The organism is Mycobacterium sp. 1081908.1, assembly GCF_001673535.1.
Classification (GTDB): domain Bacteria; phylum Actinomycetota; class Actinomycetes; order Mycobacteriales; family Mycobacteriaceae; genus Mycobacterium.
In genome coordinates this window covers 1-56,076 of record NZ_LZLY01000005.1, presented here as the reverse complement: position 1 = coordinate 56,076, position 56,076 = coordinate 1, and the positions used below count along the sequence as shown (strand labels likewise).

Below are 56,076 nucleotides of genomic sequence, written 5' to 3'. Positions count from 1 at the left end.
ACGTGCGCGGCTTGGGCCGGCGCCGCCCCGACATCGCGGTGACGATTTTGCGGCTGGCCAACATGATCGGGCCGGCGATGGACACGACGCTGTCGCGGTATCTGGCCGGGCCGCTGGTCCCGACCATGTTCGGCCGGGACGCGCGGTTGCAGCTGCTGCACGAGCAGGACGCGCTGGGCGCGCTGGAGCGCGCCGCCATGGCGGGCAAGGCGGGCACGTTCAACATCGGCGCGGACGGCATCCTCATGCTGTCGCAGGCCATCCGCCGGGCCGGCCGAATTCCGGTGCCGGTACCCGGTTTTGGGGTGTGGGCGCTGGATTCGCTGAGACGGGCTAATCGCTATACCGAAATCACGCGTGATCAATTCAATTACTTGAGTTACGGGCGCGTCATGGACACCACGAGAATGCGCACGGAGCTCGGCTTCCATCCGAAATGGACGACGGCCGAGGCGTTCGACGACTACGTCCGCGGCCGCGGCCTGACTCCCATAATCGACCCTGATCGGGTACGCTCCCTGGAGGGTCGCGCCATAGCGTTAGCGCAGCGCTGGGGAAGCCGAAATGCAATTCCATGGGGTGGGGGCAGGTAGGTATCGTGGCGGGCGAAACCAGAGCGAACGTCATTCCACTGCATACGAATAGGGGTCGGGTAGCGGCTCGCCGCAGAGCCGATCAGCGGGCGGACTCGTCGCGTCAACACCCCTCGATGCTCACCGATCCGCGGGGTCGGGCGTCCGCCGAACAAATCGCCGCGGTCGTCCGCGAAATCGACGAACACCGGCGCGCGGCGGGTGCGGCGTCCACGGCCGAGGCGCCGCTCAACGATCTCGCGCAGAAGGTCGCCGCGGTCGCCGGCTTCCTGCGGCAGCGGTTCACGGGCGACTACACCGTCGACGAGTTCGGCTTCGATCCCCACTTCAACAGCGCGATCGTTCGGCCTTTGCTGAGGTTCTTCTTCCGGTCCTGGTTCCGGGTCGAAGTCAGCGGCATCGAGAACCTGCCCAGCGAGGGCGCCGCGCTGGTGGTGGCCAACCACGCCGGGGTGTTGCCGTTCGACGGGCTGATGCTGTCGGTGGCCGTGCACGACGAACATCCGGCCGAGCGCGACCTGCGACTGCTGGCCGCCGACATGGTGTTCGACCTGCCCGTGGTCGGCGAGGCCGCGCGCAAGGCTGGCCACACCATGGCCTGCACGACCGACGCGCACCGCCTGCTGGCCGCGGGAGAACTCACCGCCGTGTTCCCGGAGGGCTACAAGGGCCTGGGCAAGCGCTTCGAGGACCGCTACCGGTTGCAGCGGTTCGGCCGCGGCGGCTTCGTGACGGCGGCGCTGCGCACCAAGGCGCCGATCATCCCGTGCTCGATCGTGGGGTCCGAAGAGATCTACCCGATGCTCACCGACGTCAAGCTGCTGGCGCGGCTGTTCGGGCTGCCCTATTTCCCGATCACCCCGCTGTTTCCGCTGGCCGGGCCCGCCGGTCTGGTGCCGCTGCCGTCGAAATGGCGCATCGCGTTCGGCGAACCCATCTACACGAACGACTACGCCGCCTCCGACGCCGAAGACCCGATGGTCACCTTCGAGCTGACCGACCAGGTGCGCGAGACGATCCAGCAGACGCTGTACCGGCTGCTGGCCGGCCGCCGCAACATCTTTTTCGGCTAGCGCCCAACGCCGAGGCGTTGGGCGGTCCGCCGCTTACTTGACGAGCGTGAACTGGCAGACGTCCGTGTAGTGGTCACGGAACAGGTCCGCGCAGCCCCTGAGGTAGTGCATGTAGATGTCGTAGGTCTCCTGCCCCTTCAGGGCGATGGCCTCATCCTTGTGCGCCTCGAGCGCGTCGGCCCAGGTGGTCAGCGTCGGCACGTAGTTCTTACCGATCCGGTGGTAGCGCTCGACCTTCCAGCCCGCGTTGGACGAGTAGTGGTCGATCTGCGGGATCTGCGGCAGCCGGCCGCCCGGGAAGATCTCGGTCAGGATGAACTTGATGAAGCGCAGCAGGCTCATCGGCGCCTTGAGGCCGAGCTCCTTGGCCTCCTCGGCGCTCGGAACGATGATGGTGTGCAACAGCATCCGGCCGTCGTCGGGTGTCAGGCTGTAGAACTTCTTGAAAAAGGTGTCGTAGCGCTCGAACCCGGCGTCGCCGGCGCCGTCGGCGAAGTGCTCGAAAGCGCCGAGCGACACGATGCGGTCCACGGGCTCGTCGAATTCCTCCCAGCCCTGGATCCGCACCTCCTTGCGGCGCGGGCTGTCCATCTCCTCGAACTTGGCCTTGTCGTGGGCGTACTGGTTTTCGCTGAGCGTCAACCCGATGACGTTGACGTCGTACTCGGCGACCGCGTGGCGCATCGTCGAGCCCCAGCCGCAGCCGATGTCGAGCAGCGTCATGCCGGGCTCGAGGTTGAGCTTGTCCAGCGCGAGCTTGCGTTTGGCGTACTGCGCCTCTTCCAGCGTCATGTTGGGACGCTCTTCGAAGTAGGCGCAGCTGTAGGTCATCGACGGGTCAAGCCAGAGCTTGAAGAACTCGTTGGATTTGTCGTAGTGGGATCGGACTGCTTCGACCGGCGGCTTCAGCTGCGTGCCACCCGATTCGTCCTGTGACATGGGAATCGACCCTACTTTCCGGCTGATATGGATGCGACCGCGGCGACGGTTTCTTCAGCGCCAGCGTCCTGGTGTGCGGCTTCCCCCAGCATCGTAACGACGCTAGTCACGACCGGTTTCCCCTCTGCGTCTGTGACTTCGCTGCGGATTTCGGCGAGCACGGTGCCGTGGGACTCCAGGACCGAGTCTAGATACGTGTCGAAGTAGAGCTTGTCGCCGGCCAGGATCGGCCGGTGGAAGTGAAACTTCTGGTCGCGGTGGAAAACCCGGGCGATGTTGATCGGAATGTTGAACTTGGTGAAGATCTCCAGCTGCACGCGCCGTCCGGCGATCGCCAGGAAGGTCAGCGGGGCCACCAGGGACGGGTATCCGGCGGCCTCGGCCTCGGACTCGTCGAAGTGCGACGGGTGCTCGTCCTTGATCGACCGCGCGAACTCCCGGATCTTCTCCCGTCCGACCTGGAAATAGTCCGGTGCCCGGTAGTGGCTGCCGATGAGACCTTGGGCCGATTCTGGGACTGTCATGCCGCTTTGCTCTCCGCTCGATTACGTCTAGCGGCGCAGCCTATCAGCGCGATTGACGCCGGGATGCCACTGCCGCCAGCGCGCCGCCGGCCGCGCCCAGGGCCAGCGCCGACGGCACACCGATCCGGGCCGCCTTGCGAGCGGTCCGGAAGTCGCGGATCTCCCAGCCCCTTTCGCGCGCGAGGGCCCGCAGGCGGGCATCGGGGTTGATCGCCACCGCCGTGCCCACCAGCGACAACATCGGCACGTCGTTGTAGCTGTCCGAGTATGCGGTGCAGCGTTTGAGGTTGAGGCCCTCGCGGATCGCGAGCGAGCGCACGGCGTGGGCCTTGCCCGGGCCGTGCAGGATCTCGCCGACCAGCCGGCCGGTGAAGACGCCGTCGACCGATTCGGCGACGGTCCCCAGCGCGCCGGTCAGGCCGAGCCGCCGGGCGATGGTGGCCGCGAGCTCATACGGGGTCGCGGTGATCAGCCAGACCTGCTGGCCCGCGTCGAGGTGCATCTGGGTCAGTTCGCGGGTGCCGGGCCAGATCTTGTCGGCGATGATCTCGTCGTAGATCTCCTCGCCCAAGGCGACCAGCTGCTCGACGGAGCGGCCTTCGATGAAGGCGAGGGCCTTGCGCCGGCCGGCGGCGACGTCATTGCTGTTCTCCTTGCCCAGCCACTGAAACTTGGCCTGGGCGTAGATGAATCCGAGGACATCGCGATAGGTGAAGTAGTTGCGGGCGGCCAGCCCGCGGCCGAAATGCACGGCCGAGGAGCCCTGGACGAGCGTGTTGTCCACGTCGAAGAACGCGGCCGCGGTCAGGTCGATGGGCGGCTGGGGGCGACCCTCGTCGGCGGCGTTGGCGGCCTGCAGGTCCTCGAGTGCGCGTTCGGCGCTCGCGTTGTCGACCAGCGCATCCAGGTCGGCGCGGCCGGTGTGCTCGCCGCCCGACTCAGAGGAAGCCATCGCCCAACCTCCTAGATCGCTGTGCCGCTCGGTGATCCAGCGGGTGCCCGGTATCCAACCCTATCCGGCTGGTGCGATCGGGGGTGGTCATGCCTCGTGCGCCCCTGAGCGACGTCTATCGCCCCACAAGCTGCGGGGCGTGATGACCGCGTCGGCTTCGGCGCCAGATTTGTTGCACCGTCGGCCCATGGCGACCGTCAATCACATCGCGCTTCCAGACAGCGCGTGCGATGAACCCGGTGCTACGGGTGGATACGGGCTCGGCTTGTGTTTGATCCCGACCATCTCGGATTGTGCTGAAAGTTAGGAAAGCCCCTGCTGCTCTCGCCATTGAGTCCAGTACCTATCTGCGTTGGAGCGGCGTAGGGATCGAAGCGTCTCGCACACGGTTTCGCTCTTCGATCCGTCGGAGAACAGTTCCTCGACAGGTTGGCTATTTTCTCGAAACCACGCGATTTCGTCTGCAGCGGACAAATAGTCGATATTATTCTGCCCATTTAAGTATTGCTTGATGAGTGATACTGTGAACCAGTTATCCGCTGTCGCTAGCGCTCTCGGCGCCACGCTAAGCAGAAATTGGCCTCTGTCATTGGTGAGATCCCAAATAAGGATCGGTCCCGTGATCGTCAGTGATGCGTTGATCGACGCCGCGCCGCTCGTGCTGGAATTCGTAATATGATAGCGCGAATCGAGATAGAGCAGTTCAAAGTATCTTACGAAGTACTCTAGCAGCGTTTTCATTTTCCGATCTTTCCACCGGGTGGCATCCACGTCGTGTCATTTATCTGATGATATCCGCGCAACTCTAGGTACCTGATTTCAGCTGCCGTAAACGTGTTTGGTTTCACCATATCGAATGGCACGGACAGTGTGACCTTGTCGCCGTTCGCGATGGCTATGTCGAGCACATGCTGGTTGGCGGCGAGTCGCTCCGTCGGAGTGGCCGCATTCCACGCCTCCCCGATATCAAAGTAGCTAGCTCCGTGCTGCTGCGCGACGTCGATGTACGACGGGCCGCCGCCAGGAGGGCTAAATGGCCCGAGGACGGTTTCGCCGCTTCCGGTCAGATGTTGTTCGGAGAGCGCTCGGAGCTGCGCGCTCATGTGGTCAAGTGGGTTGTCCAGCGTAAATTCGGGCCGACCCGGATCCGCGTCGACCGGCCCGGGGCTGTCAGCTGCCGCTGGCATGTGCTCGTCGCCGGGTGCGCTGTCTCCGGGCCGATGTGGCGTGCTGTCGTGATCCGGGAAATGAGGCGTGCCGTTGCCCTCGCCCGGCGGATGGGGGCTCCCGCCATGGGGCGAGTGGGATTCGGGCGGATGAATGGGCGGTTCCCCACCATGGGGTGCGCCGCCGAACGGCGGAGGCGCTTCGGCGGGGAGTCCGCCGGTGGGGGCGGAGGACATCGCCGGGTGCGGTGCCGCGGCGGCCGGCGCCATGGGTGCCGGCTCCGACGGCAGGCCCGGACTGGGTACGGACCTGGCCGCTTGATCGGCGGGGCCGAGCGGAAGATGAACGGGCTCAGGCGGTTTCGTATGTGTGAGCGGCGCGTGCTCGACCGGGTCGGCCACCGGCGGCTTACCCGCCGACTCAGGTGGAACCGCGACGGGTTTGGGCGGCTCGCCGGCGGGCGGCTTCTCGACGATCGGTGGCTTGGATTCCGTCGGGCTGTGCGGCAGTGGGCCATTGGCGGGCCCGGGCGCCGGCTTGGGTGCGGGGCTTCCCGATTCCGGCGGCCTGGGCGCCGGCGGCGGCTCGACCGGCGGCTTCGGCGGTTCGATGGACGGGGGTTTGGGAAGCTCCGGCAGCGGCGGCTTCGCACCTCTGAAGATGCGTCCTAGCTTGCCCAGCTTTGAGAGCGGGCCGCCGGGCAGGGCCAGCGTGGCGATGTCGAGGACGGATCTGCCGGCGGCCTCGGCCGGGTTCTTGTCCCAGTCGTCCCAGTGGACGATGCTCTTGCCGAGCTGTTCCCACGCATCCCCGACGGCGGGGGCATGTGGGCCGCCCAGGCCGACCAGCGGCAGGGCGCCCTTGAACTGGCCGGCCATGTCCTTGCCGTAGCCAAGCGGGTCGAACATCATGCGGACGCTGCTGACGTCCCAGAGGCCCTTGAGCATTCCCCCGGCCTCCGACCACGCGCCCTTGGCGTACTGCCCGACTTGGTTGACGGCCCGCCCCACATCGGTGCCGTGCAGGAACTGATCCCACTCCCGGGCGGCCTGGCGGCCCATATCAGTGACGATCGTGGTGGCCGCGGCGAGGGTGGAGGCGATTTCGGCTTGCAGCGCTTCGGCCTCGGCGCCGAAGTTGTCAACGACCGTGCGAATGTCGTTGGCGATCTTACGGATTTCGTCTTCGTCGTCGTCGGTCAGGAATTCCCAGACCTCTTTGATTCCCGTCAGCGGGTCGCAGATGCGGGCCAACAGGTCCAGGATCGCGGCGTGCACCCGGTCGACCTTGGCGGCATAGCTGGTGAGCTGGGCCGCGATGGTCTGACACTGCTGCACGAGGCTGGTGGTGCTGCTGAAGGCGTCCGTAAAGGCACGGTCGATGGCCGCGCCTTCCGGGATCTGCTGGGCGCGAACGGCCGTCATCGGACCGCCCGTCCCGAGGATTTCGGCGAGCCCGAACTGGGTACCCGCGGCGCTCCAGGCGGCGGCCGCGGCGCGCAGCTTCGCCGAATCCCCGGTGGGCCAGATCATCCCGATGTAGGGGGCCACCCATCCCCACCCCGCCGGCGCGGCGGTACCGGCCCCGACCGCCGACGGCGCAGAGCCCGCCAACACCGGCGCCGTCACCGACGGTGTGGGAAGTGGCCCGCCACGGCCGCCGACGTTGGACATCGCCTCGGCCAGCGAGTAATTGTGCGCCGACATCCGCACCCCGTCGCCGAGACTGCACAACCCGTTTCGGGTGGCCGCCATCGCCTCGATGAGCTTGGCCGCCGAATTGTCGTAGCTGTGGCCGAGCGCTGCGCCAACGGGATCGTCGCCGGCCATCCCGGCGCATCCCGACAGCGCCGCGGTCAGGGTCGAGATCACCGAACCCAAACCCTCGCCGGCGGTCACCACCTCGGCGCCCGCGCTGTCGAGAGCCGCCGGGTCGCACGCCAGCGGGGCCATTAGCTCACGACCACATGCCCAGATTCGTCGACATGGCGCCGGTGTAGTTGTGGTGGGCGGTCGCCCCGGCCGCGCGCAGCTGACCCAGCGCCTCACGCATCATCGCCTCGCCACGGGCCCAATGCTGATGGGCCTCGGCGTGCGCCGCCGCGCCTTCCCCGGTCCAGGCCGCGTGCAAACGCTTTGCCCGCGAATCGATTTCGGCGAGGATCTCTTCGGCCTGGCGCTGAAACTCGGTCATCCGCCGGACCGCGTCGGCCAACGCTTCGGGATCCACGCGGAACGCCTCAGCCACGGTAAACCCCGCGCATCTCCTGGGCGCCCCTCGCCTCGTTCTGCTCGTAAGCGCCGCCGGCCTCACCCACCAGGTGCGCCAAAATCGCCAGGCCCGCGTGCACCTCGCCGGCGCCCTTATGCCATAGCTCCCATGCCGACCCGTACGCGTTCCCCGACGCGCCGCGCCAGCCGCCCAACATCTGACCGACCTGATCGTCGAGCTGCTCCAGCTGAGCCATCAGATGCTCGGCGGCGCCGCCAACCGAGGCGGCGAACTCCCGCATCACCATGGGATCGACGTGGAGCGTCCCCTCAGCGCCCATACCGGCAAGCTAGTGAATCCAGGGCGGTCCCACAATTCACCCGGAACGCTCGACCGCTGCCACACTGGAGCCCATGACCCGGCGACGCGTCGAGCTGCTGACCCGGGAGGGCTGCACCCTCTGCCGGCGGGTGCACGCACGGTTGGAGGAACTGGCCGGCGAGTTGGGCTTCGAACTGACCACGACCGACGTCGACGCCGCGGCGTCGGCCGGCGACCCGGGATTGCGCGCGGAGTTCGGCGACCGCCTGCCGGTGGTGCTGCTGGACGGGCTCGAGCACAGCTACTGGGAGGTGGACGAGCCGCGCCTGCGGGCCGATCTGGCCCGGTAGCCGCGGCATTCATTTGGTAGCCCCGCTGATTAACGTTTACCGTGGACACCAGTTCAGTTACTGGAGGAAGCAAGGGAGCTGGCCAGGTGATGCTGCCGTGAGCGTCCTGCTCTTCGGGGTTTCGCACCGCAGTGCGCCGGTCTCCGTCCTGGAACAACTCAGCATCGACGAAGCCGATCAGGTCAAGATCGTCGATCGGGTGTTGCAGTCGCCGCTGGTGACCGAGGCGATGGTGCTCTCGACGTGCAACCGGGTCGAGGTCTACGCCGTCGTCGACGCGTTCCACGGCGGGTTGGCGGTGGTCGGACAGGTGCTGTCGGAACACTCCGGCATGTCGATGGGCGACCTGACCAAGTACGCCTACGTGCGCTACAGCGAGGCCGCCGTCGAACACCTATTTGCCGTGGCCAGCGGCCTGGATTCGGCCGTGATCGGCGAGCAGCAGGTGCTGGGCCAGGTCCGCCGCGCCTATGCCGCCGCCGAGGCCAACCGCACCGTCGGCCGGGTCCTGCACGAGCTGGCCCAGCGGGCGCTGTCGGTGGGCAAGCGGGTGCATTCCGAAACCGCCATCGACGCCGCCGGCGCCTCGGTCGTGTCGGTCGCCCTGGCCATGGCCGAACGGCGGCTCGGCGGGCTGGCGGGCAAGGCCGCCGTGGTCATCGGCGCCGGGGCGATGGGCGCACTGTCGTCCGCGCACCTCACCCGGGCCGGCATCGACCGCGTTGTGGTGCTCAACCGGTCGGCGTCCCGGGGGCAGCGGCTGGCCCGCAAGATCCGTGAGTCGGGGGTGCACGCCGAGGCGCTGACCCTGGACCGGCTGCCCGACGCGCTGGCGGACGCCGACGTCGTGGTCAGCTGCACGGGCGCGGTCAGCCCCGTGGTGTCGCTGGCCGACGTGCACCACGCGCTGGCCACCGCCCGCCGGGACGAGGCCAACCACCCCCTGGTGATCTGCGATCTGGGCATGCCGCGCGACGTCGACCCGGCGGTGGCCGGGCTGCCCGGGGTCTGGGTCGTGGACGTGGAGCGCGTGCAGCACGAGCCGTCGGCGCATGCCGCGGCCTCCGACGTCGACGCCGCACGCCACATCGTGGCGGCCGAAGTCGCCACCTACCTGGCCGGACAGCGGATGGCCGAGGTCACCCCGACGGTGACGGCGCTGCGCCAGCGCGCCGCCGACGTCGTCGAGGCCGAGCTGTTGCGCCTCGACAACCGGCTGCCCGGCCTGGAGAGCGCGCACCGCGAGGAGGTGGCGCGCACCGTGCGACGGGTGGTGGACAAGCTGCTGCACGCGCCGACGGTGCGGATCAAGCAGCTCGCCAGCGCCCCGGGAGGCGACAGCTACGCCGAGGCCCTGCGCGAACTGTTCGAACTCGACCAGACCGCTGTGGACGCCGTCGCCGCCGGCGAATTGCCCGTGATGCCAAGCGGTTTCGACGCCGGCATGCCGAAACAGTCCGCCGAGTAGCCGATTGGCGCACGTGATCCGGATAGGCACCCGGGGCAGCCTGTTGGCCACCACCCAGGCCGGCGTCGTCAGGGACGCCCTGATCGCCAACGGCCACCCCGCGGAGCTGGTGACCATCTCGACCGCGGGGGACCGGTCGTCGGCGCCCATCGAGAGCCTGGGTGTGGGAGCCTTCACCACCGCGTTGCGGGAGGCCATCGACGACGGCCGCGTCGACGCCGCGGTGCACTCGCACAAGGATTTGCCCACCGCCGACGACCCGAGGTTCATCATCGCGGCGATACCGCCGCGCAACGACCCCCGCGACGCCCTCGTCGCCCGCGACGGCCTGGTGCTCGGGGAGTTGCCGGCGGGTTCGCTGGTGGGCACGTCGTCGCCGCGGCGGGCCGCACAGCTTAGAGCATTGGGTCTCGGTTTGGAAATCCGCCCCCTACGAGGCAACCTTGATACCAGGTTGAACAGGGTAAGCAGTGGTGATCTTGACGCGATCGTGGTCGCCCGGGCCGGTCTGGCCCGGCTGGGCCGCCTCGGCGATGTCACCGAGACGCTAGAGCCGGTGCAGATGTTGCCAGCACCGGCTCAGGGCGCGCTCGCCGTCGAATGCCGCGCCGGTGACGAGTTGGCGGCGGTGCTGGCGGAGTTGGACGACGCCGACACGCGCGCGGCGGTCACCGCGGAGCGAGCCTTGCTGGCCGAACTGGAGGCCGGTTGCTCCGCACCGGTGGGCGCGATCGCCGAAGTGGTCGAGTCCATCGATGAGGACGGCCGGGTCTTCGAGGAGCTGTCGTTGCGTGGCTGTGTGGCCGCGCTGGACGGGTCCGACGTGATCCGAGCGTCCGGAGTCGGCACTCCCGGTCGGGCACGAGAGCTGGGGCTCTCGGTCGCCGCGGAGCTGTTCGAGCTGGGCGCGCGAGAGCTCATCGGGGGGGCGCGGCAAGACCCCGCGCGAGGAAACTGAAGAGAGTCACTTGGGAGCGACAATGACGACGCGAGGGCGTAAGCCGAGACCGGGCCACATCACGTTCGTGGGCTCCGGCCCGGGCGACCCGGGATTGTTGACGACGCGGGCCGCCTCGGTGCTGGCCAATGCCGCCCTGGTGTTCACCGACCCCGACGTGCCCGAGCCCGTGCTCGCGCTGATCGGCAAGGACCTGCCGCCGGTCTCCGGGCCGGCGCCGGCGGGCCCGGAGGTCACGACCGCCGAAGGCACCGCCGACGGGGACGCCAACCAGACGGCGCCCGCGGTGATCTCGGCCGGGCCCGATGTGCGTCCCGCCCTGGGCGAGCCCACGGAGGTGGCCAAGACGCTGGTGGCCGAGGCCCGTTCCGGCGTCGACGTGGTGCGGCTGGTGGCCGGCGACCCGCTGACGCTCGACGCCGTGATCACCGAGGTGAACGCCGTCGCGCGCAGCCACCTGCACGTCGAGATCGTGCCCGGCCTGGCCGCCACCAGCGCCGTGCCCACCTACGCCGGCCTGCCGCTGGGCTCGTCGCACACGGTCGCCGACGTGCGCGACCCACACGTCGACTGGGACGCGCTGGCCGCGGCCCCCGGCCCGCTGATCCTGCAGGCCACGGCGTCGCACCTGGCCGACGCGGCCCGCGCCCTGATCGACCACGAGCTTTCCGAGGCCACCCCGTGCGTGGTGACCGCGCAAGGCACCACCTGCCAGCAGCGTTCGGTCGAGACAACGCTGGGTGGGCTGACCGATCCGGCGGTGCTGGGCGGCACCGACCCGGCCGGCCCGATGACCGGCCCGCTCGTGGTGACCATCGGCAAGACGGTGGCCAGCCGGGCGAAGCTGAACTGGTGGGAAAGCCGCGCGCTGTACGGCTGGACCGTGCTCGTGCCCCGCACCAAGGACCAGGCGGGCGAGATGAGCGAGCGGCTGACCTCCTACGGAGCGCTGCCGATCGAGGTGCCGACCATCGCCGTCGAGCCGCCGCGCAGCCCGGCCCAGATGGAACGGGCCGTCAAGGGCCTGGTCGACGGCCGCTTCCAATGGGTGGTGTTCACCTCCACCAACGCGGTGCGCGCGGTGTGGGAGAAGTTCGGCGAGTTCGGCTTGGACGCCCGCGCGTTCTCCGGGGTGAAGATCGCCTGCGTCGGCGAGTCCACGGCCGACCGGGTCCGCGCCTTCGGGATCAGCCCCGAGCTGGTGCCGGCCGGCGAGCAGTCCTCGCTCGGTCTGCTCGACGACTTCCCGCCCTACGACAGCATTTTCGACCCGGTGAACCGCGTCCTGCTGCCGCGGGCCGACATCGCCACCGAGACACTGGCCGAGGGGCTGCGCGAGCGCGGCTGGGAGATCGAGGACGTGACCGCGTACCGCACGGTTCGCGCGGCGCCGCCGCCGGCGGCCACCCGCGAAATGATCAAGACGGGCGGCTTCGACGCGGTGTGCTTCACGTCCAGCTCGACGGTGCGCAACCTGGTCGGCATCGCCGGCAAGCCGCACGCGCGGACGATCATCGCCTGCATCGGCCCCAAGACCGCCGAGACCGCGGCCGAGTTCGGCCTGCGGGTGGACGTCCAGCCCGACACCGCCGCGGTCGGCCCCCTGGTCGACGCGCTGGCCGAACACGCCGCGCGGCTGCGCGCCGAGGGTGCGCTGCCTCCGCCGCGTAAGAAGAGCCGCAGGCGCTAGCCCCATGGCCTACCCGCGGCAGCGGCCGCGCCGGCTCCGCTCGACCCCCGCGTTGCGCCGCCTGGTGGCGCAAACGTCCCTGGAGCCAAGGCATTTGGTGCTGCCAATGTTCGTCGCCGACGGAATCGACGGACCGCGGCCCATCGCGTCGATGCCGAATGTGGTTCAGCACAGCCGGGATTCGCTGCGGGCGGCCGCGGAAGAAGCCGTCGCCGCGGGGGTGGGCGGGCTGATGTTGTTCGGCGTGCCCCGCGAGCAGGACAAGGACCCGACCGGCTCGGCCGGCACCGATCCCGACGGGATCCTCAACCTCGCGCTGCGCGACCTGGCCAAGGATCTCGGCGACGCCACGGTGCTGATGGCCGACACCTGCCTGGACGAGTTCACCGATCACGGGCATTGCGGTGTCCTGGACGCCAGGGGCCGGGTGGACAACGACGCGACGCTGGCCCGCTACGTCAAACTGGCTGTGGCACAAGCGGAATCGGGCGCCCACGTGGTCGGGCCGAGCGGGATGATGGACGGCCAGGTGGCCGCGATCCGCGACGGCCTGGACGCCGCGGGCTACACCGATGTGGTGATCCTGGCGTACGCGGCGAAGTTCGCCTCGGCGTTCTACGGCCCGTTCCGCGAAGCGGTGAGCTCCAGCCTGTCCGGGGACCGGCGCACCTACCAGCAGGAGCCGGGGAACTTCCGCGAGGCGCTGCGCGAGATCCGGCTGGACCTCGAGGAGGGCGCCGACATCCTGATGGTCAAGCCCGCGATGGGTTACCTGGATGTGGTGTCCGCGGCGGCCTCGATTTCGCCGGTGCCGGTGGCCGCCTACCAGGTCTCGGGGGAATACGCGATGATTTGCGCCGCGGCCGCCAACGGCTGGATCGACGAACGCGCCGCCGCGCTGGAGTCGTTGACGAGCATCCGGCGCGCCGGCGCCGATATCGTGCTCACCTATTGGGCCGTGGACGCGGCAGGGTGGCTCTCATGACAGAAGCACGGCCGCTGTTCTACGAGCCCGGCGCGAGCTGGTGGTGGGTGGCGTTGGGCCCGGCGTCGGCCGGCGCCATGGTGCTGATCGAGATCTGGAGCGGTGCCAAGGTGTCGCTGGTCGTTCCGGCGATCTTCCTGGTGGTGGTGTCGGCGTTCGTGGGGTTGCAGGTGAAGGCGGCGCGGATCCACGTCTCCGTCGAGCTCACCGAGGACGCCTTGCGGCAGGGCACCGAAACCATCCTGGTGCGCGAAATCGTCAGGGTCTATCCGGCTCCCGAGCACCACCAGGCCTCCGGCAAGGAGCTGGCGAAGTGGCAGTCCGCGCGGGCTCTCGGCGAATTGGTGGGGGTGCCGCGCGGCCGGATCGGGATCGGGCTCAAGCTCACCAACGATCGCACCGCCCAGGCCTGGGCGCGCCGCCATCGGCACCTCCGGGCGGCGCTGACCCCGCTGGTTCAGGAGCGGGTGGAACCCGCCGGGTCCGACGTCGCCGACGACTTTGAAGACGGGTCGCCGTCGTGAACGCCCGCTTCAGGGCCCTGGTCTTGCTCGTCGTGGCCTGCGCGGCGCTCGCGGGCGCGGGGGTGGCCTGGGTGCACGCGCGTCACACGGTGCGTGTCGCGCCCATCGCCGACGGGCAGCCGTTCACCACGTCGTTGGTGTACGACCCACAGCTGCTGTTGCTGGCCCTGGTGCTGGTGACGACCGCGGGGGTGCTGGCGGTGCTGGGCATCGCGCGGCTGCGCCGGGAACGGGCCCCGAAAAACTAAGCCGTCTTCTTGATGAGCGGCAGCACGAGCTGACGCCGGCTGACTATGGCCTCGGCCAGGTTGCGCAGCGCCTCGTGCACCGAGCGCGCGATCGGAAACTCGCCCTGGTCGCCCAGCAGTCCGGTGATCGCGGGGCCCGCGACGAGCGTCCACTCCACCCCGGCGGCGCGGCAGTCCTCGTCGAGCCGGTGCACCAGCGAGATGCCGGACGCGGCAATGTGGCTCACGTCGGTCAGGTCGAGCACCACCGGGTTGCTCCCGAGGGTGAATCGCCAAAGGTATTCGCTGACCCGGTCGACGTTGTCGGCGTCGACGTCGCCGCGAACGGTCACCACGGTCGCCAGGTGACGGCAGTGGGCGCGAATCTGGGCGCGGCCGCACTCGAAGGTGCCGTAACCGTGCCGCGTCGCGACATTGGTGATCGTCATGAGCGCCCCTTCGCCGAGTCCTGTTCTCTAAAGGTGCCCGCCAAATATAAGGAGACCGACAGCCGCTCCTAACTCTTTGCTAAGAAGCCACTTTCGGGGGGGTTGGCCTGGGCGAAAGCGACGCCGACGGCTTGCGCGAGGCGACGCGTGGCGCCCGTCGACACCCGTGCCACGCCACGGCCCATCACGCGATCGGCGCGCTCGCGCTGTTACGCTTCCATGGCTGCCGGTTGTCGGTCGGGGGGCTCAATCATCGCCCGGTCAGCCGGTAACCAGGGATACGAAACAGCAAGAGTCCAGGCGGAAAGAGCAACGTGCGCGGCGCAGAGATCAGGGGCGAGATCAAGGCCCTGACCGGACTACGCATCGTCGCCGCGCTGTGGGTTGTGCTGTTTCACTTCCGGCCGATGCTGGGCGACGCGTCGCCCGACCTCCACGACGCCCTTGCGCCCGTGCTCAACTGCGGGGCCCAGGGCGTCGACCTCTTCTTCATCCTCAGCGGGTTCGTGCTGACCTGGAACTACCTCGACCGCATGGGCCGGTCGTGGTCGACGCGCGCCACCCTGCACTTCCTGTGGTTGCGGCTGGCCCGCGTGTGGCCGGTGTATCTGGTCACGTTGCACCTGGCCGCCCTGTGGGTGATCTTCACCCTGCACGTCGGGCACGTGCCGTCGCCCGACGCCGGCCAGCTCACCGCGATCAGCTACGTGCGCCAGATCCTGCTGGTCCAGCTGTGGTTCACGCCGTTCTTCGACGACTCCAGCTGGGACGGGCCGGCCTGGTCGATCAGCGCGGAATGGCTGGCCTACTTGCTCTTCGGCGTGCTCGTGTTGGTGATCCTGCGGATGAAGCAGGCGACGAGGGCGCGCAGCCTGATGGTGCTGGCCTTCGCCGCGTCGCTGCCGCCGGTGGTGATGCTGCTGGCCAGTGGCCACTTCTACACACCGTGGAGCTGGCTGCCGCGAATCGTGACCCAGTTCGTCGCCGGCGCCCTGGCCTGCGCCGCCGTGCGCAGGTTGCGGCTGACGGATCGCGGCCGCCGCGTCGCCGGGTACGTGTCCCTGCTTTTGCTGGCGGCAATGGTGGGCGTCCTGTACTGGTTCAGCGCGCACCCGATCGCCGGGGTCGTGGAGAACGACAGCGGCGGGGTGGTCGACATGCTGTTCGTTCCGCTGGTGATCGCGCTGGCGATCGGCGTGGGTGGCCTGCCGCGGATGCTGTCCACCCGGATCATGGTGTATGGCGGGCAGATCTCGTTCTGCCTGTACATGGTCCATGAGCTGGTGCACACCGGCTGGGGATGGGCGGTCGAACAGTTCGAGCTCACGCCGCAGGACAACCCGTGGAAATGGAACGTCGCCGGCCTGCTCGCGATCGCCGTGGGCATGTCAATCCTGCTGTATCACTTCGTCGAAGAGCCCGCGCGCCGCTGGATGCGCCGGATGGTCGACGTCCGGCCCGCGAGCGCGAAACCCGAGCCCGACGAACGCGTGCCGGCCAGCGCCAACGTTCGCCCCATCGAGGATGCGCGGGAAGCGATTTCGGCCCGCGCGGTGTGAGATTTACCTCGGCGAGTGAATCGGGTCGCGCACGGAACCGTCGATACCATGGCGATAGCGGCCGGCCGCCATTGCGCGGATTGAGGCCCGGTTCGCGCCGTTTACTCGTACGATTCCGTTGATTTGGACGCGGCGCACGACGATGCAGCTTTCGGGGGGAGGTAGCGGTGAGTCGCCTGGTCACGCTCATACTCGGCCTCGCCCTGGCGGCGGGCGTCGTCGTTGCGGACCCGGCGCGGGTCCGGGCCTACCAAACCCTGACCCTGGATTCCCGGCTGAACCACGTGGCCGTGATCGGCGACTCCTACACCACCGGGACCGACGAGGGCGGCCTCGGCCCGAAATCGTGGACCGCCCTGGCCTGGCACACGCTGTCCCAGCGCGGCGTGCGGGTGGTGCCCGACGTGGCGGCCGAAGGCCGGGCCGGCTACGGCGTGACCGGTGACCACGGCAGCGTCTTCGAGGACCTGACCGGCAGGGCGGTCAAGCCCGAGGATGCGTTGGTAGTGTTCTTCGGGTCCCGAAACGACCAGGGCTTCCACCCCGAGGACCCGGAACTGCTGGCCGCCAGGGTGCGTGACACCTTCGGTCTCGCGCGGCTGCGGTCGCCGTCCGCCCGGCTGCTGGTGATCGGGCCGCCGTGGCCGACCGCCGACGTGCCCGATTCGGTCCTGGAGATTCGCGACGTTCTCAACGGCGCGGCGCGGGCCGCGGGGGCGACGTTCGTCGATCCGATCGGCGATCGCTGGTTCGTCGACAGGCCGGACCTGATCGGCCCCGACGGCGTGCACCCCAACGACGCGGGGCATCAGTATCTGGCGGACAAGATCGCGCCGCTGATCGGCATGCAGCTGTCTCGGTGATGTCTGGATGAGCGGCCAAAGCCCTAGGCGCGCAAGGCTTTAGGCTAGTCTTCCGCGTGGCGCTCGTAATCCCATTGTTCCAGGCGCGTTTGCAACTGCATCAGGCCGACGCCCGCGACGGGCGCGATGGCCGCAATGCAGATCAGCAGCAGCGGAGTCATCTTGAAAACCTCCAAACACCTTTCACTGATTTGACGTTCGTGCGCGGCGAGAAGTTCATTACACGTCAGCCATCCGCCAGGGCGCGGTCTGCCAGCGCACCGATCACCGGCGTCAGCAGTCGCGCGTATTCGGTCGTGATGTGGTTGTCGTCCCGGAAAACCAGCGTGTTGCCGACGATCACCGGGCAGCGGTCGGCGGCGCAGAACAGGTCGGTCAGGTCGGCGTACTGCCCGCCGGCGACGGTCGTCGCCGCCCGCTCGGCGCCGATGCCGTCTTCGTCGAGCGCGGCCGAGCGGGCCGGCGCGCACGCGGTCGCGTCGTCGAGGTGACCCGACAGGCAGGCGGGCACGGGGCCGTGCGGATCCGGGGCGGGCCCGAGGACGAGCACGGCGGCGCCGGTGCTGCGCAACTGTTCGACGGTGCGGCCCAGGGTGTCGATCCACGCGGGATCGTATGAGGTGAAACCGAAATCGGCCCCGTAGCGCCGGCTCATGTCGAGCACGATCAGGCGCGGCCGCTCGGCCTTCAGCCGGTCCATGATCTGGCCGCGCCACTGGACGCATTCCGTGTACTCGCGGCCGAGATACGGGCTGGTGATGCGAAGTTCCTGCAGCGGGCAGGTCACCTTGGCCAGCGCCTCGAGGCGCCAGTGCCGCTGCTCGGCGACCTGCTCGAAGGCCGGCTCCCACATGGCGGCGTGCGAGTCGCCGACCAGGGCCACCGTCGTCGGCGACGCCAAATCGCCCGTCGCGCATTCGCTTTGGCCGACGTCGCGCCACGAGCGCACGCACCCGTTGACGAAGACGGCCGCCTTGTCGGCGGGTGCCTTGGCGAGCGGCGGGTCCAGGTTGGACGGGACGGCCCGCAGCGCAGCGGTCGCGGCCACGGCCTCGCGCACCTGCGCGACGGCCTGGCGCAGCGCCGCTTCGGTCGCGCCGACGGCGGGGACGTTCGGCGCGGGCACCGCGACGATGTTGGCCTTCGGGGCCGCCACCCCGTGACCCGCCGGCACCGGCGTCAACGCCAGCAACAGCACGCAGGCGCAGGCCGCGGCCGCGCTGGCGGCGCCGGCCACCGCGAGGCTGGCCCTCGCCGAGTGGCGCAGGGCGGCGGCGAACCGGCCGGGGTCCTCGACCAGGTGCAGCGTGATCACCGCCAGACCGGCGGAGACGGCGGTCGCGGTCAGCCGGGCCGGCAGCCCCGCGGGCTCGCCCAGCAGCTGCGGCATGAGCAACAGCACCGGCCAGTGCCACAGGTACCACGAGTAGGACACCCGGCCGATCGCGCGCATCGCCGGCTTGCACAGCACGCGGCCGGCCCCCAGGCCGCCCGTCACGCACCCGGCGCCGATCACCAGCGCGGTGCCCAGCACGGGCAGCAGCGCCGCGGTGCCGGGGTAGGGGGTGCCGGGACCCAGCTGGGTGCAAGTGAGCACGATCAGCCCCAGGCCGCCCCAACCCGCGATCGACGCGGACAGCAGGGGCAGCCTGCGCCACACCGGGATCGACAGGGCGACCAGGCCGCCCGCCGCCAGCTCCCAGGCGCGGGTCGGCAACGAGAAGAACGCGAAGGCGGGCGACGTGCGCGTCCACACCACGCCCGCCGCCAGCGACGCGGCGCCCACCACCGCGAGCACCACCGCATAGGGCGTCGGCCCCGTGGCGGCACCGCTTTTCACGCGGCGGACCAGCCACGCGGTGCCGATGATCAGCACCGGCCACACCAGATAGAACTGCTCCTCGACGCCCAGCGACCAGTAGTGCTGGAAAGGCGACGGGGCGTCGGCCGACAGGTAGTCGGTGCCCTGCTGGGCGAACCGGTAGTTGCCGACGTACAGGGCGCTGGCGATGCCGTCCAGGAAGACGCCGCGCGCCTGCAGGGGCGGCAGCACCGCGGCCGCCGCCGCGGCGGTGACGACGCCGACCGTGGCCGCGGCGGGCAGCAGGCGCCGGGCGCGCGCGCCGTAGAAGCGGCCCAGCCGGACGGTATCGGTGGTGGTGACCTCGCGCCACAGCAGGCCGGTGATGAGGAAGCCGGAGATGACGAAGAAGACGTCCACGCCGATGTAGCCGCCGGGGACTCCCGGGATGCCCGCGTGATAGAGGACCACGGCGATGACCGCGACCGCGCGCAAGCCCTCGATGTCGGGCCGGAATCCCTTCCGGGAAGTCCGCCGCTCCACTCGACGTGGGCCGCTGGCGAGCACTTCCTGCCGGACTGTCATCTGCGTGGCCTAGGTCGCCATCCAGGCCAGCTCGCCCGGCAATTGCGTTCGCCAGTAGCCGATGTCGTGTCCACCGAGGGAAAAACTACCCGCCGGCTTGGTCTTCAGCTGCGCGACGAATTGCCTTGTGGCGAAATAGAAGCGGTCGAAGGTGCCGCAGTCCACGCGCAGCGGAATCGAGTTCAGCGCCGGCACACCCACGACGCTGTTCTGGACCCAGTCGTCGTAGCTGTCGAAGGCTCCCGCCTCGCTGCCGGTGAAGGAGGTGTACAGCGCCGGGCTGATCGCGCAGATCCCGGCCGTTCGCGCCGGACCCAGCTTGGCGCCCAGGTGCAGCGCCCCGTAGCCGCCCATCGACCACCCCATGAAAGCCACCCGGGAGGTGTCGAAACCCATCGATGACAGCATGGGCAGCAGTTCCTCGAGCACCATCGCGCCGGGATCCTCGCCCGAGGCCCTGCGGTGCCAGTAGCTGTTGGCCCCGCCGTCGACGCCCACCACCGCGAATGCCGGTTTGCCTTCCTTGACCAACTGCGCCAGCGCCTTCTCGACACCGCAGTCGAGCATCATGTTGGCGTCGCCGTCCTTGCCGTGCAGCGCGATGACCGGACGCAGGGTGCCGGCTTCGGCCTTCTGCCCGGGAGGCAGGGCGATCACCCAGTTGGTCTTGACGCCGCCGCGGGCCGCCGAGACGAAGGAACCGGTCAGTCTGTTCGGCAGGTTGCTGCTGGCGGCCGACGGCTCGAAGGGGGCGGGAGCCGCTTGCGGCTTGGTCGGATCCAGCAGGGCGCCGAGGGCGAACACGCCGGCGGCCCCGAGGCTGGCACCGGCACCCATCCGGAGCACCGCCCGGCGTGTCAGGTCAGGCATGATCGCAATGATGCCGCGCCGGACCGGCATTACCGGCCGAGCCACGCCGTATTGGAAGCATTGCGTGATCTGACGTGATCTGTTGGTCACGAAGAGGAGATCTTTGATGGACCGCACGCGTTTCGCCGCGGTGCTGGCGGCGCTCGGCCTCGTCGCGGCGTGCGGGCACCGGCCCGCCAGCCCGGGCGCGGAGCCGGCGACGGCCACGCCGATCCACCACCTGGTGGTGATCTACGAGGAGAACGTCTCCTTCGACCACTACTTCGCCACGTATCCGCGGGCCGCGGGCGTCGACGGCCAACCGTTCACCGCCAGCCCGGGCACCCCTACGGTCGACGGCCTGACCCCGGAGTTGTTGACGCACAATCCCAATTCGGTGCAGCCGATGCGCCTGGGCGGCCCGGGTCAGATCGTGACCTGCGATCAGGACCACGAATATCAGGCCGAACAATTGGCCTTCAACGCCGGCGCGATGGATCGGTTCGTCGAGCACACCCAGGGCGACCCGTGCCCGCCGCCGTCCTTCAACACTCCCGGCCTGGTGATGGGCTACTACGACGGCAACACGGTGACCGCGCTATGGAACTACGCGCAGCACTACTCGATGAGCGACAACTTCTACAACACCACGTTCGGCCCGTCGTCGCCCGGCCACATCAACCTGATCTCGGGCCAAACGCACGGCGTGACAAACAAATTCATGCCGGGCGGGCAGCCGTTCCCGCCCCACACGGTGATCGACGACACCGGCAACGGGCGGGGCACCCTGATCGACGACGCGCAGCCCCTCGGCGACGACTGCTCGTCACGGGACCAGGTGCAGTTCGGCGCCGACAACAAGAACGTCGGCGACCTGCTGAACGCCAAGGGCGTCACGTGGGGCTGGTTCCAGGGCGGCTTCCGGCCCACCGCCCGCAGGCCCGACGGCACCGCCGAGTGCGGCGCCACGCACAACATCGGCGAAACCCTCGGCGGGACCGGCAAAACCGGGGCGTTGCCGTTCGGCGCCAAGCCCGACTACGTCCCGCACCACGAGCCGTTCCAGTACTACCCGTCCACCGCCAACCCGCATCACCTGCCGCCGAGCGCGATCGACAAGATCGGGCGCGGTGATCAGGCCAACCATCAATACGACCTGTCCGACTTCTGGACCGCCGCCGACGGCGGTCACCTGCCGGCGGTGAGCTTCCTCAAACCGCCCGCCTACCAAAACGGGCACGCCGGTTACTCCGATCCCCTCGACGAGCAGCGGTTCCTCGTCGAGACGATCAACCACCTGCAGCGGCTCCCGCAGTGGCGGGATACGGCGATCGTCGTCGCCTACGACGACTCCGACGGCTGGTACGATCACAAACCCTCGCCGATCGTGTCCACCTCGGCCACGCCCGAGGACGCGCTGAACGGTCCGGCCCGATGCGGCGATCCCGCCGCCGCGCCCCCCGCGTACCAAGGCCGCTGCGGGTACGGCCCACGGCTGCCGCTGCTGGTGATATCTCCCTATGCCAGAACGAATTTCGTCGACCACACCCTGACCGACCAGACGTCGATCCTGCGGTTCATCGAGGACAACTGGAGCACCGGGCGCGTCGGCGACCACTCGTTCGACGAGCGCGCCGGCGCGCTCACCGCGATGTTCGATTTCAGCGGTCCCACCCAGCCGACGCTGGCTCTCGACCCCCACACGGGCAACCCGCAGTAGCGGATCACGGCGGATCCAATCTCGGAGGTTTCAACCCTCGTGCGTCGTGCCGATGTCGCGCACGATCGGAGGTTGGACAACGAGGGAGGGTGGATGAGCCTGGCGTTTCATTGGTTCCTGCCGACGTACGGGGATTCGCGAAACCTGGTCGCGGGCGGGCACGGCACGGCGATGCACGGTGACCGGCCCGCGACGTTGCGGTACCTGCACCAGATCTGCGCGGCCGCCGAGGACAACGGCTTCGAGGCGGTGCTCACCCCGACCGGATTGTGGTGCGAGGACGCGTGGTTGACGACGGCGATGCTGATCGAGGGCACCGAGACGCTGAAGTTCCTGGTCGCGTTCCGGCCCGGGCTGCTCAGCCCCACCTTGGCCGCGCAGATGGCCGGGACGTTCCAGCGGCACTCCGGCGGCAGGCTGCTGCTCAACGTCGTCACCGGCGGTGAACCGCACGAGCAGCGCGCGTACGGCGACTTCCTGGACAAGGAATCGCGATACGCCCGCACCGCGGAGTTCTTGCATGTGGTGCGGCAACTGTGGGCCTCGCGGGAGCCGGTGAGCTTCGCCGGGGACCACATCCGCATCGAGGGCGCGCAGCTGAACAACCCGCCCGACCCGGTCCCCGCGGTGTTCTTCGGCGGGTCGTCGGGTGCCGCCGGGCCGGTCGCGGCCAGCTACTCCGACGTCTACCTCACCTGGGGCGAGCCGCCGGCGGCCGTCGCGAAAAAGCTCGACTGGATTCGTGGGCTGGCCGTCGACCGAGGGCGGATCCTGCAGTACGGCTTGCGGATTCACGTGATCAGCCGCGACACCTCCGAGCAGGCGTGGGCCGAGGCCGACCGGCTGCTCGCCGCGGTCGACCCGGCCGACGTCGAGCGGGTGCAGGCCAGCCTGGCCCGCAGCGAGTCCGAGGGCCAGCGCCGCATGCTGGACCTGCACGGCGGCGACAGCGGCCGGCTGGTGGTCGGGCCCAACCTGTGGGCCGGGGTGGGCCTGGTGCGCGGCGGCGCGGGCACCGCGCTGGTCGGGTCGCACGCCGAGGTGGCCGAACGGCTGGCCGAGTACTCGCGGCTCGGCATCAGCCACTTCATCCTGTCGGGCTATCCGCATCTGGAGGAGGCGTATTGGTTCGGTGAGGGTGTGCTGCCGCTGCTCGAGCGAAAGGGCTTGTGGCAGCACCCGAACCGCCAATCGCAGCCGGCACCGGCGACCCCGTTCGCGATCGCGTCCGCGCAGTAGGCCATGGCAACCACGCTGCCCGTCGCGGCCGTCGCCGCGCCGCAAGGTCACGAGGAATCCGACGTCGAACGGCGTCGGCGGCTGCGCATCGTGGTCGCCGCGAGCCTGCTGGGCACCACCGTGGAGTGGTACGACTTCTTCCTGTACGCCACCGCGGCGGGCCTGGTGTTCAGCAAGGTGTTCTTCCCCAACGAAACCTCGTTGGTGGGAACGCTTCTGGCGTTCGCGACGTTCGCCGTCGGGTTCGTCATGCGACCGATCGGCGGCCTGGTGTTCGGGCACATCGGGGACCGGATCGGTCGCAAGCGCAGCCTGGCGCTGACGATGCTGATCATGGGCGTCGCCACGGCGCTGATCGGGGTTCTGCCGACCGCCGCCCAGATCGGCGCGTGGGCGCCGGTGCTGCTGCTGACGCTGCGCATCCTGCAGGGCTTCGCGCTCGGCGGGGAGTGGGCCGGCGCGGTGCTGCTGGCCGTCGAGCACAGCCCCGCGGGCCGCCGCGGGCGCTTCGGCGCGATCCCGCAGGTCGGTTTGGCGCTCGGATTGGCCTTGGGCACCGGCATTTTCGCGGGCCTGCAGATCGGGCTGGGCCAGGCGCGGTTCCTGGCGTACGGCTGGCGGATCGGGTTCCTGCTGAGCCTGGTGCTGGTGGCGATCGGCATCGTGGTCCGGTTGCGGGTCGAGGAGACGCCGGCGTTTCGCGAGCTGGCGCAGCTCGAGGCGATGTCCACCGTTCCCATCCGCGAGGTCGTCCGCGAACCCCGATCCCGGCGCAACACCGTGCTTGGGCTGCTCTCGCGGTGGGCCGAGGGTTCGGCCTTCAACACCTGGGGCGTCTTCGCGATCAGCTACGCCACCGGCGCGTTGGGGTTCAACAAGGTGTCGGTTCTGGTGGTGGTGACCGTCGCCGCGCTGCTGATGGCGGCGCTGCTGCCGGTGTCCGGAATCCTGACCGACCGGTTCGGGCCGCGGCGGGTGTATTTGGTCGGCGTGGCGGGCTACGGCCTGCTGGCGTTCCCCGCCTTCGCGTTGTTCGGCACGAAAAACCTACTCCTGTTCGGCCTCGCGATGGTGGTCGTGTTCGGTGTCGTGCACGCGCTGTTCTACGGCGCGCAGGGCACGCTGTACTCGGCGCTGTATCCCACCGCCACCCGCTACACCGGGTTGTCGTTCGTTTACCAGTTCTCGGGCGTCTACGCCTCCGGCGTCACACCGATGATCCTCACCGCGCTGATCGCCGCCGCCGGCGGCAAGCCGTGGCTGGCGTGCGGGTACCTGGTGGCGACGGCGGTCATCAGCGTGGTCGCCACCGCGCTGATCCGGGATCAAGACCTGTACCTGTGAGCTGACCGGCCGCGCGCCGCGCCCGCCCTTCACATCGAGACTGCGGTGAGCGCGTGATTTTCGCAAAAACTCGCGATCGGTGCGCAGTCTCGGCGCCGTGACGAGGCGCTCGATCCGGTCGCGCCCCGCCCGGCGATGTGATGTGGTTAACCGTGGCCAGCGGCACGCAACTGCGGCAAGGGCTGTCGCAGCGGCAGCTCAGCATGATCGCGCTCGGCGGCGTGATCGGCGCGGGCCTGTTCGTCGGGTCCGGCGTGGTGATCAAGGACACCGGGCCGGCCGCGTTCCTGACCTACGCGCTGTGCGGCCTGCTGATCGTCCTGGTGATGCGGATGCTGGGCGAGATGGCCGCCGCCAACCCGTCGACGGGATCGTTCGCCGATTACGCGGCAAGCGCATTGGGCGGCTGGGCCGGGTTCTCGGTCGCGTGGCTGTATTGGTACTTCTGGGTGATCGTGGTCGGGTTCGAGGCCGTTGCCGGCGGCAAGGTCCTGGGCTACTGGTTCCACGCGCCGCTGTGGCTGCTCTCGCTGTGCCTGATGGTGCTGATGACCGCGACGAACCTGTTCTCGGTGTCGTCCTTCGGCGAGTTCGAATTCTGGTTCGCCGGAATCAAAGTCGCCACGATCGCGATCTTTCTCGGCCTCGGCGCGCTGTTCGTGTTCGGCCTGTGGCCCGGTCACCGCGCGGACTTCGCCAACCTCACCTCGCACGGCGGGTTCTTCCCCAAGGGTGTCGGGGCGGTCTTCGCGGCCATCGTGGTGGTGATCTTCTCCATGGTCGGCGCCGAGATCGTCACCGTCGCCGCCGCCGAAAGCCGCGACCCCGAGCTGGCGGTCCAGCGCGCGACGCGATCGGTGGTGGCGCGCATCGCGATCTTCTTCGTCGGCTCGGTCTTCCTGCTCGCGGTGATCCAGCCCTGGGATTCGGTCGAGGTGGGCACCTCGCCCTACGTCGCGGCGTTCAAGCACATGGGCTTGCGCGGCGCGGATCAGGTGATGAACGCCGTCGTCCTGACCGCGGTGCTGTCCTGCCTGAACTCGGGCCTGTACACCGCGTCGCGCATGTTGTTCGTGGTCGCCGACCGGGGCGAGGCGCCGGCCCGGCTCGTCAGGCTCAGCGGGCGCGGGGTGCCCCACATCGCCATCCTGTGCTCGTCGGCGGTCGGGTTCGGCTGCGTCATCATGGCGTGGCTCGCGCCCGGCACCGTGTTCCTCTTCCTGCTCAACTCGTCGGGCGCCATCATTTTGTTCGTCTACTGGCTGATCGCACTGTCGCAGATCATCCTGCGGCGCAGGACATCTGAGGAGCGGCTGCGGGTGAAGATGTGGTTCTTCCCGGTGCTGTCGATCCTCACCCTCGCCGGCATCACCGCCGTGCTGGTGCAGATGGCGTTCGACCGCTCGGCGCGCAGCCAGCTGTGGCTGTCCCTGCTGTCCTGGGCGGTGGTGCTCGGGCTGTACTTCCTCGCCCGGACCCGCGGCCGGGTCAGTCGGTCTTGGTGAGCAACACCGCTTGCTCGAACGGCAGCCGGGCGAATACCGGGCGCCACCCGCGGGCAACGTGCGGTGCCGCCTCGGCCTTGCTGACCACCCGCGGGTCGGCGACGCCGAACGTCTTGCCGTAGCGCCGGATCCGCGCGCTGCCGGCCGCGGTGATGTTCTTCAGCCAGTCGCGGTCGGGTCCGTAGGTCAGCAGGATCGCGACCCCGGGCTTGCCGTCGACCTCGGCGGTGAAGACGGTCACCGGGGTGCGGTACGGCTTCCCGGAGCGCCGTCCGACATGTTCGACGATGCAGAACGTCGGTGCCCAGCCGGCCCACAGCCGCTGGACGGGGTTGGTGACGTGCCGATTGAACCGCGCGAGTCCTTGAGGAAGTTGCATACCCCTATCCAACTCGTCCGCCCCGGCCGGCATCAAGACGTTCGGCGCGTCGCGGGCAGCAGGTTGCGCGCCAGCCGGGCCGCGCGAGACGGGGGCGGATGCCACGGCTGATGATCGTCTGACGGCCATGCGTAACAAGGGGTTTGGTCATCCAGGAGCCGTCGCAGCCCGGGAATGGCCAGCTCGCTTGCCGACCAGTCGTAGAGAAGTCTGACTCGGGGTTGAATGACCCCGACATCGAGCAGATGCCCGACCCCGTGCTCGGCCCGCAGGTAGGGAGCGAGGTCATCGCCGAGCGGATAGCGATCGGGGAGCACTCGGGAGAGGGACAGGAAGATCCCTGTCATGCCCAGGCGCGGGTCGCCCAGCGGCCGGCCCGCCGGGGCCAGCCAGCCGAGGGCGAGGCGGGGGGCGGCGACCAGGGCGTGGGCGTAGAGCACACGCATCAGGACCAGGTTGATGAAGAAGCGCTCGACGCGGGACTCTCGGGAGGCCAGGTGCTGGTTTCCGAGGTATGCGCTGACGACGCTGACGTTGTGCGCCCGATACCAGCGTCGGGCCGAGGGCCGGCGGATGAACTCGAGCGCGGCGGCGACCGCCGGAGAGCCGGGATCGCCGGGATGGCCGAATGCGAGAGCGCGCGCCTCCCATCCGTCGCGGAGCAGGCGCTCGTTCATCGCGCGCCACCAGGGGCTCCCCGGGGCCGGCCCGCCGGCCGGGTTGAGCAGTCCGCGTCGCAGCTGCCAGCCCATGAAGGCCGACGCTGCCTGCCGAAACGGCAGGTGGCCGCGGTCCACGTCGGCCGGGACCTCGTAGAGCTCCCGCATCAGTGCCAGCCGGCCGCGTGGGTCGTCTCGGACCGCGGCAACCCTCGCCGAAGCGACGTCGGCGGCCATCTGCCGTGTCACCTGCGCAAGCGTAGTGTCGCGTCATGGCCGATTCACCGGGCGACGAAGCCGGCGAGGCCGCCCGCCGCGACCTGCAGGCCGACCAGCAAGACGCCTGACGGCCGCCGCTCTGCTACACCCTGTAGTTGAACGATCGGCCGAGGCTGGGACACTGGTCGGCATGGGTAGCAGTGACCAGGCCACCGCGCACGCCGCGACGACGGCGGCGTCGGCGCGGCTGTTCGAGGACGCCTGCGCCGTCATCCCCGGCGGGGTGAATTCTCCGGTGCGCGCGTTCACCGCGGTCGGCGGCACCCCGCGCTTCATCACCGAGGCGAACGGGTGCCGGCTGACCGACGCCGACGGCATCCGCTACGTCGACCTGGTGTGCTCCTGGGGGCCGATGATCCTGGGCCACGCCCACCCCGCCGTCGTCGACGCCGTCGCCACGGCCGCCGCCTCGGGCCTGTCGTTCGGGGCGCCGACGCCGGCGGAGAGCCAGCTGGCCGCCGAGATCATCGGGCGGGTGGCGCCGGTCGAGCGGATCCGGCTGGTGAACTCCGGCACCGAGGCCACGATGAGCGCCGTCCGGCTGGCCCGCGGGTTCACCGGCAGGGCCAAGGTCGTCAAGTTCTCCGGCTGCTACCACGGCCATGTCGACGCGCTGCTCGCCGACGCGGGTTCCGGCGTGGCGACGCTGGGCCTGCCGTCCTCGCCCGGGGTGACCGGCGCGGCCGCGGCCGACACGATCGTGTTGCCCTACAACGACATCGCCGCCGTTCGGCAGACGTTCGCCCGGTTCGGCGACGAGATCGCCGCGGTGATCACCGAGGCCAGCCCGGGCAACATGGGCGTCGTCCCGCCGGCGCCGGGCTACAACGCGGCGCTGCGCGCGATCACCGCCGAGCACGGCGCGCTGCTGATCGTCGACGAGGTGATGACGGGGTTCCGGGTCAGCCGAAGCGGTTGGTACGGAATCGATCCCGTCGCCGCCGACCTGTTCACCTTCGGCAAGGTGATGAGCGGCGGGCTGCCGGCCGCCGCGTTCGGCGGGCGCGCCGAGGTGATGGAGCGGCTGGCGCCGCTGGGCCCGGTGTATCAGGCCGGCACGCTGTCGGGGAACCCGGTGGCGGTGGCCGCCGGGCTGGCCACGCTGCGCGCGGCCGACGACGCGGCCTACGCCGCGCTGGACGCCAACGCCGACCGCCTGGCCGGGCTGCTGTCCGAGGCGCTGACGAAAGCCGGTGTGCCGCATCAGGTTCCGCGGGCCGGCAACATGCTCAGCCTCTTCTTCTCCGAGACGCCGGTGACCGACTTCGCCTCCGCGCGGGCCAGCGAGACCTGGCGTTACCCGCCGTTCTTCCACGCCCTGCTCAACGCGGGCGTCTACCCGCCGTGCAGCGCCTTCGAGGCGTGGTTCGTCTCGACGGCCCTGGACGACGACGCATTCGACCGGATCGCCGCCGGGCTCGCGCTCGCGGCCCGCGCGGCAGCCCAGGAGGACAGGCCCTGATGGCCGAGCAGACCAAAGTCCACGTGGTGCGCCACGGCGAGGTGCACAACCCCAGCGGCGTCCTCTACGGCCGCCTGCCCGGATTCCGCCTGTCCGAGAGGGGGCGGGCGCAGGCGGACGCGGTCGCCGAGGCGCTGGCCGACCGCGACGTCGCCGCCGTCATCGCCTCCCCGCTGCAGCGGGCCCAGGAGACCGCCGCGCCCATCGCCGCAAAGCACGGCCTGGCCGTCGACACCGACCCCGACCTGATCGAATCGCTGAACTTCTTCGAGGGCCGCCGCGTCGGCCCGGGCGACGGCGCCTGGCGCGACCCGCGGTTCTGGTGGCAACTGCGCAACCCGTTCACCCCGTCGTGGGGGGAGCCCTACGCCGAGATCGCGGCCCGGATGACGACCGCGGTGGACAAGGCACGCGCCCGCGGCACCGGGCAGGAGGTGGTGTGCGTCAGCCACCAGCTGCCGGTGTGGACGCTGCGGCTGCACCTGAGCGGCCGGCGGCTCTGGCACGACCCGCGGCGCCGGGAATGCGGGCTCGCCTCGGTGACCACCCTCGTCTACGACGGCGATCGCCTCGTCGACATCGAGTACTTCCAACCCGCGGCGCCATGACGATCCGGCGGCTGGCGATGGCCGGGGCAGCGGTGGCCATTTTGCTGGCTGGCTGCTCGGGTCGCGACGCGGTGGCCCAGGGCGGCACCTTCGAATTCGTCTCGCCCGGCGGCAAGACCGACATCTATTACGACCCGCCGTCCAGCCGCGGCCGGCCGGGCCCGCTGTCCGGGCCGGACCTGGCCGACCCCGCGCACCCGCTGTCGCTGAACGACCCGGTCTTCGCCGGCCGCGTCGTCGTCGTCAACATCTGGGGCCAGTGGTGCGGCCCGTGCCGCGCCGAGGTCGCCCAGCTGCAGCAGGTGTACGACGCCACCCGGGGTGCCGGGGTGTCCTTTCTGGGCATCGACGTCCGGGACAACAACCGGCAGGCGGCCCTGGACTTCGTCGACGATCACCACGTCAGCTACCCGTCCATCTACGATCCGGCGATGCGCACCCTGATCGCGTTCGGTGGCAGGTACCCCACCACCGTGATCCCGTCCACGCTGGTGCTGGATCGCGAGCACCGGGTCGCGGCCGTGTTCCTGCGCGAACTTTTGGCCCAGGACCTGCAGCCCGTCGTGCAGCGGGTGGCCGGGCAGTGACCGGCTTCGCCCAGATCGCCGCCGCCGGGCCGCTGCTGCTGGCGCTCGGCGCGTGCCTGCTGGCCGGGCTGGTGTCGTTCGCCTCGCCGTGTGTGGTGCCACTGGTCCCGGGCTACCTGTCCTACCTGGCCGCGGTCGTCGGGGTGGACGAGCAACCGCCACCCGGCGCCCTCAAGGCGCCGCCGGCCGCCCGGTGGCGGGTCGCGGGATCCGCCGCGTTGTTCGTCGCCGGCTTCACCACGGTGTTCGTGCTCGGGACCGTCGCCGTCCTCGGCATGACCACCGCCCTGATCACCAATCAGCTGCTGCTGCAGCGCGTCGGCGGCGTGCTGACGATCGTGATGGGGCTGGTGTTCGTGGGCCTCATCCCGGCGCTGCAGCGCCAGGCCCGGTTCAGCCCGCGCCAGCTGACCACGGTCGCGGGGGCGCCCCTGCTCGGCGCGGTATTCGCGCTCGGGTGGACGCCGTGCCTGGGGCCCACGCTGACCGGGGTGATCACCGTCGCGTCGGCCACCGACGGCGCCAACGTCGCGCGCGGCGTCGCGCTGGTGATCGCCTACTGCCTGGGGCTGGGCATCCCGTTCGTGCTGCTGGCGTTCGGTTCGGCGGGGGCGGTGGGGGCGCTGGGCTGGCTGCGGCGGCACACCCGGGCCATCCAGATCTTCGGGGGCGCGCTGCTGATCGCCGTCGGCGCCCTGCTGGTCACCGGGGTGTGGAACGACTTCGTCTCCTGGCTGCGCGACGCGTTCGTGTCCGACGTGAGGCTGCCGATTTGAGACAGGTCCTCGCTTGGACGCGCAACACCTGGCGCGCGCTGACCTCGATGGGCACCGCGCTGGTGCTGCTGTTCCTGCTCGCGCTGGGCGCGATACCCGGTGCGCTGCTGCCCCAGCGCAGCCTCAACGCCGGCAAGGTCGACGAGTACCTGGCCACCCACCGGGTGATCGGGCCCTGGCTGAACCGGATGCAGGCCTTCGACGTGTTCTCCAGCTTCTGGTTCACCGCCATCTACGTGCTGCTGTTCGTCTCCCTCGTCGGCTGCCTGACCCCCCGCATGATCGAGCACGCGCGCAGCCTGCGCGCCACCCCGGTGGCGGCCCCGCGCAACCTGGCCCGGCTGCCCAAGCACGCCGCCGCCGAGGTCGCCGGCGACCCGGCGGACCTCAACGCCCTGGCGAACACGATCGCCGGCCGGCTGCGGGGTTGGCGCACGGCCATCCGGCACGAGGGCGAGGTCGTCGAGGTCTCGGCGGAGAAGGGCTACCTGCGCGAGTTCGGCAACATCGTCTTTCACTTCTCGTTGCTGGGCCTGCTGGTCGCGGTGGCCGTCGGCAAGCTGTTCGGCTACGAGGGCAACGTCATCGTGATCGCCGACGGCGGCCCCGGCTTCTGCTCGGCCTCGCCGGCCGCGTTCGACTCGTTCCGCGCCGGCAACACCGTCGACGGCACGTCGCTGCACCCGATGTGCATCCGGGTCAACGACTTTGCCGCGCACTACCTGCCGTCGGGGCAGGCCACGTCGTTCGCCGCGGACATCGACTACCAGAACGGCCGCGACCTGGCGGCCAACAGTTGGCGGCACTACCTCCTGGAGGTCAACCACCCGCTGCGCGTCGGCGGCGACCGGGTGTACCTGCAGGGCCACGGCTACGCGCCCACCTTCACCGTGACATTCCCGGACGGGCGGACGCGCACGTCGACCGTGCAATGGCGGCCCGACAACCCGCAGACCCTGCTGAGCTCGGGGGTGGCCCGCATCGACCCGCCGGCCGGCAGCTATCCGAACGCGGCGGAGCGCCGCCAGCACGAGATCGCGATCCAGGGCCTGCTCGCGCCGACGGAGCAACTCGAGGGCACCCTGTTGTCGTCGCGCTTCCCCGCGCTCAACGCCCCCGCCGTGGCGGTCGACATCTACCGCGGCGACACCGGCCTGGACACCGGGCGGCCGCAGTCGTTGTTCACGCTGGATCCCCGGCTGATCGAGCAGGGCCGGCTGACCAAGGAGAAGCGGGTCAACCTGCGCGCCGGCCAGGAGGTCCGGCTGGATCAGGGCCCGGCCGCCGGCACCGTCGTCCGCTTCGACGGGGCCGTACCGTTCGTCAACCTGCAGGTCTCCCACGACCCCGGCCAGACCTGGGTGCTGGTCTTCGCGGTCACGATGATGGGCGGGCTGGTGGTGTCGTTGCTGGTGCGCCGCCGCAGGGTGTGGGTCAGGCTCAGCCCGGCGGCCGGTACGGTGAACGTCGAACTGGGCGGGCTGGCGCGCACCGACAACTCCGGGTGGGGCGACGAGTTCGAGCGGTTGACCGAGCGGTTATTGGACGGACTGGGCGAGCCCGCGTCCACAAGGAGTTCTCAGGTGGACGTCAAATGAACACCCTGCATGTCAACGTCACGCTGGCGCGCTACTCGGACTGGGCGTTCACCTCGGCGATAGTGGCGCTGGTCGTCGCGCTGCTGCTGCTGGCCGTGGAGCTGGCCTACGTCGGTGCCCGCCGCGCCGAGCGCCGCGACGCGGTACTGGCCGGCTCGGTCGCCGCCGACAGCGCCGTCCCGGGCATCGTGGAGGACGCCGACGCGCGGCCGTTCGACGAGCGCGTCGGGCGGGCCGGGCTGGCCGTGCTCTACCTCGGCATCGGGTTGCTGCTGGCCTGCATCGTGTTGCGCGGCCTGGCCACCGTGCGGGTGCCGTGGGGCAACATGTACGAGTTCATCAACCTGACGTGCTTCTGCGGCCTGGTCGCCGGCGCGGTCGTCTTGCGGCGCGCGCAGTATCGCCCGCTGTGGGTCTTCCTGCTGGTGCCGGTGCTGATCCTGCTGACGGTCTCGGGACGCTGGCTCTACACCAACGCCGCGCCCGTGATGCCCGCGCTGCAGTCCTACTGGCTGCCGATCCACGTGTCGGTGGTCAGCCTGGGCTCCGGGGTGTTCATGGTCGCGGGCATCGCCAGCATCTTGTTTTTGCTGCGCACGTCGCGGCTGGGTGACCCGGAGGCCGAGGGGGCGTTGGCCCGCATGGTTCGGCGGTTCCCCGACGCTCAGACCCTGGACCGCGTCGCCTACCGCACCACGATCTTCGCGTTCCCGGTGTTCGGTTTCGGCGTCATCTTCGGTGCTATCTGGGCGGAAGAGGCCTGGGGCAGGTATTGGGGCTGGGACCCCAAGGAGACGGTTTCGTTCGTCGCGTGGGTGGTATACGCCGCCTATCTGCACGCGCGGTCGACGGCGGGATGGCGGGACAGGAAGGCGGCCTGGATCAACGTCGCGGGTTTCGTGGCCATGATCTTCAATTTGTTCTTCGTTAACCTGGTGACCGTGGGCCTGCACTCGTATGCGGGCGTGGGATGACAGTCAGCAACCGACCCGAGTAACACACAGCAGGGGGAGTGCACGTGTCCGACCATCCGACCACCGGCGTGGGTGCGCCCGAGCCGCCGACCACACAGACGCCCCCCGAGCCCCCGCCGGGGGGACCGGGCGACGAGGCACCCACCCGCGCTTTCGCCGGGTTCCGCACCGAGCGGCGGGTCCCCGGACCCGAGCGGCGGCAGGCGGCGGCCCCCACCGCGCCGGGTCCGGCGCCCGCCGGGATGCCGCCCTGGGACCCGACACCGGTGACGGGGATCCCGCGCGTCGACCCGACCGCGTTCGGGGCCTATTACAACGGGCCCGTCGAAGCGCCTCCCGCCGAGGCCCAAGCGCCGCCGTACCGGCCGGAGCACCTGCCGCACACGCCCTATCCCGAGCTGTCCACCGGGATGCTGCTGCGCCCGATCAAACCGCCGCCATCCGAGGGTTGGCGCCGGTTGGTCTACGACCTGTCCGGGCACCTGATCAACCTGGGCGAGAGCCGGCGGGCCCAGCGTCACAACAACCTGGTGGCGCAGGTCAACCGCCCCCTGCGGGGTTGCTACCGGATCGCGCTGCTGTCGCTGAAGGGCGGCGTGGGCAAGACCACGATCACCGCGACGCTGGGGTCGACGTTCGCGACCATCCGCGGCGACCGGGTGGTGGCCGTCGACGCCAACCCCGACCGCGGCACCCTGAGCCAGAAGATCCCGTTGGAGACCGCGGCGACGGTGCGCCAGCTGCTGCACGACGCGGGAGCCGTCGAGCGCTACAGCGATGTGCGCCGGTACACCTCGAAGGGCCCGAGCGGGCTGGAGGTGCTGGCGTCGGAAACCGACCCGGCCATCTCCGACGCGTTCGGCGCCGAGGACTACAGCCGCGTCCTGGAGATCCTGGAGCGGTTCTACGGCCTGGTGCTCACCGACTGCGGCCCCGGGCTGCTGCACTCGGTGATGTCGTCGGTGTTGGAGAAGGCCGACGTGCTGTTGGTCGTCGCGTCGGGATCCATCGACGGCGCGCGCAGCGCCTCGGCGACGCTGGATTGGCTGGACGCGCACGGGCACGAGGAGCTGGTCCGCAATTCCATCGCGGTCATCAACGCGGTGCGCCCGCGCACCGGCAAGGTCGACATGAACAAGGTGGTCGACCACTTCTCGCGCCGCTGCCGCGCGGTGCGGCTGATCCCGTTCGACCCGCACCTCGAAGAGGGCGCCGAGATCGACCTGGACCGGCTGCGGCGCGGGACCCGCGAAGCGCTCACCGAGCTGGCGGCCGTCGTCGCCGACGGGTTCCCCGGCGACCAGCGCAACCCGGGTCTGGTTTAGGAGGGATTAGCGGGGGTTATCCCCGTGGCCTAACCGCCGCAAGAAGTCGGGATCGTCGTCCGGTCCGATGACGCGGGTCTTCGGCCGGTGGGCCTGCGACCGCGCCGCGCGCCAGCCGACGTAGATCAGCGTTCCCAGGATCAGAACGAGTAGCAGGTAGAGCACTCAACACCTCCTCCGAGCGAATATACGCGGGCCGTAGGCTCGGGGTGTGTCAGAAGGGCCGAGCGACAGCAGCACTGAAGAGCGCCCGCGCAGTCGGGTGGTCGTCGACGTTTTGCTGTACACGGCGGCGCGCCTGGCGCTGGTCGCCGCGCTGAGCGGCGCCATCTACGGGCTCGCGCGATTGCTGGGGATCGCCCAGTTCCCCGTCGTGGTGGCGGTGTTGTTCGCTCTGATCATCGCGATGCCGCTGGGCATCTGGCTGTTCGCCCCGCTGCGCCGCCGCGCCACCGCCTCGCTCGCGATAGCCGGCGAGCGCCGGCGCCGCGAACGCGAACAGCTGCAGGCCCGGCTGCGCGGCGAGGAGCCCGACGCGTAGCTTCTGCCCGCGCGTGTGCGTCCAGGGCGTTGCGTGTGCATCCACGGCGAAAAAAATCGCCCGGATCCCGCCGCCAGCTCACACTCAAAACCCTCAGCGCACACTCAGTGCGCGAGGGCCAGCGCCGTCGCCACCGCGATCGCCCACACCACCATCGCCAGCCCGGTGTCCCGCAACACCGGAATCAGCTCGCGCCCTGCGCGGCCCGAGCGCACCGGGGCGAGCGCGCGTAGCGCCAACGGCGTCGCGACCAATCCCACGGCGCACCACGGCGTGGCCGCCATCAGCACCAGCGTCGCGACCCCGGCTGTCGCCAGCAGCGCCTGGTAGAGGACCCGGGTGCGGGCATCGCCCAGCCGCACCGCCAGGGTGATCTTGCCGGACTGCGCGTCGGTGGGGATGTCGCGCAGGTTGTTGGCCACCAGCACCGACGACGACAGCGCCCCGACCGACACCGCCAGCACCGCCCCGACCCAGTCCACCCGCAACGCCTGGGTGTACTGCGTGCCCAGGACGGCGACCAGGCCGAAGAACACGAACACCGCGACCTCGCCGAAACCCGCGTAGCCGTAAGGCTTTGAGCCGCCCGTATACAGCCACGCCCCGGCGATGCAAGCCGCGCCGACCGCGATCAGCCACGGCGCGCTCAGCAGCGCCAGCGCCAGCCCGGCGACCGCGCCTACCGCCAGGCTCGTCACCGCCGCGGTCAGCACCGAGCGCGGGGCGGCCAGCCGCGAGCCCACCAACCGGACCGGGCCGGCGCGCTCGTCGTCGGTGCCGCGGATGCCGTCGGAGTAGTCGTTGGCGTAGTTGACGCCGACGATCAGCGCCAGCGCCACAGCCAGCGCCAGCAGCGCCTTCCACCACACCGCGGATCCCAGCCATGCCGCGGCGCCCGTGCCCGCCACCACCGGCGCCACCGCGTTGGGCAGCGTCCGGGGCCGGGCACCCGAGACCCACTGCGCGAGACTGGCCACCAGGTCATCCTGCCTCATGCACCACAATGGGCGGATGCTCGGAGTCATCGGCGGCAGCGGCTTCTACACGTTCTTCGAGTCCGAGACCCGCAACATCGACGTCGACACCCCGTACGGGCCGCCCAGCGCCCCCGTCACGGTGGGCGCCGTCGGCGACCACGAGGTCGCCTTCCTGCCCCGGCACGGTGCGACCCACCAGTTTTCGGCGCACACCGTGCCGTACCGGGCCAACATGTGGGCGCTGCGCAAGCTCGGCGTGCGGCGGGTCTTCGGCCCCTGCGCCGTCGGCAGCCTGAACCCCGACAACGGCCCCGGCGCGGTGGTGGTGCCCGACCAGCTGGTGGATCGCACGACCGGCCGCCCCGACACCTACTTCGACTCCGGCGCCGTCCACGTCGACTTCGCCGACCCCTACTGCCCGACGCTGCGGGCCGCGGCCACGGGCCTGCCCGACGTCGTCGACGGCGGCACCATGGTGGTGATCCAGGGGCCCCGGTTTTCCACCCGGGCGGAGAGCCGCTGGTTCGCCTCGGCCGGGTTCAGCCTGGTCAACATGACCGGCTATCCGGAGGCCGTGCTGGCGCGCGAACTCGAAATATGTTACGCAGCAATAGCTTTGGTGACCGACCTGGACGCCGGCATCGCGGCCGGCGAGGGGGTGAAGGCCGTCGACGTGTTCGCCCAATTCGAAAAGAACATGGGGCTTTTCAAGGGGCTGGTGCGCGCGGCGATCCACCGGGTCGCCGTCGAGCGCAGCTGCACCCACTGCCAGCCGCACACCGGCGTGACCCTGCCGGTGGAGCTGCCATGAGGGTGCTCTTGACCGGTGCGGCCGGCTTCATCGGCTCGCGGGTGGACGCGGCGCTGCGGGCGGCGGGCCACGAAGTGATCGGCGTCGACGCGCTGCTGCCCGCCGCGCACGGCCCGAATCCGTTGCTGCCGCAGGGATGCCGACGCGTCGACGTCCGCGACGGCGACGCACTAGCCCCGCTGCTGGACGGCGTGGACCTGGTGTGTCATCAGGCCGCGATGGTGGGCGCCGGCGTCGACGCGGCCGACGCGCCCGCCTACGGCGCCCACAACGACTTCGCCACCACCGTGTTGCTGGCGGGGATGTTCGCCGCCGGCGTGCGCCGGCTGGTGCTGGCCTCGTCGATGGTGGTCTACGGGCAGGGTCACTACGCCTGCCCCGAGCACGGCCTCGTCGACCCCCCGCCGCGCCGCCGCGCCGACCTCGACGCCGGGATCTTCGAAAACCGTTGTCCAGCATGTGGACTCGACGTAGCGTGGCAGCTGGTCGGCGAGGACGCCGCGCTGCGGCCGCGCAGCCTGTACGCGGCCAGCAAGACCGCGCAGGAGCATTACGCGCTGGCGTGGTCGGAGGCGACAGGTGGTTCGGTGGTGGCGCTGCGCTACCACAACGTCTACGGCCCCGGGATGCCGCGCGACACCCCGTACTCCGGGGTGGCGGCGATCTTCCGCTCGTCCCTGGAAAAGGGCGAGCCGCCAAGGGTTTACGAGGACGGCGGGCAGATGCGCGATTTCGTCCACGTCGACGACGTCGCCGCCGCCAACGTGGCCGCCGCCGAGGCCGACCGTGATGGCTTCACCGCCGTCAACGTCTGCTCCGGGCGGCCCATCTCGATCCTGGACGTCGCGACCGCGCTGTGCGAGGCGCGGGACGGTTCGGTCTGCCCGGTGGTCACGGGGCAGTACCGCAGCGGCGACGTGCGGCACATCGTCGCCGACCCGGCCCGGGCCGCCGAGGTGCTGGGTTTCCGCGCGGCCGTCGACCCGCGCGAGGGCTTGCGCGAATTCGCCTTCGCGCCTTTGCGTTAACTCTGCGGCGGCCGGAAGATCCGGGGCTTCTGGACGGGGATCTGCCGGGTGGCCGAGTCGTCACCCCGGAAGATCCGCGGCGAACCGGCCAGCTGCGGCGTGGCGCCGCCGGCCGGGATGCGCGTCGTCGCCGCGGCCGACGGCGGGGCCCCGTGGCCGACCGGGATGCGCGTCGTCGGCGCGCCGGGCCCCGGGTGGGTGCCGGCCGGGCCGCCGCGGGTGTGGGCGGGACGGCGCCGCTGCCGTCGCGCGCGTCGCGCGCCGAGTTGACCGGTGACGATGGCCGCCGCGAGGATGCACAGGGCCAGCACGCACAGCGCGACGTCGAAGGTGCTGGTGATCTGCTGGGCGAGGTTGTTGCCGTACACCGGGTTCGGGGCGGGGGCGTTGGGCGCCTCCTCGAACCGCGGCGCCAGCGCGACGCCGACGACGACGCGGGAAATGCCCAGTGTCGCAACGAGTCCGCACAGCGACGAGATCAGTTTGGGGGAGACGGCGTCGTTGCCCAGGTTGATGCGCAGCCAGATCGCGAGCACCGCGGTCGCCAGGTCGAAGGCGGCCAGCACCATGCTGTCGTAGCGCGAGAACGGGTAGTTCAGGCTCACGGCGACGACCAGGTCGGTGATGCGCATGAGCATCGACCCCAGGCACCAAACGATGATGAGCAGCAACCCATTTCGGGCCGCCGCGCGCCAGGCGTTCTGCTCCGTCACCGATGCGTCACGGCGGGCCGACAGCGCCGCCGGCGCGAAAATGGCCGCGGCCGCCGCCCACGCCAGGTAACCCTCGAAGCCCACCCCCGCCGTCGACGTGTTCTGCGCGATGCCGTGGAACGCGTCGATGTCGCGGCCGGCCGGCAGGAGCCACACCAGGATCCCGGCGACCAGCGTCGAGACCCCCAGCGCCACGGTCGCCAGCCGGGAGGCCCGAGTGCTGCGCAACAGCCACCTCGACCCGACCAGGACCGCGACCAGCGCCACCACGCCGTACACCAGCGCCGTCGCGATGACCGCGATGTTCTGCTTGCCGAAGCCGGACGAGCCGCCCGCGTCGTGCAGCGCGTATTTCAGCCGCCAGAACAGGTTGAAGCAAAAGCTCAGCGCCGCCCCCACCATCGACCCGTAGCCGATGGCCCGCACGGCCCTGTTGTCGGCCTCCGCCGGGCCCGCGGTCACCGGCCGCGCGCTCAGCAGCGCGCCGGCGATTCCCAGCCACGCCCCCGGCCCGACACCGCCGGGCACGTTCACGCTGCCACCGAACCGGGCGGTCTCGAACACGTCGAACGCGACGAAGCCGACGACCAGCAGCGCGTAGGGGGCGTTGAGCGCCAGCCGGAGGCGCCCGGCCAGCGCGGGATTGAACCGTGGGCTCGCCGACCTCCAGGAACCGGCCAGCGCGATCGACGCGAGGGACAGCAGCGTCACGACGAACAGCACCGCCAACAGCGGCTTGTTGCTGCCGTCGATCCCCATGCCGAAATACAGGTTCCACGGCAACAGCAGCGCCACGACGAGCATGGCGGCCGCGGTCAAGTCGACCGCGACGTTCGAACGCCGGCTCGGCCCCGCGCCCGTCGGCGTCGGCGGCGCCTGCTGCGTCCGCCCGCGTATCGGGCCGGTAGGGGCGTCGTCGCTGCTCTGGCTCACGGTTCCCCCCGGGTGTCGAGGACGGCTTCTGGCGGCGCAACTTTGGTTGCGGAGCGGGGGAACCCCCTGCCGCATCGACCGCGTTGCTTACTTGGAAACATAATCTCCGTTCGGGCGACGCGGCAGTGGTGAGAACGTGTGCGTTTCCGTGGTGAGCGCCACGCGGTTACGCTGCGCTCACAGGCGAACACCGAAAACCTCGTCGCCCAAATGACTGTTACCGCCGACGGTATCGCAGTGTAATGATGCCGGGACATGCTGGCTGTGGGGTAGCCGGCCGAAGGAGAGTCGGGATGGACGTCGTGCTGGGGGTCGCGGTCACTGGTCCCCGTGCCCGGTTGGCGCTCGTCGGTTCGGGCGCCGGGGGCGCCGACCTGATCGACGAGTCCGTCGTTGACCTTGCCGATCGCCCGATCGAGAAACTGACCGAGACGGTCGTCGGGACGAATCGGTTGCTGGCCGAGGAGAACCACCGGCTGCTCGCGACGCGGCTGTGCTGGTCGGATCGGCAATGGGCCGAGCGGTTGCGGCGGGCCTTGGAGGATTCGGGCGTCCAGAACGTCGCGGTGCTGTCGGAATCGGAGGCGCTGTCCGGGGTGGGCGCGCAGCCGCAGCCCGACGACGACCCCACCGTCGCGCTGGCCCGCGGCGCGGCCATGGCGGCCGGGATCGGCGGCGACGCGACGGCGATGGCGCCCGCGGTCGGGTCGGCCGGCGACGCGACGGCGATGGCCCCCGCGGTCGGCTCGGCCGGGGACGCGACGGCGATGGCGCCCGCGGTCGGCGGGATGCCCCCGGCCGGCCAGGTGGGATCCGACCTGGCGTACTCGATGGCCGGCGAATCCGACCTGCTCCCGATGGAATGGCTGACCGAGGACGACGACGACGCCAAAACCGGGCCGGTGGGCCTCACCTCGCGGCGGCTGGGGGCGATGGACGCGGTGCTCGGCATCGCGGTCGCCGGGTCGGTCGCCCGGTTGGCGCTCGTCGGGCCCGTCGGGGGCGGCTACGCGGCGATCAAGCACCTGGTGGTCGAGCTGTCCGTCGAGCCGTTCGAAACGTTGATTCAGACGGTGGCCGGCGCGCAGCAGGCGCTGGCCGCCGAGGGCCGCCATCTGGTCGCCACCCGGCTGTATTCGCCGGATCCCGGACAGGCGGAAGCGTTTCGCCAGGCGTTGGCCGGCTCCGGGATTGCCGACGTCGGTGTGGTTTCGCAGGCCGACGCGGTGACGGCGCTGCTGCGGACGGTCTTCCGCGGCGCCGCGCTGCCCGGTGCGGTCGCGCTCGTGGTCACCGCCGAGGCCGCGACGTTGATCGCGCTGGGCGCCGCCGGTGTGGCGGACGTCCTGGCCAGCGTCGCCCTGCAGGGCGTGGACGCCGCCGCCGCGGCGGCGGACATGCTGCTGGACTGGCTGCGGTCCGCGCCGTTCGCGGTGAGCGCCGCGTACGTGCTGGGCAACCTGGAAGAGCTGACGAGCCTCGCCGAACGGATCCGCGCTCGCTCGCCGCTGCAGGTGGAGGTGCTCGAGCGGCCCGACTTCGCGTTCGCGCGCGGAGCGGCGCTGGCGGCGGGTTTGGCGCCCACGACGCCCCAGCCCCCGGTCACCGCGGGCGCGGCGACGTCGATGGCCCCGGCGCTCGGGGTGCTCGGGGACGCGACGGCGATGGCCCCGGCGACCGCGGCCGCCGGCGAGGCGACCGGGATCGCCCCGACCTCCGAGCTGGCGGGTTCGGGCGGGGAGGAACCGCAGCTGGCGTACTCGCAGGCAGAGGACGCCGATCCGTTCGCCGGCGAGGCCGGCGAGGACGGCTACTTCCCCGACGACCCCGAAGACCCGGCCCTGACCAGCCGGATGCCGCTGAGCAGGCGGTCGTTGGTGCTCGGCAACGCCGTGATCGCCTTCGCCGTGGTCGGATTCGCGACGCTGGCCGCCGCGGTCGCCATCGCCGTTCGGCCGACCGCGAGCGCGCAGCCGGTGATCGGGCACCAGAACGCCGCCCCGGGCAAGTTCATGCCGCTGTTGCCGACGCAGCAGCAGGCGCCGGTGCCACCGCCGCCGCCCGATGTGCCCAACGCGGGGTTCCAGGGCGGCGTCATCCCGGACTCCAATGGCTTCATTCCGCCGCAACTGGCGTCGCCCGGCGGTTCCGCCCCGGTTGCCCCGGCGCCCGTTCCCGCTTTCGTGCCCAACCCCGATCCGGGCATGCCGCTGCCCGTTCCGGTCATCGTTCCGTACCCGGGCTGGCGCCCCCCGTACTACCCGTACCCGAACGGGCCGACGACCACGACGCCGACGACGACCACCACCACGGTGACGACGACCACGACGACGACGGATACGCCGTCGACGACCACGACGACACCCACGACGACGACGACCGTGCCGACGACGACAACGACCCAGCCGACGACCACGACGCAGCCGCCGTCGACCACCACCGAGCCGACGACGACGCAGGCCCCGAAGGTGACGACCACCGTCCCGACGACGACCGTCGCCCCGAAGCCGACGACGGTCGCGCCGACCACCGTCGCGCCGAAGCCGGTGCAGCCGCAGCCCACGCAGACGGTGGCCCCGAAGCCCGTGACCCCGCAGCAGCCGGTGACCCCGAAGCCGCAAGTGCCGCCGCCGGCCACCACCCATCACTGATCGCGGCCCCGCATGCCCGACGACTCGGTGACGGTGGTGCTGCCCTGCCTCAACGAGGAGGAGTCGCTGCCGGCGGTGCTGGCGGCCATCCCCGCGGGCTACCGGGCGCTGGTGGTCGACAACAACAGCACCGACGAAACCGCCGCGGTGGCAACCCGTCACGGCGCCCGGGTGGTCGCCGAGCGACGGCCCGGCTACGGGTCGGCGGTGCACGCCGGCGTGGTGGCCGCGACCACTCCGATCGTCGCGGTGATCGACGCCGACGGCTCGATGGACCCTGGCGACCTGCCCCGGCTGGTCGCCGCGCTCGACGGCGCCGACCTGGTGACCGGCCGGCGCCGGCCGGTGCCCGGGCTGCACTGGCCCTGGGTCGCGCGGGTGGGCACCGTGGTGATGAGCTGGCGGCTGCGCACCCGCCACGGCCTGCCGGTGCACGACATCGCGCCGATGCGCGTCGCCCGGCGCGAGGCGCTGCTCAACCTCGGCGTCGCCGACCGGCGCTCCGGCTACCCGCTGGAGCTGCTCGTCCGGGCCGCCGCGGCCGGCTGGCGCGTGGTCGAGCTGGACGTCAGCTACGGCCCCCGCACCGGCGGCAAGTCGAAGGTCAGCGGCTCGCTGCGGGGCAGCATCACCGCCATCCTGGACTTCTGGAAGGTCATCTCGTGAGCGTCCTGCCGGTGACCGTCCTGGTGGTCGCCAAGGCGCCGGAGCCGGGCCGGGCCAAGACGCGCCTGGCGGCGACCGTCGGTGACGGCGTGGCCGCCGACATCGCCGCCGCCGCGCTGCTGGACACGCTGGACGCCGTGGCCGCCGCGCCGGTGGCGGCGCGGGTGGTGGCGCTGACCGGCGATCTCGGCGCGGCCGCCCGCGCCGCCGAGATCCGGCGGCGACTCGAGTCCTTCACGGTGATCACCCAGCGCGGTGACGATTTCGCCGACCGGCTCGCCAACGCGCACGCCGACTCCGGGGACGGTTATCCGGTCCTGCAGATCGGGATGGACACCCCGCAGGTCAGCGCCGAGCTGTTGACCGACTGCGCGCGCCGCCTGGTGGGTTCCCCCGCCATCCTCGGGCTGGCCCACGACGGCGGCTGGTGGGTGCTCGGCGTCCGCACGCCGAGCATGGCCGAATGCCTGCGCGGCGTGCCGATGTCCCGGCCCGACACCGGGGAGTTGACGTTGAAAGCGTTGCGCGACAACGGCATCGACGTGGCGCCCGTGCAGCGTCTGGCCGACATCGATGTCGTCGACGACGTCGCGGCGGTCCGCGACGCGTGCGCGGCCGACAGTCGCTTCGCGCGGGTCACCCGCGCGGCCGGGCTGTGAGCGCGCGCATCTCCGGGTGAATCCTGGCACAAGTTTGTCGGCGTGTCGGCGCCCACGTTTCACACTGAAAAGCCGTCACCGCACACTCGATCACCAGTTGGTGACGATGAGGATGTTCACCAGCAGGGCGCCAATGGCGTTGATCGCCAACCACACCCGGTGTGAGCGCACCGGCATCAGAGCGGGCGCCGTGGTGAGCCAGATCGTGAACGGCAGCCAGATCCGTTCGACCTCGGCCTTGCTGAGCATGGAGAGGTCCGCGCAGGCGATGGCGGCCAGCATCGCCAGCAGTATCAGGTGAAAGCCGGAGCGGCGGCGGATGGCGGACCGGTCGAACACCCGCGTGATGCCGGCCACGCTGCCCAATCCGATCGCGCAGACGACGCAGGCCAGGTTGGCCCACCACCAGTACTGAAACGGTCGGTCCTTGGCGATGCCCTGCCAATAGCGTTGCTGCACAAGGGTATAGCCGTCGAACCAGTAGAACCCCGCGACGGCGAACGCGATCGCCACCGCCAGCGCGGCCAGCGCCGCCGGGCCGAGGGCGCGCAGCACCGCGCGCCAGTCGGCCGCCGAGACCAGCACCGCCAACGCCGGCAGCCCCAGCAACATGAGGCCGTAGCTCAGGAAGACGCTCCACCCCAGCAGCAGGCCGGCGCCGGCGGCGACCAGCGCGGGGAACCGGACGGGGCGGTGCACCGCCACGGCCAGCAGCGCCAGGCCCCACGCCGCGACCCCGGCGAAATACCCGTCGGCCGAGACCGCGACCCAGATCGCGGTCGGGGCGACCGCGACGAACGGCGCCGCCATTCGCGCGGTCCGCTCGTCGGCCAGCGCGCGCACCGCGATTACGACGGCCGCCGCCGCGCTGGAGCCGGCCAGCAGGCACAGCAGCCCGGCCCAGGCGCCGCCGTGCAACCCGATCCGGTCCAGCCACACGAACGTCAGGAGCGCGCCCGGCGGGTGCCCCGACACGTGGGTGACCCACGAGTTCGGTTGGTAGTCGACGATCCGGCTGGCGAACGTGCGCACCGCCGCCGGGATGTCGGTGATGGCGGGCACCTGCGACAGGTATTCGTCCCGGGTGGTCAGCCGCCCGGCGAAGCCGCGTTGCCAACCGTCGATCATCGCCAGGGCGAACGCCCACGCGCCCGCGGTGGCCCAGGTGCCCAGCGTCAGCGCCCGCCACGAAAGCCGTTGCGCCACATGGGGACCCCACACCACGGCGGCCACCGCGAGCAGGATGGCCGGTCCGGTTCCCCAGCCGGCGTGGATTTCCCACGCCCCGAAGATGGGCGTGGCCCCGGTGTGCGTGCCGAACCGCTCCTGGCCGACGTCCAGCCGCGGCCGGACGCCCAGGTGCAGGCGCGGCAGCACGAACGCCGCCGCCACCAGCACGACCCCGACCGCGACGCCCAGTGACTCCCGGCGCGCGACCCTCACGGTCGCCCAGCCTATTGGTCCGTGCCGGCGAACCGGCGCACCAGCGCGGCCCGGTCGACCTTGCCGATGCCGCGGCGCGGCAGCGCGTCCACCACGTGCAGCTCGCGGGGGGCGGCGGTGGCAGCCAGGGTGCGGGTCACGTGGGCGCGCAGCGCCTCGAGCGTCGGTGCCTCGCACCCCGAGCGCACCACGATCGCCGCGACCACCCGCTGCCCCAGCCGGTCGTCGGCCAGACCGAACACCGCGCAGTCGCCGACGGCGGGGTGGGAACACAGCGCGGCCTCGACCGGCTGCGGCAGCACGGTCAGCCCGCCGGTGCTGATCGCGTCGTCGGCGCGGCCGAGCACGGTCAGCACACCGGCCTCGTCGATCGCGCCCACGTCGTCGGTGTGAAACCAGCCCGGCTCGGCGAACGGGTCGGGGTCGACCTGATTGCGATACCCCTTGGCCAGCGTCGCGCCGCCGATCGCGATGCGCCCGCCGGGCGCCACCCGCAGCGCCACCCCGTCCAGCGGCACGCCGTCGTAGACGCAGCCGCCCGCGGTCTCGCTCATCCCGTAGGTGCGCACCACCGCGATGCCCGCGGCCGCCGCGGCGTCCAGGACCGGCCGCGGCGCCGGCCCGCCGCCGAGCAGCACCGCGTCCAGTTCGGCCAGCGCGGCCGCGGCCGCCGGGTCGGCGAGCGCCTTGGCCAGCTGGGCGGCGACCAGCGACGCGTACCGCCGGCCGGGTCCCAATCGCCCTACGGCGGAGGGCAATTCGGTGACGTCGAATCCGGCGGAGACGTCCAGCTCGACGGGTGCGGAGCCGGCGAGCACGCTGCGGACCAGCACCTGTAGGCCGGCGATGTGGTACGGCGGCAGGGCCAGCAACCAGGCGCCGGGCCCGCCGAGGCGGGCGTGGGTGGCCGTCGCGCTGGCGGCCGGGGCGGCGGCGGTCAGCAGCGCGCCCTTGGGCGCGCCGGTGGTGCCTGACGTCGTCACCACCAGGGCCACGTCGTCGTCGATGGGCTCACCGACCCGCAGCCCACCGGACGCCCGGTCGTCGCCGGCCGGCACCGCGACCAGCGCGGAATCGCGGCCGTCCAGCACCCGCTCCAGGGCGGGCATCAACACCGGGGCGGCGGAGCCCGGCGCAACGCCGAGCGCGCGCAGCAGGGCTATGCGGGGTCCTCCGCGGCGCCGCGGGGTTCGTCGAACGGCCAGCCGTGGGCGGCCAACCGCGCCCGCACCCGCTCCACGTCGTCTTCCGACGGCAACTCGTCGGTGAGCTTGCTGATCGCCACGCCGATGTCGATGTCGTCGAATTCGCCGCGCTCCATCAGCTCGCAGGCCACGGCGAGGACCTCGTCGTTGCTCAACCGTCGGGTCAGCAGCGCGAGGACGGCGAAGGTGTCGGTCGGCGGGACGCCCTCCGGGTATCCCGCGCGCAACCACGAAACAATCGAGCTGAGGAATCCGTTCACTTTGCTCTCACTCCGCGCGGGGGATCGGCTGGTGGACGATTCAATCCTACTTAGGCTTGGCTCCAAGGAACGCCTGACCCGTCTGGTGCGCGATGAAGTCGCGCGAGATGTAGAGCAGCGCGAAGAGGATCACCGCCACCACCACCGCGTAGATCACCCAGGCGATCGCCAGCAGCGCCGGGTTCTTCTGCGGCGGGCTGCCGTCGGGGCTGACCTGCCCGCCCCCGACGGCGTGGAACCGCAGCCCGAGGGCGAACATCCCGGGCAGTGCGGCACCGGCCAGCATGCTGAAGACCAAGATCCTCAGGGAGGCCTGGTAGTTGAACCAGTCGCTGAAGTGGCTCATGAGGGGTTCCCTGCGCTAACGGTGTCGTCGTCGGACCCGACCCTGGGTCCGCTGTCCGAAGGCGGATGTTCGTCCGAGCCTTCCAGGCCCGCGGTGAGGCTGCCTTCCCATTCGGCGTTGACGTTCTTGTGGTCGACCTTGACCCGCCGCGACCGGATGTAGATGAGGGTGGAGACCGCGACCAGCAGCCCGAAGCCGATGATGGCGCCGGGGTAGCCGCCGATCAGGTGCACGGTCCAGTAGGTGATCGCGCCGACCAGGCCGGCCAACGGGAGCGTGATCAGCCACGCGGTGACCATCCGGCCGGCCACGCCCCAGCGCACCTCGCCGCCGGGTTTGCCCAGCCCGCTGCCCATCACCGAACCGGTGCAGACCTGCGTCGTCGACAGCGCGTAGCCGAAGTGGGTGGACAGCAGAATGACTGCGGCCGAGGATGATTCGGCCGCCATGCCTTGCGGCGACTTGATCTCGACGAGGCCCTTGCCGAGGGTGCGGATGATCCGCCAGCCGCCCAGGTAGGTGCCGGCCGCCATCGCCAGGGCGCAACAGAGGATCACCCAGAACGGCGGCGACGACTCGGTCTTGCTGACCGCGCCGTAGGACATCAGGGCCAGGAAGATGATGCCCATCGTCTTCTGCGCGTCGCCGGTGCCGTGCGCCAGGGAGACCAGCGAGGCCGAGCCCCACTGGCCGTACCGGAAGCCGGCCTCGGTGCGGTTGGTCGGAACGCCGCGGGTGATCCGGTAGACCAGCCAGGTCGCGATCGCCCCGACCACGATGGCCAGGACCGCGGCGACGACGGCCGGGATCAGCACCTTGGACACCAGGCCCTTCCAGATCACCCCGTGCGAGCCGACCGCCGCGAGCGTGGCGCCGACGATGCCGCCGATCAACGCGTGCGAGGAGCTGGACGGGATGCCGAGGAGCCAGGTGAGCAGGTTCCAGACGATGCCGCCGACCAGGCCGGCAAACACCAGTTCCAGCGTCACGATGTGCCCGTCGATCAGGCCCTTGGCGATCGTGGCAGCGACCGCGGTGGACATGAACGCGCCCACCAGGTTCAGCACCGCCGACAGCGCGACAGCGGCCTTGGGCGCGAGCGCGCCGCTGGCAATGGACGTTGCCATCGCGTTGCCGGTGTCGTGGAAGCCGTTGGTGAAATCGAAAGCGAGTGCCGTGATTACGACAATGATGAGGAGGAACAAATCGATGTTCACAGCGCCTGATTCTCGTAGTAGGGGGCTTAAATTGTCGAATGGAGCGGTGGCCGAAACGCAGGTGTACCTCGACTTGCCGTCAGATGTTAGCCGTTAGTTAACCGGGCGTTCCCTCAATCACCGCGGGTGTCGCGGCGCAGTGGATGGTCCCCCGGAACCTCGACAAAAATCAGCGTGATGCCATCCGGGTCGGTCACGTGCATCTCGTGCAGGCCCCACGGCTCGCGGCGCGCCTCGCGGGCGATCGGGACCCCGCGGGCCTCTAGTTCGGCCTGGGTCGCGGCGACGTCGCGGACCTGCAGCCACAGCGCGCCCGGGAAGGGCCCGCGGGAGTGGTCCGGGGAGCCGAAACCGGCCAGCTCCAGCAAAGACTGTCCGGCGAAAAAAACAGTTCCCGCGCCGTAGTCGCGGGCTATCGCCAGCCCGATCTCGTCGCGGTAGAAGGTCAGCGACCGCTGATAGTCCGCCGGCCGGAGCAGCATCCGGCTGGCCAGGATCTCCATAGCCTCGTGTCTATCACGTCACGCTTCGTGGTTCGGCTGGATGGACTGCCGCTGCATGAGCGTGTTGACCCAGCGCGGGCCGAAGGTGTCGAGCGCCTTGGCGGCGATGGCCATGCGCGGCGCGATGCGCACCGGGCGGGTGCGGGCCGCGGTGACCATCCATTCGGCGGCCTCCTGGGACGTCAGCGCGGGCATCCCGTCGTAGGCCTTCGTCGGCGCGATCATCGGCGTGGCCACCAGCGGGTAGTACAGCGTCGTGGAATGCACGCCCTTTCGGCCCCATTCGGTTTCGACGACCCGGCTGACCGTCGACAGCGCGGCCTTGGAGGCGTTGTAGACCGAAAACAGCGGCGAGGCCTCCGACAGGACGCCCCACGTCGAGACGTTGATGATGTGGCCGTCACCGCGCTCGAGCATCGCGGGCGCGAACCCGCGAATCAGCCGCAGCGGCGCGTAGTAGTTCAGCACCATGGTCCGCTCCACATCGTGCCAGCGTTCCAGCGAATCGGCCAGGGGCCGGCGGATGGAGCGGCCGGCGTTGTTGATCAGGATGTCAACGCCGCCGAGGCGCTTTTCGACGTCGGCCACCAGGGCGTCGACGGCGTCCATGTCCGAGACGTCGCAGGGGATCGGTACGGCGCTGCCGCCGGCCTTCGCGATGCGGTCCGCCAGCGCCTCGAGCAGGTCCCCGCGGCGGGCGACCACGACCACGGTCGCGCCGGCGTGGGCCAGCTGTTCGGCCCCGGCCTCGCCGATGCCCGACGACGCCCCGGTCAGCAGGATCCGCTTGCCGTCGAGGTCGACCGGCTTGATCGCGGGCCGGTTGAGAAGTATCTGCGGCGAAGCGGGCGGTCGCATGGTCGCCAGCACCAGCTGGTCTCGGAACCTGCCTAGGGGACTCTTGCTCACGTGGGGAGTCTAGGCGGGTGCCCCGGGCGACTCAGAAGTAGCGCGGGAACGCGCTCCAGTCCGGCGGCCTCTTCTCCAGGAACGCGTCGCGGCCCTCCACGGCCTCGTCGGTCATGTAGGCCAGCCGGGTGGCCTCGCCGGCGAAGAGCTGCTGGCCCACCAGCCCGTCGTCGAGCAGGTTGAACGCGAACTTCAGCATGCGTTGCGCCTGAGGGGATTTCGCGTTGATCTCGGCCGCCCACTGCACGCCCACCTTCTCCAGGTCGGCGTGGTCCACGACCTCGTTGACCGCGCCCATGCGGTGCATCTGCTCGGCGGTGTAGGGCCGGCCCAGGAAGAAGACCTCGCGGGCGAACTTCTGGCCCACCTGACGCGCCAGATACGCGCTGCCGTAACCGCCGTCGAAGCTGCCCACGTCGGCGTCGGTCTGCTTGAAGCGCGCGTGTTCGCGGCTGGCCAGGGTGAGGTCGCAGACCACGTGCAGGCTGTGCCCGCCGCCGGCGGCCCACCCGTTGACCAGGCAGATGACCACCTTGGGCATGAACCGGATGAGCCGCTGCACCTCGAGGATGTGCAGCCGGCCGGCGCGGGCGGCGTCGACGGTGTCGGCGGTCTCCCCGCTCGCGTATTGGTAGCCCGACCGGCCGCGGATGCGCTGATCGCCGCCGGAGCAGAACGCCCAGCCACCGTCCTTGGGCGAGGGGCCGTTGCCGGTCAGCAGCACCACGCCCACGTCGGGGGACATCCGGGCGTGATCCAGCGCGGTGTACAGCTCGTCGACGGTGTGCGGCCGGAACGCGTTGCGCACCTCGGGGCGGTTGAACGCCACCCGCACCGTCGGGTCGGTGACGTGGCGGTGGTAGGTGATGTCGGTCAGGTCGCCGAACCCGTCGACGGGTCGCCAGGCCTGCGTGTCAAATGGGTTGTCACTCAAGGCTGTTGAACTCCGTCCTTGCTGATGGTGAGGTCGCCGCAGCTGATCGTCTGCGCCGAGACCACCGCGGGGTCCTGCGCGGAAGTGGCCGTCACGGTATCGGACGCTCCGATGGTAGCCAGCGTGCCGTTGAGAATGATCTCGGTGCGGCGCACCGTCCACTGGCCGTCCTGGTTGGCGGCCCGCAGCCCGACCAGGTGCCGGCCCGCCGAGGGTGGACCCAGGTCGCTGCAGCCGATCCCGGTGCCGTTGTCGCGCAGATTTTGCAGGTCGAACAGGAACGGCGCGCCCTGGTTGTCGGCGGCGGCCTGCAGCCGGCAGTCGGCGAAAACGTACAGGCGCGCGCTGCGCCCGTCGCTGACGATGATCTGGTGCTGCCCGTCCTGCTGTGCGTCGATCGCCAAGGCGCTCAACGGGATTGGGCTCGCCGAGGTGATCTGTACGCCGGAGTTCGCGCCGCTGGCCGTCGTGACGCCGGCGATTCGGTCGGTGCGGCCGCTGCCGTCGCGAAACTGCCCGAGCCACAACGTGTCCGGCTGGCCGTCCCAGTCGAGATCGGTGACCTTGCGCTGGGATGCGCCGGCCGGGGGAGGCGCGCCGCCGGGGGCGCAGCCGGTCGCCGCGAGGGAACGGCCCGGGGGCACGCTCAACGCGGCCACGAGCAGCGTCACCACCAGCAGCAGACGGCGCATCGTGCCTACGCCGGGTCCAGCCGGAACACCGCGCACCGGCCGGCCAGGGCCTCGAATTCCTCGGGGCGACCGTCGGTGACCAGCCCCGCCCGCTTCATGAAGCCGACGCCGGTGGGGACCTCGGTCGGGAAGGCCCGCAGGATCGGCCGCGCGTCGTCGGGCGCCAGCTCCACCATCCGCACCGTTTGGACGCGGCGGCCGCGGGCCACCGTCGCCCGCCCGGCGGCGCGCGCGTTGGCCACCCAATCGGCACCGGGAAACCCGGCGACGACGAACTCTTTCCCGTCGACCGTCATCGGGGTCACCGGCGTCGACCGGTCCCGCCCGGACTTGCGCCCTTTGACCGTCAGCACCACGGGGCTCTCCCCGCCGAAACTCATTCCCAGCCGCGACATCTGGATGAAGACCTTGTTGGCCGGCTTCAGCCACCACGGCGGCCGGACCGATTTGGCACTTCCCACGGCAGCGACGTTACCCGCCGGCGTGCGCCTCGAGCCGCGCGAGTGCGTCGGCGCCCAGCTTCACGTCGCCGGCGCCGAGGTTCTCATCGAGGTGCGCCACCGACCGCGTGCCGGGAATCAGCAAGGTGTTCGCCGCGTGCGCCAACAACCACGCCAGTCCGACTTGGGCTGGCGTGCAGCCGATTTCGCCGGCGACCTCGACCACCACCGCGTCGTCGGTCACCTTCGCCGAACCGGGGAACGCCGATCCCAGCGGGAAGTACGGCACCCACGCGATGCCCTCGGCGGCGCACAGCTCGAGCGTCTCCTCCTGGGAGCGGTCCAGCAGGCTGTAGGCGTTCTGCACGCAGGCGATGCCCGCGGGCAGCGCCCGGCGTACCACGTCGAACGGCACGCTGCTGATGCCGATCGCGCCGATCTTGCCCTCGTCGCGCAGCGCGATCATCTCGGCGAGCTGGTCATCGAGGTCGACGTCCTGGTCACCCTCGACGGCCGCGGAAGGCCCAAGGTCCATGCGGCGCAGGTTGACCACCGGAACGCGATCCAGGCCGAGCTGACGCAGGTCGTCCTCGACCGCGGCGCGCAGCTCCGCGGGCCTTTGCGCGGCGCCCAGTGGTATCGGCCGCTCGCCGGTGTAGCGCGCGCCGACCTTGCTGACGATGACGAGGTCCTCGGGATAGGGCGCGAGCGCGGCGCGGATCCGGCGGTTCACCTCGCCCGGGCCGTAGAACGACGCGGTGTCGATGTGGTTCACGCCGAGTTCGACGGCGCGGCGCAGCACCGCGGTCGCGTCCTCCGGCGCGGCCTCGAACAGTTGCATCGCGCCGTAGCCGATGCGGGCAACGGTGGGAAAGGTCGTCATGGTGCTCCCGTCTGACACACTGGAGAAATGCGGAGGACCCTCCGCTTGCGCCGAGCCTAGCAGAAACGGAGGAACCTCCGCTTTGGCCCAGCCGAGCCGGTCCGACGCGCGACGCAACCGCGAGAAGCTACTGGCGGTGGCGACGGCGGCGTTCGCCGCCGCGGAGGGGCGGCCGGTGTCCCTCGAGTCGATCGCGCGCGACGCGGGCGTCGGGATCGGCACGCTCTACCGCCATTTCCCGACCCGGGAGGCCCTCGTCGAGGCCATCTACCGCGCCGAGCTCGCTGAGGTGGCCGCGGCGGCCGACGAGCTGCTCGGGCGGCATCCGGCCAGCACGGCGCTGCGACGCTGGATGGACCGCTACGCCAGCTTCGTGGCCGCCAAGCGTGGGATGGCCGAGTCGTTGCAGGCGATCTTCGCCTCCGGCGCCATGGAGCCCAGCCGGACCCGCGACAGCATCGTCGGTGCCGTCGACACGCTGCTGCGGGCCGGCGCCGGCGACGGGACGCTGCGCGCCGACGTGCGGGCCGAGGACGTGGTGTCCAGCTTGCTCGGCATCTTCCTGGTCACCGGTTCGCCGGAGCAGACGGGCCGCATGCTGGACCTCTTGGTCGCAGGCGTGTCTCGCTAATCGGGGTCGGCGTAGCTACAGAACCCATCAGGTTGTTTTGGCCTGCAGACCGAGCTTTTGTTCGACGGGTCAAAGAGGAAAAAGATGACCGGCCACAATACCGGCGATCATCAGTGAGACGATCGCAGCCGGAACGGCGATCACGACAATCCACAAAAAAATTCTCTGAAACCGTATTTGGGTTGGCCCCGGCGTCGGCGCCGCGTAGGGGGGTTCAAGCCAAACCTTTTGCGGGTTGGCCGAATCCACCGTCACCGCGACAGTTCCGCCGGGGCGCACTCCGGCGTCGGCCTGCTCGGGTCCAATGGGTTCTTTTATCTCTGCTGGATACGGTTCGCTGCCCGGTATGTGCACTCTCAAGAGGATGCGGGCGACGGGGCGGTCCCGTTGGACGGTCTCGGTGAAGTTGACCGATACGACATCTGCGTGTGCCGACTTAGGCGGCGCTTCCTCCGCCGGGTCGCCAGAGGATGACGGGATCCGCCTCCGGAGGACGACGAAAGCAATGACAAGGGACCCGAGAACAATTGCGCACGGGATTGGGAAGAAATAGAGCAGGTCGAAAACGGCACGACCGCAACTCCTGCACCCCTGCTGTGCGGGGTATGCCACGTACACGCGATCTACCTCCTCGCCTATGTACTGCCTCGGATGAGCGAGAGTGGTTCATTCCGGTGCTGTTCGTCGGTCCGATGAAGAACGATGAAAGAATGAAGCGAATCTGTCTTCGCCAACGGCGTGTCGTCGGCAGCGCCATGATTAGCTGGCGCTAGCCGCCGCCGTTGCCGCCGGCGCCGCCGGTGGCGTTGCCGGGAGTCAACACCACGGGAGCGCCGAGGCCGCCACCTCCGCCGATCCCGGCAGCGCCGCCGGTGCCGCTTATCAGGTCGGGGACACCGCCGGGGTTGCCCCCGGTGCCGCCGTCGCCGCCACCCAGGTATAAATTCCCGCTCGATCCGGCGTCGACCTGGGCACCGCCCCCGTCGCCGCCGGTGCCGCCGAAACCGGGGATTCCGCCGCCACCGCCGCCACCGCCGCCACCGCCGGCGGTGACCGCGTTGGTCGCCCCGTTACCGCCGGCGAAGGCACCGCCGCCGCCTTGACCGCCGTCGAGGACGCCGCCACCGTTGCCCCCGCTGCCTCCGGTGATTCCGGTCCCGGTGGCACCGTCGGCCCAATGGGCGTCTTCGATCACCCAGACCCAGGTGCGCCCGTCGCGCAGGACCGCCAGCAGCCGCCGGTAGAGCACGCCGGTGTCACCAGATTGAATCGCCGCGTCCAGCGCGCCGGCCGCGGCGGGGCCCACCCCGGCCAACGCGTCGATCAGCGGCCCCAACGGGCGCGGCGCGACCAGCGGATCACACCAGCCCCGCAGCACCCGCATCGAGGAATCCAGTTTGGCCGCAAAGTGATCCAGCACCGCGGTCTTTCCGACCCCGGCCTCCCCCCGCACCAAAACCAGCCGCCCCGCACCGCCGCGGGCAACCTGCCGCGCCACATTGCCGAGCTCGGCGAGCACCGCCGAGCGCTCCAGCAACCCCTCCACCGACGCCGCCTCGTTCTGAGAAGACCCCAACCGTGTGTACCGGTTGCCAGAAAGATGGGCCCAATTACCCATCAACCGCGCCTCCCCGCCGGCGCACACTACACACACGCGCCCCGGGCGGGCCGCCGCGGCCACAGCAACCGCACATCCGGAATGATGCGGCTCTCACTGTATCCGCGACACCGCCCGGACGCGTCCCATTCCGCCAACCGACGACCCTGCCGCCGACCAGGAGCCGACACATCAGAAAAGAGCGGCCCGACCGGCCAACGATGTACCGATCGCGGCCGCACTCCCAACCATCACCGCTAGTAGTTCGAAGGATCCGCACGTGTCGTTCGTTTTCGCAGTGCCCGAGTATGTAGGGGCGGCAGCAACCGAGCTGGCCAGCATCGGTTCGAGCATCAGCTCCGCTAACGCCGCGGCCGCGGGCCCAACCACACGCCTGCTCGCCGCCGCCGAAGACGAGGTATCGGCGGCGGTGGCGTCGCTGTTCGCCGGGCAGGGACAGGCCTTTCAGCAGCTCAGCGCTCAGGCCGCGGCGTTCCATGCCCAGTTCGTGCAGGCCCTGAGCGGGGCCGGGGGTGCCTATGCGGCTACCGAGGCGGCCAATACCTCGCCGCTCGAGACCGCGTGGCAAGAGGTGCGCGGGGTTATCAACGCGCCCACCGAGCTGTTGTTGGGCACCCCGTTGATCGGAAAGGGCGTCAACGGCGCGCCGGGCACCGGGGCGCCCGGTGGGACGGGCGGGTTGCTGTTCGGTCCCGGCGGTGACGGCGGATCGGGCGCGCCCGGGCAGCCCGGCGGCCGGGGCGGCAACGCCTGGCTCTTCGGCAACGGTGGCCGGGGCGGTGCCGGTGGGACCGGCGTCACCGGCACCACGGGCTCGGCGGCGAGCCACGCCGATGGCGGCACCGGCGGCACCGGCGGGGCCGGCGGGGCGGGCGGCAACGGTGGGCTGATCATGGGCAGCGGCGGCGCCGGCGGTGTCGGCGGGCTCGGCGGCCTGGGCGGTGCGGGCGGTGCCGGCGCCTCCGGTGTGCTCGCCGGAAGCGGCACGAACGGCGGTCAAGGCGGCAACGGCGGCACGGGTGGGGCCGGGGGCCAATCGGAGGGACTGGCGGGCTTCTTCGGCGGCCATGCGGGCGCCAACGCTGATGGCGGCGCGGGCGGCGACGGCGGCCAGGGCGGCCAGGGCGGTTCTCCGCTGCTTGCCGGCTCCGGCGGTAACGGCGGCAACGGCGGCAATGCCGGCCTGGGTGGCAGCGCGGGCGGCGCCGGCGCGGTCGCGGGCGTCGACGGCAATGGTGGCAATGGTGGCCACGGCGGCAACGGCGGCCTTTTCGCCGCCAGCGGCGACGTGGGTGGCAACGGCGGCAACGGCGGCAGCGGCGGCAACAGCGTCGGCGGCAACGGCGGCAACGGCGGGGACGGCGGCAACGGCGGCGGTGGTGTGATCACCAACATCACGAAAGGCACCCTGGCGGGTGGTGATGTCGCGGGCGTTGCTGCGCTGACCGCGGGCACCCCATAAGATCGGCAGTT

At 70.6% G+C, this 56,076-nt stretch carries 57 protein-coding genes and 1 pseudogene (1 of these 58 only partly in view); 30 read left to right on the top strand and 28 right to left on the bottom strand.

The genetic code is table 11. The features are described from left to right. Positions 1–593, top strand: partial view of an SDR family oxidoreductase gene (locus A5655_RS00770; protein WP_067004533.1) — the 3' portion only. It extends 523 nt beyond the left edge of the window; only the last 593 of its 1,116 coding nucleotides appear in the window; its start codon lies beyond the left edge, outside the window; its stop codon occupies positions 591–593. Beyond that, positions 575–1,666, top strand: coding sequence for a lysophospholipid acyltransferase family protein (locus A5655_RS00765; protein WP_067004531.1), 1,092 nt, complete (start codon positions 575–577; stop codon positions 1,664–1,666). The genes A5655_RS00770 and A5655_RS00765 overlap by 19 nt, the downstream gene beginning before the upstream one ends. Before the next feature lie 33 nt (positions 1,667–1,699). Here the strand turns inward: A5655_RS00765 and cmaA2 are convergent, their stop codons facing one another. From cmaA2 to A5655_RS00735, 7 genes are all read right to left on the bottom strand, one after another. Continuing rightward, entirely contained in the window at positions 1,700–2,605 is a 906-nt protein-coding gene (gene cmaA2, locus A5655_RS00760) for a cyclopropane mycolic acid synthase CmaA2 (protein WP_067004529.1), read from the bottom strand. 11 nt (positions 2,606–2,616) lie between these two features. Next, positions 2,617–3,129, bottom strand: a complete 513-nt coding sequence (locus A5655_RS00755) for a MaoC family dehydratase N-terminal domain-containing protein (RefSeq protein WP_067004527.1) — start codon at positions 3,127–3,129, stop codon at positions 2,617–2,619. Between the two features lie 43 nt (positions 3,130–3,172). Next, a complete protein-coding gene (locus tag A5655_RS00750; protein ID WP_067004525.1) occupies positions 3,173–4,081 on the bottom strand; it encodes an HAD family phosphatase in 909 nt (302 codons plus the stop codon). A gap of 303 nt (positions 4,082–4,384) precedes the next feature. Further along, positions 4,385–4,822: a hypothetical protein gene (locus A5655_RS26790; RefSeq protein WP_082978401.1), complete on the bottom strand. Its 438-nt coding sequence runs from the start codon at positions 4,820–4,822 to the stop codon at positions 4,385–4,387. Next, positions 4,819–7,200 carry a hypothetical protein gene (locus A5655_RS28125; protein WP_067004523.1) on the bottom strand — a complete coding sequence of 794 codons (2,382 nt, stop codon included), beginning with the start codon at positions 7,198–7,200 and terminating at the stop codon, positions 4,819–4,821. The genes A5655_RS26790 and A5655_RS28125 overlap by 4 nt, the downstream gene beginning before the upstream one ends. A gap of 4 nt (positions 7,201–7,204) precedes the next feature. Beyond that, entirely contained in the window at positions 7,205–7,495 is a 291-nt protein-coding gene (locus A5655_RS00740; RefSeq protein WP_067004521.1) for a WXG100 family type VII secretion target, read from the bottom strand. After that, positions 7,488–7,799: a WXG100 family type VII secretion target gene (locus A5655_RS00735; protein WP_067004519.1), complete on the bottom strand. Its 312-nt coding sequence runs from the start codon at positions 7,797–7,799 to the stop codon at positions 7,488–7,490. The genes A5655_RS00740 and A5655_RS00735 overlap by 8 nt, the downstream gene beginning before the upstream one ends. Positions 7,800–7,872: 73 nt before the next feature. On the opposite strand from A5655_RS00735, the gene A5655_RS00730 reads away from it, so the two are divergent. From A5655_RS00730 to A5655_RS00700, 7 genes are all read left to right on the top strand, one after another. Beyond that, positions 7,873–8,130 carry a glutaredoxin family protein gene (locus A5655_RS00730; RefSeq protein WP_067004517.1) on the top strand — a complete coding sequence of 86 codons (258 nt, stop codon included), beginning with the start codon at positions 7,873–7,875 and terminating at the stop codon, positions 8,128–8,130. A 97-nt stretch (positions 8,131–8,227) separates the two neighbouring features. Continuing rightward, the gene (locus A5655_RS00725; protein WP_067004515.1) at positions 8,228–9,598 is read left to right on the top strand and encodes a glutamyl-tRNA reductase; all 1,371 of its coding nucleotides are present in this window, start codon (positions 8,228–8,230) and stop codon (positions 9,596–9,598) included. A 13-nt stretch (positions 9,599–9,611) separates the two neighbouring features. Beyond that, positions 9,612–10,556 (top strand): hydroxymethylbilane synthase, encoded by a 945-nt coding sequence (hemC, locus tag A5655_RS00720; RefSeq protein WP_067004607.1) that lies wholly within the window; start codon positions 9,612–9,614, stop codon positions 10,554–10,556. Between the two features lie 22 nt (positions 10,557–10,578). Then, positions 10,579–12,246: a uroporphyrinogen-III synthase gene (locus tag A5655_RS00715; RefSeq protein WP_067004513.1), complete on the top strand. Its 1,668-nt coding sequence runs from the start codon at positions 10,579–10,581 to the stop codon at positions 12,244–12,246. 4 nt (positions 12,247–12,250) lie between these two features. After that, positions 12,251–13,231, top strand: a complete 981-nt coding sequence (hemB, locus tag A5655_RS00710) for a porphobilinogen synthase (protein WP_067004511.1) — start codon at positions 12,251–12,253, stop codon at positions 13,229–13,231. Further along, complete coding sequence (locus A5655_RS00705; protein ID WP_067004509.1) at positions 13,228–13,755, top strand: DUF3093 family protein; 528 nt, start codon at positions 13,228–13,230, stop codon at positions 13,753–13,755. The genes hemB and A5655_RS00705 overlap by 4 nt, the downstream gene beginning before the upstream one ends. Continuing rightward, the gene (locus A5655_RS00700) at positions 13,752–14,003 is read left to right on the top strand and encodes a hypothetical protein (RefSeq protein WP_067004507.1); all 252 of its coding nucleotides are present in this window, start codon (positions 13,752–13,754) and stop codon (positions 14,001–14,003) included. Before A5655_RS00705 ends, A5655_RS00700 begins: the two co-directional genes overlap by 4 nt. Here A5655_RS00700 and A5655_RS00695 read toward each other — a convergent pair. Beyond that, a complete protein-coding gene (locus tag A5655_RS00695) occupies positions 14,000–14,431 on the bottom strand; it encodes an STAS domain-containing protein (RefSeq protein WP_067004505.1) in 432 nt (143 codons plus the stop codon). The two genes, A5655_RS00700 and A5655_RS00695, sit on opposite strands and share 4 nt — an antisense overlap. 314 nt (positions 14,432–14,745) lie before the next feature. Here A5655_RS00695 and A5655_RS00690 point away from each other — a divergent pair, with 314 nt between their 5' ends. Beyond that, the gene (locus A5655_RS00690) at positions 14,746–15,990 is read left to right on the top strand and encodes an acyltransferase (RefSeq protein WP_067004503.1); all 1,245 of its coding nucleotides are present in this window, start codon (positions 14,746–14,748) and stop codon (positions 15,988–15,990) included. 167 nt (positions 15,991–16,157) lie between these two features. Continuing rightward, entirely contained in the window at positions 16,158–16,853 is a 696-nt protein-coding gene (locus A5655_RS00685; RefSeq protein WP_067004501.1) for a GDSL lipase, read from the top strand. 226 nt (positions 16,854–17,079) lie between these two features. On the opposite strand, the gene A5655_RS00680 is transcribed toward A5655_RS00685, so the two are convergent. Both A5655_RS00680 and A5655_RS00675 read right to left on the bottom strand, forming a co-directional pair. Further along, positions 17,080–19,197, bottom strand: a complete 2,118-nt coding sequence (locus A5655_RS00680) for an acyltransferase family protein (RefSeq protein WP_197508559.1) — start codon at positions 19,195–19,197, stop codon at positions 17,080–17,082. A gap of 51 nt (positions 19,198–19,248) precedes the next feature. Next, positions 19,249–20,109, bottom strand: coding sequence for an esterase family protein (locus tag A5655_RS00675; protein WP_304441634.1), 861 nt, complete (start codon positions 20,107–20,109; stop codon positions 19,249–19,251). 106 nt (positions 20,110–20,215) lie between these two features. On the opposite strand from A5655_RS00675, the gene A5655_RS00670 reads away from it, so the two are divergent. The 4 genes from A5655_RS00670 to A5655_RS00655 all read left to right on the top strand — a co-directional run bounded on the left by A5655_RS00670 (position 20,216) and on the right by A5655_RS00655 (position 25,896). Then, positions 20,216–21,808, top strand: coding sequence for a phospholipase C (locus A5655_RS00670; protein WP_067004494.1), 1,593 nt, complete (start codon positions 20,216–20,218; stop codon positions 21,806–21,808). Between the two features lie 93 nt (positions 21,809–21,901). Next, entirely contained in the window at positions 21,902–23,047 is a 1,146-nt protein-coding gene (locus tag A5655_RS00665; protein WP_067004492.1) for an LLM class flavin-dependent oxidoreductase, read from the top strand. Positions 23,048–23,050: 3 nt separating this feature from the next. Beyond that, positions 23,051–24,391, top strand: coding sequence for an MFS transporter (locus A5655_RS00660; RefSeq protein WP_067004490.1), 1,341 nt, complete (start codon positions 23,051–23,053; stop codon positions 24,389–24,391). Positions 24,392–24,543: 152 nt separating this feature from the next. Continuing rightward, positions 24,544–25,896, top strand: a complete 1,353-nt coding sequence (locus tag A5655_RS00655) for an amino acid permease (RefSeq protein ID WP_067004606.1) — start codon at positions 24,544–24,546, stop codon at positions 25,894–25,896. Here the strand turns inward: A5655_RS00655 and A5655_RS00650 are convergent. After that, positions 25,880–26,275 carry a nitroreductase family deazaflavin-dependent oxidoreductase gene (locus A5655_RS00650; RefSeq protein WP_067004488.1) on the bottom strand — a complete coding sequence of 132 codons (396 nt, stop codon included), beginning with the start codon at positions 26,273–26,275 and terminating at the stop codon, positions 25,880–25,882. The two genes, A5655_RS00655 and A5655_RS00650, sit on opposite strands and share 17 nt — an antisense overlap. 32 nt (positions 26,276–26,307) lie before the next feature. Further along, entirely contained in the window at positions 26,308–27,183 is an 876-nt protein-coding gene (locus A5655_RS00645; RefSeq protein ID WP_231999034.1) for a hypothetical protein, read from the bottom strand. 160 nt (positions 27,184–27,343) lie between these two features. Between A5655_RS00645 and hemL the strand changes: the two genes are divergently transcribed. The 7 genes from hemL to A5655_RS00610 are packed head-to-tail and all read left to right on the top strand — an operon-like array spanning position 27,344 to position 34,543. Further along, a complete protein-coding gene (gene hemL / locus A5655_RS00640; protein ID WP_067004484.1) occupies positions 27,344–28,675 on the top strand; it encodes a glutamate-1-semialdehyde 2,1-aminomutase in 1,332 nt (443 codons plus the stop codon). Continuing rightward, on the top strand, positions 28,675–29,283 hold the full coding sequence (locus A5655_RS00635; protein WP_067004483.1) for a histidine phosphatase family protein: 609 nt from the start codon (positions 28,675–28,677) through the stop codon (positions 29,281–29,283). The genes hemL and A5655_RS00635 overlap by 1 nt, the downstream gene beginning before the upstream one ends. Next, positions 29,280–29,870: a TlpA disulfide reductase family protein gene (locus A5655_RS00630; RefSeq protein ID WP_067004481.1), complete on the top strand. Its 591-nt coding sequence runs from the start codon at positions 29,280–29,282 to the stop codon at positions 29,868–29,870. Before A5655_RS00635 ends, A5655_RS00630 begins: the two co-directional genes overlap by 4 nt. Continuing rightward, entirely contained in the window at positions 29,867–30,646 is a 780-nt protein-coding gene (locus tag A5655_RS00625) for a cytochrome c biogenesis CcdA family protein (RefSeq protein WP_067004479.1), read from the top strand. Before A5655_RS00630 ends, A5655_RS00625 begins: the two co-directional genes overlap by 4 nt. 47 nt (positions 30,647–30,693) lie before the next feature. Continuing rightward, the gene (locus A5655_RS00620; protein WP_067004477.1) at positions 30,694–32,244 is read left to right on the top strand and encodes a cytochrome c biogenesis protein ResB; all 1,551 of its coding nucleotides are present in this window, start codon (positions 30,694–30,696) and stop codon (positions 32,242–32,244) included. Continuing rightward, entirely contained in the window at positions 32,241–33,218 is a 978-nt protein-coding gene (gene ccsB, locus A5655_RS00615) for a c-type cytochrome biogenesis protein CcsB (protein ID WP_067004475.1), read from the top strand. Before A5655_RS00620 ends, ccsB begins: the two co-directional genes overlap by 4 nt. 44 nt (positions 33,219–33,262) lie before the next feature. Beyond that, positions 33,263–34,543, top strand: a complete 1,281-nt coding sequence (locus A5655_RS00610) for a MinD/ParA family protein (RefSeq protein ID WP_067004602.1) — start codon at positions 33,263–33,265, stop codon at positions 34,541–34,543. Between the two features lie 6 nt (positions 34,544–34,549). On the opposite strand, the gene A5655_RS27610 is transcribed toward A5655_RS00610, so the two are convergent. Beyond that, positions 34,550–34,708 (bottom strand): hypothetical protein, encoded by a 159-nt coding sequence (locus A5655_RS27610; RefSeq protein WP_156764615.1) that lies wholly within the window; start codon positions 34,706–34,708, stop codon positions 34,550–34,552. A gap of 46 nt (positions 34,709–34,754) precedes the next feature. On the opposite strand from A5655_RS27610, the gene A5655_RS00605 reads away from it, so the two are divergent. Continuing rightward, positions 34,755–35,084, top strand: coding sequence for a DUF4229 domain-containing protein (locus tag A5655_RS00605; protein WP_067004473.1), 330 nt, complete (start codon positions 34,755–34,757; stop codon positions 35,082–35,084). 104 nt (positions 35,085–35,188) lie between these two features. Here the strand turns inward: A5655_RS00605 and A5655_RS00600 are convergent, their stop codons facing one another. Further along, entirely contained in the window at positions 35,189–36,061 is an 873-nt protein-coding gene (locus A5655_RS00600; protein WP_067004599.1) for a 1,4-dihydroxy-2-naphthoate polyprenyltransferase, read from the bottom strand. A gap of 34 nt (positions 36,062–36,095) precedes the next feature. Here A5655_RS00600 and A5655_RS00595 point away from each other — a divergent pair, with 34 nt between their 5' ends. Further along, positions 36,096–36,872, top strand: a complete 777-nt coding sequence (locus tag A5655_RS00595) for an S-methyl-5'-thioadenosine phosphorylase (protein WP_231999033.1) — start codon at positions 36,096–36,098, stop codon at positions 36,870–36,872. Then, on the top strand, positions 36,869–37,900 hold the full coding sequence (locus A5655_RS00590) for an NAD(P)-dependent oxidoreductase (protein WP_067004469.1): 1,032 nt from the start codon (positions 36,869–36,871) through the stop codon (positions 37,898–37,900). Before A5655_RS00595 ends, A5655_RS00590 begins: the two co-directional genes overlap by 4 nt. On the opposite strand, the gene A5655_RS00585 is transcribed toward A5655_RS00590, so the two are convergent. After that, positions 37,897–39,546, bottom strand: coding sequence for a hypothetical protein (locus A5655_RS00585; protein ID WP_067004467.1), 1,650 nt, complete (start codon positions 39,544–39,546; stop codon positions 37,897–37,899). The genes A5655_RS00590 and A5655_RS00585 overlap by 4 nt on opposite strands. 293 nt (positions 39,547–39,839) lie before the next feature. Between A5655_RS00585 and A5655_RS28120 the strand changes: the two genes are divergently transcribed. Genes A5655_RS28120 through A5655_RS00570 form a run of 3 tightly spaced genes read left to right on the top strand, consistent with a single transcriptional unit; the run spans position 39,840 to position 43,522 of the window. Continuing rightward, a complete protein-coding gene (locus tag A5655_RS28120; RefSeq protein WP_231999032.1) occupies positions 39,840–42,197 on the top strand; it encodes a hypothetical protein in 2,358 nt (785 codons plus the stop codon). Positions 42,198–42,209: 12 nt separating this feature from the next. Next, complete coding sequence (locus tag A5655_RS00575) at positions 42,210–42,863, top strand: glycosyltransferase family 2 protein (protein WP_067004465.1); 654 nt, start codon at positions 42,210–42,212, stop codon at positions 42,861–42,863. Further along, positions 42,860–43,522, top strand: a complete 663-nt coding sequence (locus A5655_RS00570; RefSeq protein WP_067004463.1) for a DUF2064 domain-containing protein — start codon at positions 42,860–42,862, stop codon at positions 43,520–43,522. Before A5655_RS00575 ends, A5655_RS00570 begins: the two co-directional genes overlap by 4 nt. A 90-nt stretch (positions 43,523–43,612) precedes the next feature. Here A5655_RS00570 and A5655_RS00565 read toward each other — a convergent pair whose 3' ends face one another. The 11 genes from A5655_RS00565 to A5655_RS00515 form a co-directional block, all read right to left on the bottom strand. Next, a complete protein-coding gene (locus A5655_RS00565) occupies positions 43,613–44,965 on the bottom strand; it encodes a hypothetical protein (protein ID WP_067004460.1) in 1,353 nt (450 codons plus the stop codon). Positions 44,966–44,976: 11 nt separating this feature from the next. Beyond that, positions 44,977–46,056, bottom strand: coding sequence for an o-succinylbenzoate--CoA ligase (gene menE / locus A5655_RS00560; protein WP_231999035.1), 1,080 nt, complete (start codon positions 46,054–46,056; stop codon positions 44,977–44,979). 68 nt (positions 46,057–46,124) lie between these two features. Next, positions 46,125–46,430, bottom strand: a complete 306-nt coding sequence (locus tag A5655_RS00555) for a DUF3349 domain-containing protein (RefSeq protein ID WP_067004458.1) — start codon at positions 46,428–46,430, stop codon at positions 46,125–46,127. 46 nt (positions 46,431–46,476) lie between these two features. Further along, positions 46,477–46,776: a hypothetical protein gene (locus tag A5655_RS00550; protein ID WP_067004456.1), complete on the bottom strand. Its 300-nt coding sequence runs from the start codon at positions 46,774–46,776 to the stop codon at positions 46,477–46,479. Next, complete coding sequence (locus A5655_RS00545; RefSeq protein ID WP_067004454.1) at positions 46,773–47,993, bottom strand: inorganic phosphate transporter; 1,221 nt, start codon at positions 47,991–47,993, stop codon at positions 46,773–46,775. The genes A5655_RS00550 and A5655_RS00545 overlap by 4 nt, the downstream gene beginning before the upstream one ends. 113 nt (positions 47,994–48,106) lie before the next feature. Continuing rightward, a complete protein-coding gene (locus A5655_RS00540) occupies positions 48,107–48,496 on the bottom strand; it encodes a VOC family protein (RefSeq protein ID WP_067004452.1) in 390 nt (129 codons plus the stop codon). 18 nt (positions 48,497–48,514) lie between these two features. Then, positions 48,515–49,405, bottom strand: a complete 891-nt coding sequence (locus A5655_RS00535) for an SDR family oxidoreductase (protein WP_067004450.1) — start codon at positions 49,403–49,405, stop codon at positions 48,515–48,517. Between the two features lie 31 nt (positions 49,406–49,436). Next, positions 49,437–50,339 (bottom strand): 1,4-dihydroxy-2-naphthoyl-CoA synthase, encoded by a 903-nt coding sequence (locus tag A5655_RS00530; protein WP_067004448.1) that lies wholly within the window; start codon positions 50,337–50,339, stop codon positions 49,437–49,439. Then, positions 50,336–51,031 (bottom strand): hypothetical protein, encoded by a 696-nt coding sequence (locus A5655_RS00525; protein ID WP_067004446.1) that lies wholly within the window; start codon positions 51,029–51,031, stop codon positions 50,336–50,338. The genes A5655_RS00530 and A5655_RS00525 overlap by 4 nt, the downstream gene beginning before the upstream one ends. 5 nt (positions 51,032–51,036) lie before the next feature. Further along, complete coding sequence (locus A5655_RS00520) at positions 51,037–51,492, bottom strand: nitroreductase family deazaflavin-dependent oxidoreductase (RefSeq protein WP_067004444.1); 456 nt, start codon at positions 51,490–51,492, stop codon at positions 51,037–51,039. Positions 51,493–51,502: 10 nt separating this feature from the next. Beyond that, positions 51,503–52,354, bottom strand: coding sequence for an aldo/keto reductase (locus A5655_RS00515; RefSeq protein ID WP_067004442.1), 852 nt, complete (start codon positions 52,352–52,354; stop codon positions 51,503–51,505). A gap of 82 nt (positions 52,355–52,436) precedes the next feature. On the opposite strand from A5655_RS00515, the gene A5655_RS00510 reads away from it, so the two are divergent. Continuing rightward, on the top strand, positions 52,437–52,985 hold the full coding sequence (locus A5655_RS00510) for a TetR/AcrR family transcriptional regulator (RefSeq protein ID WP_067004439.1): 549 nt from the start codon (positions 52,437–52,439) through the stop codon (positions 52,983–52,985). A 69-nt stretch (positions 52,986–53,054) separates the two neighbouring features. Here A5655_RS00510 and A5655_RS27605 read toward each other — a convergent pair whose 3' ends face one another. Both A5655_RS27605 and A5655_RS28445 read right to left on the bottom strand, forming a co-directional pair. Further along, positions 53,055–53,603 (bottom strand): hypothetical protein, encoded by a 549-nt coding sequence (locus A5655_RS27605; RefSeq protein ID WP_156764614.1) that lies wholly within the window; start codon positions 53,601–53,603, stop codon positions 53,055–53,057. A gap of 151 nt (positions 53,604–53,754) precedes the next feature. Beyond that, positions 53,755–54,531: an ATP-binding protein gene (locus tag A5655_RS28445; protein ID WP_067004437.1), complete on the bottom strand. Its 777-nt coding sequence runs from the start codon at positions 54,529–54,531 to the stop codon at positions 53,755–53,757. 331 nt (positions 54,532–54,862) lie between these two features. On the opposite strand from A5655_RS28445, the pseudogene A5655_RS00500 reads away from it, so the two are divergent. Continuing rightward, a pseudogene (locus A5655_RS00500) lies at positions 54,863–56,026 on the top strand (PE family protein); the annotation flags it as partial. Positions 56,027–56,076 lie beyond the last annotated feature (50 nt).

Excerpts from the sequence above, each read along its gene's own strand:
- A5655_RS00765 (WP_067004531.1), top strand. The coding sequence starts at position 575 with ATGGGGTGGGGGCAGGTAGGTATCGTGGCGGGCGAAACCAGAGCGAAC.
- cmaA2 (WP_067004529.1), bottom strand. The coding sequence starts at position 2,605 with ATGTCACAGGACGAATCGGGTGGCACGCAGCTGAAGCCGCCGGTCGAA.
- A5655_RS00755 (WP_067004527.1), bottom strand. The coding sequence starts at position 3,129 with ATGACAGTCCCAGAATCGGCCCAAGGTCTCATCGGCAGCCACTACCGG.
- A5655_RS00750 (WP_067004525.1), bottom strand. The coding sequence starts at position 4,081 with ATGGCTTCCTCTGAGTCGGGCGGCGAGCACACCGGCCGCGCCGACCTG.
- A5655_RS26790 (WP_082978401.1), bottom strand. The coding sequence starts at position 4,822 with ATGAAAACGCTGCTAGAGTACTTCGTAAGATACTTTGAACTGCTCTAT.
- A5655_RS28125 (WP_067004523.1), bottom strand. The coding sequence starts at position 7,200 with ATGGCCCCGCTGGCGTGCGACCCGGCGGCTCTCGACAGCGCGGGCGCC.
- A5655_RS00735 (WP_067004519.1), bottom strand. The coding sequence starts at position 7,799 with ATGGGCGCTGAGGGGACGCTCCACGTCGATCCCATGGTGATGCGGGAG.
- A5655_RS00730 (WP_067004517.1), top strand. The coding sequence starts at position 7,873 with ATGACCCGGCGACGCGTCGAGCTGCTGACCCGGGAGGGCTGCACCCTC.
- A5655_RS00715 (WP_067004513.1), top strand. The coding sequence starts at position 10,579 with ATGACGACGCGAGGGCGTAAGCCGAGACCGGGCCACATCACGTTCGTG.
- hemB (WP_067004511.1), top strand. The coding sequence starts at position 12,251 with ATGGCCTACCCGCGGCAGCGGCCGCGCCGGCTCCGCTCGACCCCCGCG.
- A5655_RS00705 (WP_067004509.1), top strand. The coding sequence starts at position 13,228 with ATGACAGAAGCACGGCCGCTGTTCTACGAGCCCGGCGCGAGCTGGTGG.
- A5655_RS00695 (WP_067004505.1), bottom strand. The coding sequence starts at position 14,431 with ATGACGATCACCAATGTCGCGACGCGGCACGGTTACGGCACCTTCGAG.
- A5655_RS00675 (WP_304441634.1), bottom strand. The coding sequence starts at position 20,109 with ATGCCTGACCTGACACGCCGGGCGGTGCTCCGGATGGGTGCCGGTGCC.
- A5655_RS00670 (WP_067004494.1), top strand. The coding sequence starts at position 20,216 with ATGGACCGCACGCGTTTCGCCGCGGTGCTGGCGGCGCTCGGCCTCGTC.
- A5655_RS00665 (WP_067004492.1), top strand. The coding sequence starts at position 21,902 with ATGAGCCTGGCGTTTCATTGGTTCCTGCCGACGTACGGGGATTCGCGA.
- A5655_RS00660 (WP_067004490.1), top strand. The coding sequence starts at position 23,051 with ATGGCAACCACGCTGCCCGTCGCGGCCGTCGCCGCGCCGCAAGGTCAC.
- A5655_RS00650 (WP_067004488.1), bottom strand. The coding sequence starts at position 26,275 with ATGCAACTTCCTCAAGGACTCGCGCGGTTCAATCGGCACGTCACCAAC.
- hemL (WP_067004484.1), top strand. The coding sequence starts at position 27,344 with ATGGGTAGCAGTGACCAGGCCACCGCGCACGCCGCGACGACGGCGGCG.
- A5655_RS00635 (WP_067004483.1), top strand. The coding sequence starts at position 28,675 with ATGGCCGAGCAGACCAAAGTCCACGTGGTGCGCCACGGCGAGGTGCAC.
- A5655_RS00630 (WP_067004481.1), top strand. The coding sequence starts at position 29,280 with ATGACGATCCGGCGGCTGGCGATGGCCGGGGCAGCGGTGGCCATTTTG.
- A5655_RS00620 (WP_067004477.1), top strand. The coding sequence starts at position 30,694 with ATGGGCACCGCGCTGGTGCTGCTGTTCCTGCTCGCGCTGGGCGCGATA.
- ccsB (WP_067004475.1), top strand. The coding sequence starts at position 32,241 with ATGAACACCCTGCATGTCAACGTCACGCTGGCGCGCTACTCGGACTGG.
- A5655_RS00595 (WP_231999033.1), top strand. The coding sequence starts at position 36,096 with ATGCTCGGAGTCATCGGCGGCAGCGGCTTCTACACGTTCTTCGAGTCC.
- A5655_RS00590 (WP_067004469.1), top strand. The coding sequence starts at position 36,869 with ATGAGGGTGCTCTTGACCGGTGCGGCCGGCTTCATCGGCTCGCGGGTG.
- A5655_RS28120 (WP_231999032.1), top strand. The coding sequence starts at position 39,840 with ATGGACGTCGTGCTGGGGGTCGCGGTCACTGGTCCCCGTGCCCGGTTG.
- A5655_RS00575 (WP_067004465.1), top strand. The coding sequence starts at position 42,210 with ATGCCCGACGACTCGGTGACGGTGGTGCTGCCCTGCCTCAACGAGGAG.
- A5655_RS00550 (WP_067004456.1), bottom strand. The coding sequence starts at position 46,776 with ATGAGCCACTTCAGCGACTGGTTCAACTACCAGGCCTCCCTGAGGATC.
- A5655_RS00540 (WP_067004452.1), bottom strand. The coding sequence starts at position 48,496 with ATGGAGATCCTGGCCAGCCGGATGCTGCTCCGGCCGGCGGACTATCAG.
- A5655_RS00525 (WP_067004446.1), bottom strand. The coding sequence starts at position 51,031 with ATGCGCCGTCTGCTGCTGGTGGTGACGCTGCTCGTGGCCGCGTTGAGC.
- A5655_RS00515 (WP_067004442.1), bottom strand. The coding sequence starts at position 52,354 with ATGACGACCTTTCCCACCGTTGCCCGCATCGGCTACGGCGCGATGCAA.